A 57,671-nucleotide genomic window follows, 5' to 3' on the forward strand; every position below is an offset into this window, starting at 1 on the left:
AGGTACCTCAACGAGTTTGCTTTTAGGTTAAATCGTTCACAATCCAAACAGACCATTTTTCATAAAGCTATTGAAAGGATGGTAAAACATCAACCCATATATCAATATCAAATTACACAGAACTTAAATACATAACTCAACAAATTTTATTACTATGAACATCGATGTATCGTCTGTAAAAGATGCCATAGATTGGGCGGAGCAACTGTCAGATATTGGAAGTGATGTAACTATAAGCTTCACAATAAGCTCCACTACTCAAAATACTTCAGAATCATTAGTCGGGAATGACAATTTAATAAATCCTTCTGACACATATCGAGTAGACTCCATGGGTAAAATTCACCTTATCGACAAAAGGACTTATTACAATGAAAACGGTGAAGTTGTACACAAATTAATTTCAGAAAAAACAGGAAAATCTATTCTAGTCAATCAAAAAATGCTGAAAAAAATGACCAAATGTACTTTTGTATCCAACAAAAGACGATTAAAACTTAAATTAGATAGAAAAGAAAAAACTAAAGACCTCATGCTTTTGACCGTAGAAGATGAAGGGGCAGCACTAGAGTTATTTAAATTTCTTGCAGACAATAGTGATGTTGAACAAGCTATACAGGCTTTTACAGATAGCTCAGATACAAGAATCTTCTATATTTACACAAACTACAATATGGGAAGTGTTCAAATAGATACTGATTTATTGGATGTTGTGGAAGGGTTCTCTCCTCTATACAGAATTCACAGTCATCCTTTTGATAATAATGACGCTTGGGATGAATTCCCTTCTGGATATGGATTTACACAAGGTCGATTAGGAGATAGGGGGGCACGTAAAAATTCTATTGAAATTTTTGGATATCAAAAATATTATATGTACCACAACGGGGAACACTCTCTTACAGAATATGCCGATGACCGTAATGGCTTTATAAAAAAACATAATATAACGACAGTAAAACTCAAAAGTCTAAATTTGATAAAGGGATTTGGTGCCAGATAACACTTAATTATAAGCAAACTATAGTCGAATGAAGTCTTTTATTTATCTTTCAATATTACTAGCAATACTTTCTTCCTGTACAGATAAAAAACAGGAAACCGCTGTCTTGAATGAAATGGTCAGTTCTGAGTTAGATAATTTTATTAGCCTACTAGAGAAAAACGACCTAAAAGATGATTCTTTTCTTTGTTTTTCCTTTTATAAAAATGCAGACAAAGTCAATTTTGATATAACGCTGAATCCAATATTTGAATGTTCAAATTTTGAAGGTGTTTTCTATTATGGTCAGGAGCCAGTTTTTATTTCTTTTGAGGGAGAAAACAACGTATCTTTAGAAGATATAAAACCGGCTATCAAAATTGTAGATAGCGAAAAACTAAATACTACACTAAGAGAAATTTGTTTAAAAATCAACAGTGTAAGTCCTGAATATTCTGGCTACGATCCTCCAGTGTGGACTTATGAGATAAACGAAAATAATATAACTTTGGTTCATGAATCCGGATTAAAAAGAGAATAATCGTCTACCAACTATTTCGAATGGTATTCTGCATAAGAAAACTCATAATTCGCTTAGCAAGTTGAGGGAAACGGGTATTTAACAAAAATAGTCGAAGCCAACTGACATAGGACAAAATCTAATTAATGCCTCTTGATTTTTGTATAAATGAAAAATTTCATCATTGCTTTTATCGTCTTTTTGGGATGGTTCTATTTGGGATCGCGTTATTATCTGTGTCACGTAAAGCAACTGTGCAACCCGCCGGCGGCAGAAACTGTCGTGAGCGAATCACCAGCAAAAAACTACGATACCGAGACATTTAACGGCTTTGTCATTCGTAAGGAAAGCGATTCGGTAAGCCTCGCAAGTGGCGGAGAAAAACTGGAAAAAAGTATTTTTGATTTCCTGAATAAAGAACAGTCGCAAGAGGTACTCATCACCGGCTATCACCGGCCTGAAGAAGGGGATTCTACAGGACTTAAGCGCGCCGCTAATTTGAGAAAACACTTGGTAACTTACGGCATAAACCCCGATCGCATCGCTATTGCCTCCGCCGAAGATTACTATCAATACGACAGCCGAGGTTATTTTTATGGAGGAATGACATTAGAATACAGGGATATTCCAAACGAACGAAAAGTGATTATAGAAGAAGGAATTGCCAACAAGATACTCTACTCCCATTTTGGTTCAAAAGAGTTCGTTCCAGATAATACGCTGGTAGGATATGCCGAGGAACTTAAAAACTACCTGAATAAATACCCAGAAAAAAAAGTACTAATTACCGGGCATACCGACAATATTGGTTCGGCCAAAACCAATGAATGGGTGGGAATGCAACGGGCAAAGAACGTTATGAATTACCTTGTTGAAGAAGGTGTTCCTCAAGAAAAAATCGAGGCATTGTCAAAGGGACCGCACGAGCCTATAGAAAGCAATGCCACACCCGAAGGAAGGGAAAAGAACCGAAGAATAGAAATCAAAGTAGACTAAACCAAAAACTCATGGAACATATAGCACCTATAGGCTTTACGGAATATTTGATATTGTTTATTCTCTGCTTTGGCTGTTACCTCATCGGATATTTTTTCGCCAAGAGAAACAGCAAGAAAAAATACGGCAAAGCACTCGACCAATGCCTTACGGAAAAACAGTTGCTGGAAGACAGCCTACTCAACCAATCCGAAACTACCAGAGCTGGCAGAAGCGGTACTCAAAACAATGGAAATACTACAAATAACCACTTAGATTTTGAAAGGCTGGGCTATGCCGATGAAAATCAGAAAGACGATCTTAAAAAGATAAGCGGTATCGGACCATTTATAGAAGAAAAATTAAACGCCATAGGAATTTATACCTACGAACAAATAGGCAGGTTTAACGATGACGACATAGAGCAGGTTACCGAACTTTTGCAATTTTTCCCCGGACGAATTAAGCGCGACAACTGGAAAAGTCAAGCCATTACTCTAAAAAAGAAATAGTAAGCTCTATTTTAATCCTATTCCCGCGACCTTCAAAATAAAAAACCACAAACCCCTTTTTAAAAACAAAAGAGGTTTGTGGGTTTATAAAATTGTTTGTTCTAGCGATACATTTTATCTCGCTGCTCTTTGATGGCAGGATCGTCCATATAATCGTCAAAAGTAAGATATCTATCGATCACCCCATTGGGCGTCAATTCTATAACCCTATTGGCTACGGTTTGTGCAAATTCGTGGTCGTGAGTAGTAAACAATACCGTACCCTTAAAGTTCTTTAGCGAGTTGTTAAAAGCCGTAATACTTTCCAGATCGAGGTGGTTGGTAGGCTCGTCCAACAACAACACATTAGCCCTGAGCATCATCATACGGCTCAGCATACACCGCACTTTTTCACCTCCAGAAAGCACGCGTCCAGTTTTCAAGGCCTCTTCTCCGCTAAACAGCATTTTACCGAGAAATCCACGCACGTATACTTCTTCTCTTTCCTCCTCTGTCTTAGCCCATTGTCGAAGCCAGTCGACCAAGGTGAGGTCATTGTCAAAATACTCAGAATTATCTACCGGAAGATACGATTGTGAAGTAGTTACCCCCCACTGGAACTTTCCTGAACCCGGGGTTTGCTTGCCGCTCACTATCTCATAAAACGCGGTAGTCGCCCTTGAATCGCGAGATATCACCGCTATTTTATCACCCTTATTGAGGTTTATATCTACATTTTTAAACAACAGCTCTCCATCTAACGAAGCGGAGAGTCCTTCTGCGTTTAAAATTTGATCTCCCGCTTCTCTCTCCTGTTCAAAAATAATAGCCGGATACCTTCTGCTAGAAGGCTTGATATCGTCGACCTTGAGTTTTTCCAGCATTTTTTTTCTGGAAGTGGCCTGTTTAGATTTGGCTACGTTAGCACTAAATCGCTGAATAAATTCTTGTAATTCTTTAGCCTTTTCCTCTGCCTTCTTATTCTGTTGAGCCCGTTGTCTAGCTGCCAGCTGACTACTTTCATACCAGAAGGTATAGTTACCTGAATAATGACTGATTTTACCGAAATCAATATCAGAAATATGTGTACAAACCGCATCGAGAAAATGACGGTCGTGAGACACTACAATCACCGTATTATCGTAATTGGCGAGGAAGTTTTCCAACCACCCTATGGTTTCAAAATCGAGGTCGTTGGTAGGCTCGTCCATAATCAATACATCTGGATTGCCAAACAGCGCCTGTGCCAATAGCACACGCACCTTGAGCTTACCGTCCATATCCGACATCGCTGTGTAGTGAAACTCTTCCGAAATCCCCAGATTGGACAACAATGCAGCGGCATCACTGTCGGCGCTCCAGCCGTTCATCTCCTCAAACTGCACCTGCAATTCCCCTACTCGATCACCATCTGCATCACTAAAGTCTTCCTTAGCATAGATATCGTCCATTTCCTTCTTGATAGCAAAAAGGGGTTTATTTCCCATGATCACTGTTTCGAGTACGGTGTGTTCGTCGTATGCGTAGTGATCTTGTTCCAACACCGACATTCGCTTTCCCGGCTCCAGATGAATCTGTCCAGAAGTAGGCTCTAGTTTACCGGAAAGAATTTTTAGAAAAGTAGACTTCCCTGCCCCGTTGGCTCCTATCACTCCGTAACAATTACCTTGAGTAAAAGTTACATTTACCTCGTCAAACAACACTCTTTTGCCGAATTGAACAGAAAGATTGGATACTGTCAGCATATACTATTCTCAGTTAAAAAAGTTAATACAACCACTTTACAACACTTCACGGCTTGCATTCTTGGAAGCTGTAATCTATATTTGATTTTTAATTCCTGCAAAAGTAACAAAACCTAAACGACTAACACAGCTAAGCTCCCTTGAAATGCAGTTTTAACTGACTATTAACACCCTGGCTTTATCAGGTTTGTTAGATTTGTGAAGGTATTAGCTATGGTGTTCATCGCTATACGAATAATGTAATGGTATGAGGAAACTGCTGATAGCATTTTTGGCGATACCTTTTGTAAGCTGTAACGATTCGATACAAAAAACCGCCTATTTTGGAGGTGAGATTATAAATCCCAGAGATAGTATTGTAATTCTTTACAAGGACGACGAACCGGTGGATACAGCAATACTCGATAGCCAAAACCGCTTTTTATTTAAATTAGGATTGGATGACAAGGAGGGTGATCTGTTTAAATTCAGGCACTTTCCAGAACATCAATACGTTTATATTCAAGGGGGAGACAGTGTTATGGCTCGAGTAAATACCCTTAATTTTGACGAATCCTTGGTCTTTTCTGGCAGAGGTTCGGAGAAAAATAATTTTCTCATAGAGATGTTTATCCGAGACGAAGAAGAACAGCGTCTCATTTACAATTACTACTCTTTAAATCCCGAAGCATTTTCCAAAAAAATAGACTCTCTAAGAGCTATGAAGCTAGAGCAATACGAGTACCTCATCGTAAATCATCGCCTGTCGGATGCGGCGAGGAATGTAGCTAAGGCCTCCGTCGATTATCCTAATTACAAGTCCAGGGAATTCTATCCCTATATGCACAAAAGACTCACTAATATTGCGCGGGAAGACCTGTTGGATCTCCCTGACGACTTTTTTGATTTCAGAAAAGACGTGAACTACAACGACAAGGATCTGAGTTTCTACAAGCCTTATTTCGACTTTATGATAACCCATTTTAACAGTATGGCCTATGCAAAATGTGTTAAAGAGTGTCAAAAAGGCATTAAAAATGCCGGTAAATCGGTACATTATTTTATACACCGATTAGAGCTTGTAGACAGCAAGGTAAAAGAAGAAACTCTAAAAGACTATCTATTCCGAAATACGGCTTATGCCTATTATCTCGAAGATCAGAACGAAGCCGACAACCTGCTCTTTCTCGAGAAATTTAGAGCACTCGACAAGAGCAATAAGTACAAGAATGAGATAGAATCTCTATACAACAATATCCGCAACCTGAGTAAGGGAGCGACATTGCCTAGCTTAAAACTCATCGACACCGAATCGCAACAAACGGACTTATCGCAGGTGTATCAACACCAAAACACTGTGATTTATTTTTGGACTTTTTATCAAAAAGGCCACTCAAAATACATAAACGATCGCGTCATAAGCCTGGAACAAGAATATCCCACGGTCAATTTTGTAGGCATCTGTCTCAATGAAAACTACGATGAGTGGATGCAGACTATACTATCTCAAGGTTTGAGAGAGCAACCTCAATACCTGTCGCTAAACCAGGAAGCCATGAGCAGAGAACTCACCATAAACAGTCTGAACAAAGTGATTGTAGTAGACCGACACAATCACATTGTAAACGCCTTTACACATATCAACAGTCGAGAGCTGTATCGCATTCTCAAATCTCTTTAGTATTACTACACTGCCTCGTCGAAGATTACACCCTATAAAAATCGGGTTGCCAGACCGTTATTACGCGGTTTGACAACCCGGATTAATCTGAACTGCATTTCGGCAGTTATACATTCCCCTTTTTGTAATCTTGAAGGAATTTCTCCAAGCCGATATCGGTAAGTGGGTGTTTCAGCAAACCTGTAATAGAAGACAGTGATCCTGTCATGACATCGGCCCCTATTTTGGCACAATCTATCACGTGCATGGTATGTCTAACGGAGGCTGCGAGGATTTCTGTGGCAAAGCCGTAGTTGTCGTATATCTGTCTAATCTCTGCAATTAAATTTAGTCCGTCGGTAGAAATATCATCTAAGCGGCCTATAAACGGTGACACATAGGAAGCTCCTGCCTTAGCGGCAAGCAGAGCCTGTCCCGGAGAAAACACCAAAGTACAATTGGTGCGTATCCCCTTGTCGGAAAAATACTTAATAGCCTTTATCCCATCTTTAATCATAGGGACCTTTACCACAATCTGTTCGTGCAGGTCGGCAAGCTCTTCTCCTTCCTTTATCATCCCTTCAAAATCGGTGGAAATCACTTCGGCAGACACATCTCCTTCTACAATATTGCAGATATCTACATAGTGTTTCAAGATGTTGTCTCTCCCTGTAATTCCCTCTTTAGCCATAAGTGACGGATTGGTGGTTACCCCATCGAGTACTCCTAAGGCCTGTGCTTCTTCAATTTGCTGCAAATTGGCAGTGTCGATAAAAAATTTCATGCGAATAAATTCAGAGTTAAGTTGTTTATCTCCGCATATGCAGAGCTACAGTTTATAATGATTTAGCAATAGCTTTTCGTACACTCTATCTGGAAGAATACGCTTTAGCACTATGGAAAATTTCTGCATAAAAGCTCCTACCTTATAGTGAATACGAGGCGACTTTGACGTGATTATACGGTGTATTACCCTAGCCATTTGCTCCGGGTCTCCTCCTTCATCTACGTGTTCATCCATCAGTCTCAGAGTTTTGCCGTATTTTTCCTCATAGGGCGATCCTTGCTGTACCGGAGCGTGATATCTACCCGCTGCGATATTGGTAGCAAAATCTCCCGGCGCCACATTTACCGCCTGCACACCAAAATCCCTGATCTCCATACGCAGAGCCTCGGTGAGCAATTCTAGCGCTCCCTTAGAAGATGAATACACCCCTCTGTAAGGCAAGCCCATATATCCCGCAATAGAGGTTACATTGACAATAAGACCAGTTCGCTGTGCCCTCATAGTGGGCAATACCGCTCTGATTACACGGAGGGGTCCAAAAAAATTGGTTTCAAAATTTTGGCGCACCTCCTCGTCGGGAATCTCCTCAAGCGGTCCGGTAATCCCTACTCCCGCATTGTTGATCAGTACATCTACCCTCGAGGCTATCTCCAAAAGGTGCTCTACCGCTTCTGATACCGAATCCGGATTTCTCACATCCATTTTCAACAGCGGAAATACCGACACCTTTACCCTCTCAGGGTTCCTACTGGTGCCATACACCTTAAACCCTTTCGCACTGAGGTACTCGCCTACGCACTTCCCTATTCCTGAAGAGCCTCCGGTAATTAATACTACTTTAGACATTGTGTCCTCGTTTTATTCCTTTCGGGAACGAAGATACTTTTTTTGCCGTAAATAAAGCTCAAATCTACAAACTAATACTAAGCACAAATACGAGACAAGCTTCCTACAACTTTTACCACAAGGACTTTACAGTTAGTTGTCGATAAACGAGAATTTATCTTCAAATATCTTACCTATTATCGGCAACGGCTTTTTGACCTCGTTTGCCGCATTGATAATCCCTATAATGAGAAACACCAAAAATACAATTCCAACCATACTCACAATACCGCCGAGTGCAGACGAGATGGAACTCACAACAACTACCGCAATATTAAACAGTATACTCGTTACAATAAGTCCTAACCCCTGTTTCAAATGATAGCGACTAAGATCGTCGCGCTGATCCTTACCCGCAAAGTAAGCTACCAGCCATAAGATGCCGAGATAACTCAAAATAGATTGTGCTTTTGAATTCATAATTTATACAATTAGGTTACACATTAATACTATAAAAAATCAGACGGCAATTTATATTGTATTTCTCATCAAAGATATCACTGAAATCAGGTATTATTTATACAGTCTATCGCAGCTCTCTTCAAGGCAATTTTACTCTGTACACCTTGTACGGATACTCGGTGCGATCGACACCTTTATTCCACTGTGGCAGGCGTTGCAATTGGGCACAGGTAAAATACAGATAGCCGTCGCTACCTATACCGAGCGAATCGGGCCACAATATCCTAGAATCTTGTACCAAAGTGTGTTTCTCTCCATCTGGACTGATAAACGAAATACTGTAATCTGTAGAAGCAGTGAGGTATATATTGCCTTTTGCATCGGCTATTAGTCCATGAGTAATACCCGCCTCCCCCACTTTTTTAACTTTTTTGCCAAGGGCTTCATCAGACAGTGTTGCATCTGCGAGAAAGGATGTTTCAACGCTGAAGAGTTCATTCTTATTTATAGGCTTAAAATAAAACAAGCTACAGTCGGGAGCAAGAGCAATACCGTTTACATTTGATGAAAACGGTTTGCCGTTCTTGTCCTCCATACGGCGATCTCCATAGGTTATCACCATATCATCTGCAAGTGTAAATGGAGTGTTTTTCAGCACTGTCCTACTCTTACCGGTATTCAGATCAAGTACTACAATAGCTGCCTGTCCGGGATCGGACAGATAGGCCAGTTGTCTTTGAGTGTCTACTCTTACATCGTTGAGTCCGGAAACTGTTTTGTCCAAGTCATCAAACAGATAAACCCTTTCTACACTATTAGTAGCTGTGTTTATTTTCACCAACTTAAACCTACCTTCCTTCTCTGCCCCAGAATCCCCAAAAATAGAGCCTTTGGAAGCGGGTTGGGAATCCAGCACCCATAACTGGTCCTCTTTGTCGACAAACAAATCCTGTACTCTGAGAAAATGACCACTGTCGTCTTTTTTTACATTCCACTCCTCATCCGGGTAAGGATACAACTCACCCGATTTAACCTCGGTCAAAGCATAGCGATCGTCTCCGTCGTAATTAGGGAAAGCTATAAATACCCGATTACCTGAAGTTACACTTAGTCCAATCGCCATACTCTCTCCGAGTACAGCTACTTCTTCAAGAGCCTCACTGTGATATTTTGTCTGACTAGATACAGGAGATAACATTCCGGCTGAAATTACAGTTACAGTAAACAATAATTTTTTCATAGCGTATTTTTTACACCCTTAAAGATACTGCTTTTTATCGATTGCCAAAAAGTTCCATTTTGTACTTTTTCTATTTTAACTCACCTTTTATTCCCATAAAAAAACACGCCTTTATAGCTGCCAAATTTAAAAGCCGATCTTCGAAATTCTCTAAAAGTTTTTCATAAAAATCCGTAGTACGAAGGCATCCAAAGCACATAATCCAATTGTATTCAACAATCTGACTGATAAAAATATAGTTAAATAAAAAGTTTATATAAATAAACATAAAATATTGATAATATTATAAATACAATATTTAATAAACATTTTGTGTACTGATGAATAATCCTAAAAAACACCAAGTCCCACCTAAAAGTGGCATCGTTTACAACAAACTATTACTTTATCCTCCCCAGCTGTAGTTTTACCTTAACAATTTAATCGACACTTACTTTCCTATAGTGTCTGATTAAAAAATTTTACCTTTATCTCCAGGTCTAGTTTTGGGTGAAGTACTAAGGATAAGTTTTTTTCATCTATAATCAAAAAAATGATTGTTCGATCTTTCAAAACTTTCAATTTTCTTCACTTCCCCAAAAAGGGTGACAACAATATCTATTCCCTGTAAACAAGCGGTGTTGCGGGATTTTTAAGAAAAAGGCACTAGATTGTAAAAAACTAACTATCAACACATTAAACAACTGTTGATAACCTCTTTAAATCTTTTTTACTCCCCTTGCAAAACTTGTGATTTCTTGGCTTAATTTAGTTTTCACGAAAGTAAGGGCAAATGTCTTCTTATTTGTTTTTCCAGGAAATTGATTTCAAACTTATTACCGAAAAGGAAGAAATTTTAAAATACTTGAATTATGGGAATTTTTGACAGAAGAGTAAATTACAAACCGTTTGAGTACCCCGATGTTTTACAATTTACAGAAGCTATAAACAAATCATTTTGGGTACACAGTGAGGTAGATTTTACTGCCGACACTCAAGACTTCCACTCCTACCTCAATCCGGCAGAGCGCAAAGCAATTAAAAACAGTTTGTTAGCTATTGCGCAGATTGAAGTTGCTGTGAAGTCTTTCTGGGGAAATATCTATCACCACTTTCCAAAACCCGAGTTCAATGGTCTAGGGAGTACCTTTGCGGAATGTGAGTTTCGCCATTCAGAGGCCTATTCTAGATTACTGGAAGTATTGGGCTACAACAACGAGTTTAAAGATCTTCTCACTGTTCCCGTAATCAGTGATAGGGTGGAATACTTGTCTTCTGCACTGAAAAATGCCAATTCTGAAGACAATAAGAAATATGTAGTTTCTCTGATACTGTTTTCCATTCTCATTGAAAACGTATCGCTCTTTAGTCAATTTGCCATCATACTGTCGTTTACCCGATTTAAAGGGTATATGAAAAATGTGAGCAATATTATTGCGTGGACTTCTGTAGACGAGCAAATCCACGCTAATGCAGGGATTTACCTAGTAAATAAAATCAGAGAGGAATACCCCGACTTCTTCGATGATGAAACTGTAGAGCATGTAAAAAGTACTGTAAAAAATTCACTGGAAATAGAAGGCAAAATACTGGATTGGATTTTTGAGGAGGGCGAGTTGGAAACCATCAAAAAACGCGATTTGCTCAACTTTATGAAATACCGTATCGACGACAGTCTCGACAAAATTGGCCTCGGTCGCATTTACAATATCACCTCCGAAGAGTATGCCCCGCTTCGCTGGTTTGAAGAAGAAGTTTTTGCCAATAGCTTAGACGATTTCTTTGCAAAAAGGCCGGTAGATTACACCAAACACGACAAGAGTATTACAGCAGACGATTTATTTTAAAAAATATTAAACCCGAGTTAAGCATGATTACAAAAGAGCTACCGCTAACCGATGAAAACGATGTGACGCTAACAGAAAAACTTTGGTGGAAAAACGACGAAAGTGAACAGATTCTAAACCGGGGATACCTACTTAAAGGAGAAACTGTAGAAGGCGCCATAGATCGTATTACCACAGCTGCAGCAAAGCGACTGTACAAACCGGAACTGAAAGAATCGTTCCAGGAAATGATTGAACGTGGCTGGATGAGCCTCAGCTCGCCTATATGGGCAAATATGGGTACAGAGCGAGGATTGCCCATATCTTGCTTTAACGTACATATCCCCGATAATATAGAAGGAATTACACACAAGCTCGGCGAAGTAATTATGCAAACTAAAATCGGTGGAGGAACTTCCGGTTACTTCGGTTCGCTGAGAGCCCGGGGTAGTGCCGTAACCGACAATGGAAAAAGTAGTGGTGCCGTGAGCTTTATGAAGCTGTTCGACACCGCTATGGATACCATATCGCAAGGAGGTGTGCGTCGTGGAGCCTTTGCTACCTACCTCGATATCGATCATCCGGACGTAGAAGAATTTCTCAAAATAAAAGATATAGGTAACCCTATTCAAAACCTCTTTTTCGGCGTGTGTGTATCAGACTACTGGATGCAGGAAATGATAGACGGCGATATCGACAAGAGAAAGATATGGGCCAAAGTACTGGAGAGCAGACAGGAAAAAGGACTGCCTTATATCTTTTTCAGCGACAATGTAAACCGCAACAAACCACAGGTGTATAAAGATCTGGATATGCGGGTCAATGCCAGTAACCTCTGCTCAGAGATTATGCTCCCTTCTTCGGAGGACGAATCGTTTATCTGCTGCCTATCGTCTATGAATCTCGAGCTTTACGACGAGTGGAAAAATACCGAAGCCGTAAAACTAGCCATCTTTTTCCTCGATGCCGTACTACAGGAATTTATCGAAAAAACAGAAGGCAATTACTATCTGGCCTCCGCCAATCGCTTTGCCAAACGACACAGAGCTCTTGGTTTGGGCGTATTGGGATGGCATTCATATCTGCAAAAAAATATGATTCCTTTTGAAGGTATGGAAGCCAAAATGAAAACCACCGAGATCTTTAAAGATATCAGAGCTAAAGCCGACAAAGCTACAGAAGAATTAGCCAGAATATACGGAGAACCCGAAGTACTAAAAGGATACGGACGCAGAAACACCACTACCATGGCCATTGCGCCCACGACCTCATCTTCGGCCATTTTAGGACAAACCTCTCCGGGAATCGAGCCTTTTAGTAGTAACTATTACAAGGCAGGTCTTTCTAAAGGTAATTTTATCAGGAAGAACAAATACCTGAAACAATTGCTGCAAGAAAAAGGTATAGACAACGAAGACACCTGGAGAAATATCATGCTCGACAGTGGTAGCGTACAAAAATTAGATGCGCTCACCGAAGAGGAAAAAGCCGTGTTCAAGACCTTTAAAGAGATCAGTCAACTGGAAATCATACAACAGGCCTCCATTCGCCAGAAATACGTAGACCAGTCGCAGAGTCTGAACATCAATATCCCCTCGGCAGTTCCGATTAAAGAAGTTAACAAACTGCTGATAGAGGCTTGGAAACTCGGGGTAAAAACCCTCTACTACCAAAGAAGCCAAAGCGTTTCAAAAGAAATGGTAAACAACTTAGTGAATTGCAGTAGCTGCGAGTCGTAAGCTCAATACTTATCATTAAAATCCAAAAATCCGGAGCACTCTGCTGAGACTCCGGATTTTTTTGTTTTTGTGACAAACAGCCCAAATCAAGCCTGTTAAAACTGAATAGGTCCTTGATTTTTAGCGATAAGAATGTAATCTACGTATTTGGATAGGGACTTTAAAGTTCCTGTTAGGGGAACTATGGTAAAATCTCCTTTTGCTCTTTTGTCAATGGGTTCATAAAATTCCTTCCAAGGATGCTTGTCTCTGAGCTCGTATAAGGTAATAGGGGTTTTAAAATTTTCGTCCCACTGCTGAGATTCTTCGTGAAGGACAAGCCCCGTAAGTATGGAAAGTGATTTTTCTCGTTTCAAGATGTTAGCCAATCTTGGCATTTCTTTGTCAAACAAAGGTTCGAGATAGGTGTGGTCTCTACCCACCAGGAGCAAAAAGTTTTTCTCGTCTGAGGTCTTTACGTAATTTATCACATTCTTTCCTATATCCTCTTCGCGACTCCCTCCAAATCCGACAGCGTGATTGTTCATCAATTCCAAAATTACTTCACTGTCCTTTTTCGGGAGAGAATCTTTTATAAAATTCTGGTGCTGTGCGAGAATCTCTTTTGCCTCTCTCACAAACTTTTTTCCCTTCTCTGTAGGATAACCAACTCCGTATGCTTTGTAAAATTGGGGCTGTGCAATCACATTCATCAAAGAGTCTATCTGAGTAGGTCTGTGCTCCTGCGTTTTTAAAATATTGTACAAGGCATAAGCAAATGTTCTCGTTCGATCAAAATCAACTCCTATCACCTCCAAGGGCACTTTTAAGGTTTTGTTGAATTGATATATCTCTTCCCATGCCTCCTGCCAATCGGTGTAATAACCGCCATAGATGGTATAGGCGAGGTGTTTTTTGTTTCCCGTTTCGAGATAGAGATTGTAAAAATAGGCTTCTGCCGGTCCAAATTCGACAAGCAATTTATCTACTTGATTCTTCTCGTAAAGCATTTTTACCAGCTCCGGATATACAGTTGGTGCCACCGAAGAGGAGTGATTTTCTCCGAGCAATAACAATTTTTTTTCATTCTCCTCCCCCGCAAAAAATTCGGAAAAATAGGTGTCATTATATATCTTTTGTTGTCCCGACAAAACGTTAGATATCAGACATACACCGAGAAGTATATATTTCATTGTGTCTCAGTTGTTTTTTAATTTGTTAAGATGATCTTCGCTCGACTGTTTTTTTGGCCCTTCGATTCCACAATTTGAAAGGCCGGAAAACAGCAAACAATCTAAATGTCGAGCTGATCAAACAAATCGAGAAGTTTCTCATCGGAGGGATATGGAGCAGTGGCATCTACAATTTTTCCTTCCGGATCCAACAGTATAAAACGAGGTATCATTTTAATATTAAAGGCCTTTGCCAATTTGTCGTGGGCATTTTTGTCTGCGATAAGCTGAATACCGTTCAGATCGTTATCTCTTACAAAATCCTGCCATTTACCGCGGTCTTCTTCCTTGTCGATAGAAATACTTACAAACTGAATATTCTTGCCTTCATAAGCCTTCGCCACCTTTTTTAAACTCGGAATCTCTTTTTTACAGGGGCCACACCAGGTAGCCCAAAGATCTATATAGGTGTATTTCCCTTTGAGCTCGCTCAATGCTATTGTCGTTCCCTCTGTGTCCTCAAAAACAACTTCCGGTGCCGGATTTCCCTCTAGCATACCTTCCATTTCTCTGTACTTATCTCTTACCACAGCGGCCATTTCAGGATAAGGACAGTCGGCTCCAAACTTGTCATACAGCACTTTGGTAAAATCTCTTGACAGAGCGTATGCCATAAACTGATAATAGTTTTTTTCGGGTAACTCCTGCCCTACCCAATTGTAAAAGTCCAGTAGCTCACCGGTAGTATTGCGCTTGCAGTAGACTTCGTATTTCGCTTTTAGATAAGCGCTCAAACTGTAATAATACCCTATGCCATTATCACCTATATCTCCCTCCAATTTTGCGGTATCCAGAAAATCGTAGTAGTCATCGGGCAAAGGGGTCGCTTCCAAATCATTATAACTCGCGTGTATTCCGGGGTAATTCACTTTAGAAGCGACCATCTCGCCGTAGTAGTTGGTCTTGTAAAACTGTATGAGCTCAGGGCTCAATTGGTGTTTCGAAGAAAAATCGTCTAAAAAGGCTAACTTCTCCTGATACAGAGAGTCGGCTACCCTCTTGTAATCGTCTGGTTTTCTATTCGCTACATCGTACCAGTTTTTTAAAAACTTGTGTTTGTAATCGTTAAAACTTCTTTCTTCGGCATTTACAAAAATAGTATTGTCGGCATTTGCTCCTGTAAAAGACAGGCTCTCTTTCAATTGTTCTGCATCTGCCTCTATGTAAAGACTATCTCCTGGCAGCAAATAAAGATGTACCATTCTAAAATCGACTGTACCCGTTCTCATGGTGGTGTCTTTACCTTCTATGGTAATGTACTTAAACTCTTCAGTAGTGGGAACTTTTCCAAACGAAAACCAGCCTTTAATTGGACTTTCCGCCTTTAGTTCCATTCTGAATTTGCCATTCGCCGAAAAATCCACGCTTTCGGTCTGTAGGTTTTTCAGAAATTCGTAATTGTAATAGGAAAACACCCCGGTAGTATCCTTAAAGTGCTCTATCTGTCCGGCGACGATAATCGTATCTTTTTTTTCTGTCTCCTTCACTTCCCGCTGGCATCCAACTATCCAGATAGTCGACAATACCACCGTTATTTTGATTGTTCTTTTTAGAAAATTCATCGCTTAATTATTTAGTGGATTATACTCACTTTCCTGCCATGCCTCATTAATTGCCTCAAGCGGAATTCCTTCTTGTCGGAACATAGAAACCACCAAGTCGTACTTTTCTTTTAACAACCAATGTGTGTTTAGCAATTCATCTCTCTCTAGAGGTGGCACCGTAGACGCCCAAGCGGCAAAAAGATCAAAATCCTGCTGATTTGACTTTATAAGATCCTGATTATCCGTCAAAAACCCTAAAGAATAAGCTGTTTCTAAGTCTGTTACCTGCCAGTAATACGCCCCCGCGTCTTCTACAGCCTCTGTAAACTTGTAGTAAAAGGCATCGGTGTATATGGGAATAGATCGTAAAACAGAAGACAAGCCGTAGTAAAAGCTCTGTTTTAGCAATAGTGAATCCAAACTATCGTCTACAATTCCACCCACGGTGAGATCAGAATTGGAATTATACCACAGATAAGACAGATAGTCGTATTTAGCACTTGGCGAGGTACCGCTGGAAAGCTCATTCTGATACAAATAGAAATTCCTAAAGATATACTTTTTCTTATCTTCCGGGATCAGTTTTACAAACTCATCTTCTATCATATCTATATACACTAGAGCAGCGGCAGTGTCGGCCGGTATTCTATCGCCCAGTTGCAAACCGTCTTCTGAGACCAAATCATTATAATTTCGGTTACCTATGGTATCCGTATAGACTATAATTCCGTAATCGTCGTACAGTTTGAGAATACGGTCGCTTAATGGAGTGCCCGCTACCAAATTGCTCGGCAACTCCTGTGGCGCGTTATAGTCTGGCACAAGCTTGTCTTCTTCAGAACAAGCGAGTAGGAAGAGCAATAACACAACGACCGAAAACATATATTGAAAACTCTTATTTCTCATAATATTCGTATTAAATAATTAGCGAGGGTTCTTTTCCATCAGAGGGTTAAAATCTAATTCTACCTGCGGAATCTGCAAAATATAGCGAGGGTCCTTTTCCAGCAGTATATAAGTCTCTTCGTTGTACTGATGTCTGATTTCTGGCATACCGTATCTGCGGAGATCGTACCAGCGGTGAAACTCTCCGAAGAGTTCTCTGCGACGCTCTTCGCGAACTACATCAACCACTTCTTCCTGTCCGGAATAATCGGAAAGTGTGTACTTGTAGTAATCGCCATTCCCCGGATCAAATTGTGCATCAAACTTAAAACTCCTTATGTAGTTTATATCGTCTAAGCCCTCCTGAAGCATTCCCGACTCAGCATAGGCCTCGGCTCGATTCAAATAAGCCTCCTCTACCCGAAATCCTCTTACCGGCTCTCCAGTTCTATTGGGAAAGGGTCTGTTCTTAAAATACACTCTCCCCTGTGGTCCCTTTATCCAAGTAAAATAATACAGTCGTAAATCGCCGGGCTCGAAGGTGTCAATTAGGTCGTCCGACACACCTAATGCTCCCGGATAGTACACATAAGAATAGTATTCATTAGAGCCGTAAACAAAGAGTACATTATTGTTTTCCGGATTCAGGTAATGGGTACCCTGCCCGTACCCCCAAATTGTTTGGGCTTCATCTATCGTGGTTCCGGAAATGTCAAAAATCAGAGAGTTTCCATCGACCACCTTAGTAGCGTATTCAATGGTTTTCTCGTAGTCCTTTTTATACAGTGCAACCCTCGATGCAAGGAGATTTGCTGCTATAGGAGTTAATTTGTACTTAGACTGTACCCGTTGATCGTTTTCTTCCATCAGTCGTATCCCTTCTGTGAGGTCAATATCGATCTGATCGTATACTTCCTGTACGCTATTTCTCGTATAAGAAGAAGCCTGCACTGCAGGGTCGAGTTTTAAAGGAACCCCCGGGTCGGAAGCTGCCGTACCGGCATCGTAGGGTTTTGCGTATAAGTTTACCAACTTAAAATAGGCAAAAGCACGCAATACCATTGCTTCTCCCTTTAAGTAATTTTTGGCGGCTTCACCTCCTTCAGCGGCGTCAATGTTTTCTACGACAACATTGGCGTAGTATATGGCCTCGTAAAAGTTTTTCCAAGCCTGATCGTAAGAACGCATCATAGAAGGATGCTCGTGGGTGATTTCAAACGAATAAGGATGAATCGGATATTCGATGGCATTCTGATTGAAATATCTCAAATCCTGATCGTCGGTCATCATTTCCACATAATAATCCAGAGGGACTTCAGTACCGTAATCTCTGGTCGTGGGATAACCGTAATTCAGGAGTTCGTCGTAATCCTGAACTGTTTCGGGTTTTAACTTGTTTTGGGGATCTTCCTCCAAAGCTTTATCGCATGAAAAGAAAGCGATCAATACAGGAAGTAACACCAATATTTTATTTGATATTTTCATGAGTTTCTCTTAAAAGGTTACGTTAATGCTCAACGAATACGATCTCGGTAGCGGCAGAGACTGATAGGGGTAGGTTTCGGGGTCAAATCCGTTCAGCTCCTTGTCGGCAAACAACAGCAGATTATTCCCTTCAAGCTGAATAAAGGCATTTGAAAATTGCAAAGTTTCCAGCCATCGCTTCGGGAAATTGTATTTCAGGCTTACATTGCTAAGTCTTAAATAGTCTCCTTTGATGACCCTCATATCGCTCAATCCCCAATAATACTTATGGTTATCTGCCCCCGTTTCATTCCTGAGGTGTGGAATATTAGCATTGCTGTCAGCACCCGGTAATCCCCAGGCATTTAAAAGTTCTTTGTCGAGGTTTTGGTCTGGCGCATACATCCAAGACTCCACTCCATTCTGTTTTCTAAAGTAATTTCCAAAACCATAAGTAAACAGAGCGGTAAGCTGAAAGTTCTTGTATTCAAACATATTGCTTATCCCTCCCTGATACGGCGCTTCTATAGATCCGTTATAGACCAAGTCTTCTACCTGAAAATCCAGATCTCTAACAGCCTCAGTAACCGTGCCATCAGCGAGTTTAAAATGTGCATTTCCGTTTTCATCCAAATGATCAAAAGCCACAGAATACAAAGCATTTAGCGGTTTTCCAACTATAGCTGCATCAGGCTTATAAGGAAAAGGAGACAGCATACGAGCAACGACAGGATCGATATTTACTCTTGTCACCTCGTTTTTGTTGTAGGAGAAATTGATGGTGGTACTCCAATTAAACTCAGGATGGGGAGCACGGAAATTATAAGTGGTAATCCCAAACTCTACTCCCCTATTGCTCACATCTGCAAAATTAATAGGCAACATAGAGAAGCCGTTAATTTCAGATATCCTCGTATTGGTAATTAAATCTTTTCCCTTTCTCGTATATACATCTACAGCTCCTTGTATCCTTCCGTCAAAGACCATAAAATCGAGTCCTATATTGGCGTTGTAGGTCTTTTCCCAGGTCAGGTTTGGGTTTGCCGGAGAACCGATAGTCAACAAATTGAGCCCCGACCAAGACGCCGGGTTCAGGAAAGATGCCACAATCTGCGGAGTACTCTGTGTATTGGTAGACCCCTGCAGTCCGTACGAACCTCGTAAAGAAAGATTGTCAAATATTCCGTCTTTCATAAAGTTTTCCTCCATGATATTCCACCGTCCGGATACCGACCATGCAGGAGACCAGCGGTATTTGGGGTTAGAACCAAACAAATTAGAACCGTCGTATCTGATATTGAAATTGGCCACGTATTTATCCCTAAACGAATAGGTTGCCACGCCAAAATAGGAGGCCGATTTTGTAGAAAAATCTCTGATGGTGAGATAAGGTGCTCCCGACAGTTCTTCGCCTATGTTTTCATGGGTTGAAATCACCTTGCCACGATCGTGTAGATAACCGTAGCCAATGGTGTTATCGCCTCGGTAATTATTTGCACGGTACTCTCCCCCTCCGTAGAAGTTGACATAATGGGTGTCGTTGGATAAAGGGGTATAGTCTAAGGCTCCTCTCAATATAATGTAATTCTGAAAGTTTGAGTTGGAAAATATGATACCTCCATTGGGCAAGTTACTGTTTTCAGGAGCCGGATCGCCGTAATTAGATCTTCTTATTCCAGCCACGTGATTGGTGTTTTCCTTGTAATACGTTTCGTCTAAGGCGGCACTCCTGGTGTAATTGGCCAGACCAAATACTTTCAATTTGTCGGTGACATCTATATCTAAAGCAATATGCGAACTCACCCCGTCTGTAGTAGAGGTCTGATTGGAGTTGTCGTACTCGTTCATAATATTAAACAAGTAAAAATCACTGTGCCCGCGGTACATATAATAACTCCCATCCGGATTTTTCAAAGGGAAGGTCCTACTGGTATTAATGGCATAGTCGAAGGGTCTGGGAGTAGGTTTTACAAAATTAGATATACCCGACGGCACCATACTAAGCGGATAAGAGCTTCGTTTATTCCGGTAGGTAGAGAGGTAAAATTCTACATTAATGGCATCTGTGAGTTGAGTGTTGAGTTTAATAGATCCGTTAAACCTTTTGTTATCGGTCATAATATCTGTACCATTTTCATCTACCATCCCGAGTGAAGCGTAATAAGTAGTTTTCTCGCTTCCTCCCGATACATTGACATTAGCATTTACACTCAGTGCATTCCGAAAAAGGATATCAAACCAATCTGTATTATAGGTCTGAGCTTTGCGAACCTCATCTTGAAAATCGCTCCAAGTAGCCAACTCTCTGCTTTTATAACGCGCATAGGCCCCTGCAAGTCCTACCGAGTTCACATTTCCATCGGCATTATAATACTGCATTCCGGAATCGAAATAATACTGTTCTACCCCTATTCTTTCCTTAGAATTCATAAGGTTAAAACTGTTGTAACGCGGCCTCTCAGCTACAGAAGTTCGTATGTTGAAATTTACGATCGGCTTAGATGCTTGTCCTCTTTTAGTCGTGAGTACAATCACTCCTCCCGCTGCCCGAACGCCGTATATGGCAGTTGCCGAAGCATCTTTGAGTACCGTTATGGTTTCTATATCCTGCGGATTTATCCCGGACAGGGCATTTCCTATTCTATTGACCACATCGGGAGTGTTTAATTCGGCCGGAGTTAGAGGAACCGGATCTTCCAGTACCACTCCATCTACTACCCACAAGGGCTGGGTGTTTCCTGTCAAAGTGGATGTCCCTCTAATTTTAACCATGGGAACTGCCCCTACTTCACCAGACATAGAAGTAATTTGCACTCCTGGAACCTGTCCTTTCAGCATATTGTCTATACGGTTCTGATCGTTTGAATACACATCGGCGGCCTTGATTTTATTGACCGATCCTGTCATCCTCTTTTCAACGATATTGTTGTAACCAGTAACGATAACCTCTTCGAGTTCATCTGCCGACGCTTTCATTACAACATTTACATTTTCTAAAGATAACTGCTCAGAAAGCGCGACCTCTTCCGATTTAAAACCCACATAGCTAAAAACCAAAACGTCGTCGGTACTGGCATCTATGCGATATCGACCGTCCATATCGGTAGTCGTCCCTCTACTCGATCCCTTGACGAGTACGGTTACCCCCAATAACGGCACTCCGTTTTCATCTCGTATCACTCCCGATATCGGCTGTTGTACCGATGCTTTTAGAAGAAAGGTATTTAATACTATCTGGTTATTCACCAGCTTATAAGAGATTCCTGTTCCTTTAAACAAACGGTCTAACACCCGGTACAAAGGCTCTTCTGTCGCCGATACATTGACCTCCTTGGCAAGATCGATATCGTTGAGATTATACAAGAACCTATAAGAAGTCATTGTCTCTACAGTATTGAAAAATTCTTCTAGGACCGCATTCTTTAAATCCAGCGAAATTTTAGTGTTTTGCGAGTATGAATTAGCTTGAATCCTGAATAGTGAAATAAACAAGAATAGTAGTGTAAGCCTCATTTTTAAATCGAGTTTTAGGGCTAGCGAACCCCGCCCCATAAGATTGATGAGTTTTTTCATATTTTTGTTGTGATTAGTTGGTGATTTATTTGATAAATCGCTTGTTTCAAATCGGGAAATGCGCCAACATTTTCCGATTTTTCTTTTGTAAATTGGGTTGGTACTGTTAGGTTTTCATAAATCTCTTACTCTTGTGTGTTAATAATTATGCGTTGGTTATTTATCGTATACTCAAAGGGAAAACTCTGTCGAAAAGATTCCAGTATTTCCTGTAAAGAATGTTTGTCGAATTTTGCAGTAAATCGAGCTTCACTTAATTTTTGGTTGTTATTCACTATTTCTACATCAAATCTTCGTTCCAAAGTTTGCAGTATAAAACAGAAAGTGCGCTTTTCAAAAATCATTTCTCCTTGTATCCAAGCTATATGCGAAAAGGCATTTGTTTCGTTGCGAAGTTCTATGTCGCGCTCTTGCTTGTCAAAAACCGCCAAGGTACCGGGGGTCATCACTACGGCTTCCTTTTCCCAATCTTTCCCTTCATCTGCGTACAGAGCCACTTTTCCTTCCAGTAAAACGGTCTCCACGCTTTTATCCGATTTGTAATTGTGAACATTGAAATGCGTACCCAACACTTTTATACTTAAATCACCTGTGCGGACTGTAAAGGGTTTAGAGCTATCTTTTGCAACTTCAAAATACGCTTCCCCTATTAGAGTCACCGAACGACTATCTATTCCAAAACTACTGGCATACTGCAATGCACTACCCGAATTCAAAAAAATAGCCGTACTATCGGGTAACGTAACACTAAATCGACGCCCGTAAGGCACTCTTATTTCATTGAGTCCGTCATAGTCGGCGTTTTTAAGTGCGTTGACTTTCAGTACTTCATTAGCAACAACACCTATCACATCTCCTGTTGCATTTACAATCTCCTGTTGCTCGGTAAGTACTCGAGTCTCTCCCGAAGCCAACTTTATGACCACACCTTCTAATGCTTGTGTATTGTCAATCTCCTGTTCAGCAGCTACTGTAAAACTCTTATACACTGTATACGTTCCTAACGACAACAATAATACAACTGCCGCTCCTGTCAAAAGACGGAATCGCTTTCTACGAGATACTGTCGCTATTGACCTATGCTTTTTTTTTGCCTGTAGTATCTTTTGCAATATCTCATCTCTCTTTCCAGAATCTACAGCCGATCGATGCTCCACATCTATAAATTCCACCATTCTCACAGCGTCTGGAAAGACATCGTTATCTTTCTCCTGTAATATATGCATCAACTGATCTACTTCCTCTGCATCAGCATTTCCTCGCATATACTTTTCGAGAAGACTCTCCAACTTATCTCTTCTATTCATGAAACAAAATTTACGGGGCGCTTTGTAGTAATACGTTTGAAACACGGATAAGTATTACTCTTATCCCTATTTTTTTTATTTTTTATCCTAAAATAAATTAAACAATTGAAAATAAATCACTTACAAGACAAAAAAACAGTAAAAGGTATAACAAGAAGTGAAGTCCAAAAGATGGACTCTATAATTTAAAAGAAGTAGAACAGAAATATAAAAGTAAAAGTAAGATCTGTATTCACCTTTAAAAAACTGCGAATTTTCTGAAGTGCCTTGCTCATCTGAACCTTTACCGTATTGGTAGAAATCCCGAGTTCTCGAGCGATGTCGTCATAGCTCATCCCATCCTGACGGGACATTTCAAAAATACGCCTGCGTTTGGGCGGAAGACTGGCAATAGCTCTGTTTTTCCACATCTCGTAATCGGCATCATCTATGTAATCTGAGGTCTGATTGTGTATATATGTAGTGGCGTGAAAAATCTCTTTGCGAAGTTGTTCATTATTGCTGGCTTTTCTGAGAAAATCTAAGGATTTATTTCGGGTAATAGTCAAGACATACGACTTGAACGACAATTTGGGATTCAAGGTATCACAGTGCAACCAAACCTGCATAAAAACTTCCTGAACAATTTCATCAGCAATGGTAGGCGACTTTACCAACGACATACTAAAACCGTACACCAAGTGGTAGTATTTTAGATACAACTTCCTGAATGCACGCTCGTCATGAGCCCTTACACTTCCTACCAGCAAGCTGTCTTCTATATGGTGATCTTGTGGTTTCAATTGAAATTACTTTCAAAAAAAGTTTACCCGTCATTGTGGCATCTATGCGAGATACTTAAAGTTCGCAATTTGCAGTCACTTTTCAAAAGTACTATCTTTCTGAGAAAAATAACATTAAAAATTAACAAAAAAATAACTTTTATTTTTTCACGACCTTTACTTGTAGCAACGGATAAAATCCTTCCTTCACTCCACCCCTTCCCACCAAGATTTAAAAACCTGCTTGTCGTCTCTGAGCTTTACCTTTTCTCCGATTACCGGAGTTACTAGTGGTATTTTGGCTTCTTCTGCCAAGCGCGAGACTTCTGCAAGAGGTTCCTTCCAGCTATGTGTCGATAGAGAAAACTTGGAAGAGTGTACCGGCATAAGCCGTTTGGCTTTGAGATCGAGAGCAGCCTGTACGGTTTCTCTGGGAAGGCAATGTATGGCGTGCCAGGCCATATTGTATTGTCCGTTTTCCAAGATCGCAAAGTCTATCGGTCCGAAGCGCTTTCCAATCTCGGCAAAATGCCCGTCGTAACCACTGTCTCCTCCGAGGTATATCTTATGCGAACCCGTTTCCAGCAAATAGGACATCCACAAGGTGTTGTTTCGCTTAAACAAGCGTCCGGAAAAATGGCGCGCCGGAAGAGTGTGCAATCGCAACTGTTCTTTCAATTCTACAGTTTCATTCCAGTCGTGTTCCTCCAGTATATCTGTAGTATACCCCCAGTATTCCAGATGCGACCCTACCCCCAGACCACAGATTACCTTTTTTACCTTTCCCTTGAGTTTCTTTATTGTTTTATAATCTAGATGATCGTAGTGATCGTGGGTAATTATCAGATAATCGATATCTGGAAAATCTTCAGTATCGTAAATATCAGTCCCCTTAAAAGCCCTTGTAGTCTCTGGTACGGGAGAAGCATTACCGCTAAAAACAGGGTCGACAAGTATGCTCACTCCCTCCACCTTCAGGAAATACGACGAATGGCCGAACCAAACCAAAATATCTTCGTCTTCCGGAAGCGTTTTCAAATCGATCCGTATCGAAGGTATGGCTTCCTTAGGTGTATTGTTCCGGCTTTTCTCAAAAAAGAACATATACATCACTTTCAGATAGGAATATCCCTCTGAAAGCGATGGCGTATAACTCAAATTCTCAAAAACACCATCCTTAAAGTGGGGCGAAAGTGAAATGTGCTCTAGCCGATCTCCGGCAGGGACTTTGCCAAATTGGGGATGTTGCAGGTAAAGAATCAGCGCTATACCTAAAATGACCAAAAGAGATAAAAGAACAATCATAAGGCGGCGGAATATCAACCATATACTTTTCATGGCAGTTTATAGATGTAATGCGTTCCCCGGATTCCGACTAAAATCGGTTTTTTGCCTTCTACTCCTCTACCTTTCCGTCGAGTATGGCTATTTTCTTTTTCAATCTCCTTGTAGTTTCCTTGATCGTCTTGTTCCAAGATGAATCAAACACGTACAATTTTAATTTTTCTGCCAGAGAAAGCGCCTCGTCGAGTTCCATTTTCATTTCGTACAGCTGTACTTCCCGCCACTTTATGTCGATTTTGCTAATCCCCTTCACTTTTAGAGCAAAATCGATCAATGCGCCGGCCTCTTCAAAATCTTCGTTGTAGAGAAGGGTCTCTATATAATAAGGATAAACTTCTACAGCGTTGACATCTATGGTAAGCGCTTTCTGAAAATAAGTCTTCGCCTCTTCATACCGCTGTAATTGCTCTGACAGCATTCTTCCATATAGGCACAGCGCCATAGTGTTGTTCTCATCGTAAGACAAGGCGTAATCCAGTGATTCCAATGTGTCTTCCAAGCTGTACGGATAATTATCCATAGCCTGAAACAGATATTTGTGAACGGATGTCATGTTCCGGGTATTATTTTAAGGCTTCTAAGATACCAATAAAACCGATTTTTTCGCGATTCTTTCAAAATAATAACATTTTTATGTATCGGAGCAGGTATTGTGTTTAGATTTTTTTCAATCTATCTCCTTGTAAACAGGCGAGTATTGTAAGACGATTGCTCCTGTCGACACCTCTACAGGTTTTGTCTATCAAACTCTTTTATAAAAAATTCATAACGCTTATCTTTGCTCTCGCTAAAAGTAAAAACAAAGGCACACAAACGGCGTACTTTCGTATGCAAATGTAAGTTCAAGATTCAATGAAGATATCCTACAACTGGCTCAAACAGTTTATCAAACTGGATTGGGAAGCAGACAAAACTGCAGCATTACTCACCGATCTCGGTCTCGAAGTAGAGGGAGTCACCTCTTTCCAATCTGTTAAAGGGGGATTAAAAGGTGTGGTAGTCGGAGAAGTACTTTCCTGTGAAAAACACCCCAATGCCGACAGGCTTAAAGTAACCAAAGTAAATCTCGGCAACGGTGAACCCGTTCAAATTGTGTGTGGAGCCCCCAATGTTGCCGCTGGACAAAAAGTTCCTGTAGCCACAGTAGGCACTACGCTTTACGACGATAAAGGCGAAGCTTGGAAAATAAAGAAAAGTAAGATACGAGGCGAAGAGTCTTTCGGAATGATTTGTGCCGAAGACGAGTTGGGGCTAGGTAAAAGTCACGACGGCATCATGGTGCTCGACCAAAAGCTGACTCCAGGAACTCCTCTATCTGCACTATATCAAGTAGAAGACGATATCGTATTTGAAATAGGTCTTACCCCCAACCGAGCCGATGCTATGAGCCATTTTGGAGTGGCGAGAGATCTCAGAGCAGGACTGCTTCGCAAAGAGATAAGCATCGAGATGATTACACCGTCGGCAAGTAGCTTTCGGGTAGATAACAGAACTCAGCGTATAGATGTAGACGTACAAGACAAGGTCTTAGCCCCGAGATATGCAGGAGTAACCATTTCAGGACTTCGAGTGATGCCTTCTCCACAATGGCTACAAAACAGACTTAAAGCTATTGGTATTACGCCAAAAAACAATGTGGTCGACGCTACAAACTATGTGTTACACGAACTGGGGCAACCACTTCACGCCTTTGATTTGGCTAAAATAGCCGGACAAAAAATCATCGTAAAAAAAGCCGAAGCGGGAAGTCGGTTTGTCACACTAGACGGAGTAGATAGAGAATTGCACGAAGAGGATCTGATGATCTGTGACGCTGAAAAACCCATGTGTATAGCCGGTGTTTTTGGAGGTGAACACTCGGGAGTTTCTCAGAGTACCACTGGCATCTTTCTCGAAAGTGCCTATTTCAATCCGGTATCTGTGCGTAAATCTGCAAAAAGACACGGCTTAAACACCGATGCTTCTTTCCGATTTGAAAGGGGAATAGATATCAAGAATGTAGAGTATGCATTGCGACGAGCTGCACTGCTAATTCAGGAAGTAGCCGGAGGAGAAATCACCAGTGATGTGGTAGATATGTACCCTAAGAAATTTGAAGACTTCCAGGTGTTTCTCTACTACGACAAAATAAACAAACTCATAGGTCAGAATTTGCCTGAAGAAACAGTAAAATCTATACTGAGTTCATTGGATATCAAGGTCAACAATGTAACCGAAGCCGGAATGGGACTCACTATTCCTTCCTATCGTGTAGATGTACAGCGCGAAGCCGATGTCATCGAAGAAATACTGCGCGTATACGGTTATAACAACATAAAACCTGGAGAAAAGCTAAACGCTTCAGTATCTTATTCTTCCCGATTCGAAGATTACAAGATACAGAACAAAATTGCCGAACTACTCGTAGCTCAGGGATGCTACGAAATTATGGCCAATTCACTGACCTCGCCCAAGTACAACGAACTATCACAAGATATCAAGGACGAGAACAATGTGCGAATGCTCAACCCACTCAGCAACGACCTCTCCATCATGAGAAGAACACTGCTGTTTTCAGGACTGGAAGCCATTGCTTACAATATCAACCGAAAGCGATCTAACCTCAAACTCTTCGAATTTGGAAAATCGTACCACCAGTTCGGAGAAAAAAGAGAAGAACACAAAAGTCTCGCACTATTCCTCACCGGAAATAGAAATGAGGAAAACTGGAAAATTCCGGTGACACCTACAGATTTCTTCCAAGCCAAAGGTATAGTGCAGATCGTTCTAGAACGGTTGGGAATTAAAGATATCACCTATAGCCCTGTGCAAAGCGATATCTTTAGTGAAGGAATAGCATTGACCGCAGGTAGTGTTGTACTGGTTTCACTCGGAATCGTTAGACAGCATATCCTAAAGGCCTTCGATATAAAACAGCAAGTTATTTACGCCGACTTCCGATGGGATCATATCTTGCAACATCTCAATACCGACAATATCAAGTACGACGAGATCCCAAGATTCCCCGAAGTGAGAAGAGATTTTGCCCTGCTTATCGACAATGGAATAAGATTTAGCGATATATATGAAACAGCGCGCAAAACGGATCATAGCCTGCTAAAAGACATCAATCTGTTTGACGTTTATGAGGGCGATAAACTGCCCGATGGTAAGAAATCGTATGCGGTGAGCTTTACTTTCCAAGACAAAAACAAAACCCTTACGGACAAACAGATCGACCGTATAATGGAAAAATACCGAGAAGCTTTTGAAAGCAAATTAAAGGCTGAGCTTCGGTAGTTTTTACCGAAAACAATTCCTCCAAAAAGGGCAAATACGGATTTTATAAGCTGTGTTTGCCCTTTGTTTTTTTAATATCTCCACTTCTCTCCTCATAAATAACGATATACAATTCTATTCGTAAAAACTATAAACATACCTTATAGTTTAATCATAACATTTTATATGCTTTTTAGGTAAATCACTGCGTTTTTACTAACTTTAGAGAGAATATTACAACAGTATTGCAACTTAAAAACAGACCTATGGAAAACAATTCAAATGGTATGGGAAAATGTCCTTTTTCAGGACATGCTCCAAAGCAGGCTGCAGGTGGTGGTCCTAAAAACCGCGACTGGTGGCCCAATCAGTTAAAAGTAAATATTCTGAGACAGAATTCTACCCTCTCCAATCCGATGGATAAAGATTTCAATTATGCAGAAGCTTTTAAAAGTCTAGATTTTAAAGCATTGAAAGAGGATCTACACCAACTCATGACCGATTCACAGGACTGGTGGCCGGCAGATTTCGGGCATTACGGCGGACTCTTTGTCCGTATGGCCTGGCACAGTGCGGGGACCTATCGTATAGGCGACGGGCGCGGGGGTGCAGACGGAGGGCAACAGCGGTTTGCTCCACTCAACAGTTGGCCAGACAATGCCAGTTTAGACAAGGCCAGAAGACTCTTATGGCCCATAAAACAAAAGTACGGGAAAAAAATATCTTGGGCAGACCTGATTGTGTTGACCGGAAATGTAGCTCTTGAGTCTATGGGCTTCAAGACTTTCGGATTTGCCGGTGGAAGAGAAGACTCCTGGGAACCCTGGGACGATGTATACTGGGGATCGGAAACTACCTGGCTAGACGACAAGAGATACACCTCAAATCGCGAATTGGAAGATCCTCTCGCCGCGGTGGTTATGGGACTCATCTATGTAGATCCCGAAGGACCGAATGGAAACGGAGATCCTATTGCTGCTGCCAAAGATATTCGAGAGACCTTTAAGCGAATGGCCATGAACGATGAAGAAACCGTAGCCTTGATTGCAGGAGGACACAGTTTCGGGAAAACACATGGTGCAGCCAATCCCGCAACCTATGTAGGTCCGGAGCCCGAAGCAGCCCCTATAGAGCAAATGGGATTGGGATGGAAAAACAGCTTCGGTACCGGTGCTGGCCCTCATGCCATTACCGGCGGACCGGAAGTGACATGGACACAGACTCCCACTCAGTGGAGCAATCTCTTTTTCGACAATCTCTTTAAATACGAATGGGAAATGGAGCTCAGTCCTGCCGGGGCTAAACAATGGGTAGCAAAAGATGCAGAACCCACTACTCCCGACGCTTTCGACCCCAATAAGAAATATCGCCCCACCATGCTCACTACCGACCTATCGCTGCGATATGACCCGATATACGGGAAAATATCAAGGCGATTCTACGAAAACCCCGACGAGTTTGCCGATGCTTTCGCAAGAGCCTGGTTCAAACTTACCCATCGCGATATGGGACCTAAATCGAGATACCTCGGACCGGAGATTCCTCAAGAAGACTTAATATGGCAAGATCCTATACCGAAAGTAGATCACGAACTGGTAAACGAAAGTGATATAGCTCAACTGAAAAATAAAATAGCAAATTCTGGCTTAACCGTAGCCGAAATGGTGAGTACGGCTTGGGCCTCTGCCTCTACCTTCAGGGGGTCTGATAAACGCGGTGGAGCCAATGGTGCCCGAATACGCCTAGCCCCCCAAAAGGACTGGGAAGTAAACAACCCACAGCAACTGTCCCGAGTACTCTCCGTACTCGAAGGCATACAGCAAGAGTTTAACAATACCCAAACTGGAGGCAAAAGAATTTCTCTAGCCGATCTCATCGTCCTCGCTGGGGGTGTTGGTGTGGAAAAAGCCGCAGGAGAAGCAGGGCATAACATCACTGTTCCCTTTACCCCAGGCCGTATGGATGCACTTCAGGAACAAACTGATGTCGAAGACTTCAAATACTTGGAACCTGCAGCAGACGGCTTCCGAAACTATCGAAAAACCAAATTTGATGTCGCAACCGAGGCTCTACTGATAGACAAGGCTCAATTGCTTAACCTCACCGCTCCAGAACTTACCGTTCTCATTGGAGGACTGCGTATGTTGGGAACCAATTACAACGGAGAAAAACACGGCGTATTTACACATACTCCCGGAAAACTCACCAACGATTTCTTTGTAAATCTCCTAGATATGAATACCGAGTGGAAACCCGTATCTCCGGATAACCAGGAATTATTCGAAGGACGCGACCGCAAGTCGGGTGCAGTGAAATGGACCGCTACTCGAGCTGATCTCATATTCGGATCCAACTCCGAACTGAGAGCGGTAGCCGAAGTGTACGGTTGCTCCGATGCCGGTGAAAAGTTCGTTGACGATTTTGTAGCCGCATGGTACAAAGTGATGCAACTCGACCGTTTCGATTTGGCCTAAGAAGTTAAAATGTGAAATAAAATCCCACAGGGAAATGCGACAGGAGGCGGCCAAATGGTCGTCTCCTTTTTTGACAGAAAACATAAGTCGACATTTTCTTGACGTTCACTTTTGTTTTCACTAATTTTGAGAAAACCTTTTAGACTTGAGTAAAATGGTGTTACACAGGGTTAATTTAGAACAGAAATTAAAGGAATACAAAGATGGGAAATCACATAACCCAGATTTGTTAAAGCAGGTGAAAAACATACTGGAGAAGGAACACCAAAAGGATCTTCATATCACTCAAAAACTAAATCGAGGCTCATCGATTTCTCATACATTGGATTTTGAAAAGCTGGAAACAGACAAAATATTCCACATCTCTCACATCAAACAGATATGTACAGACTATCGCTTGCGATTTTTAGATAGTAAATACTTTAAGGGTACATTTCCACAAGAAGCACTCTCCGAGATCAAAACTCTCGAAAGACTGCACCAAACTACATTGTCCGGATTTAAAATAGTGGCCCCCGCCCGATTGTTCAGATTGGAAAATGCCGACGACCCCTTGCTTTTCGTCCCTCTAGGCAACGATTATTACTACCTAGTCCACAAGTGGGGAAATGACCTTCACCCCTTGAGAAAATGGTTGATGTATCCCTTTAAAAACTTATTTACCCTCTTTGTACTCATGGTGGTCATCAGTATTGCAGTCACAGCACTTACCCCACTGAAATGGTTTACTCCCCACCCGGAAGCGTGGCATTTTTGGCTGCTGTTTTTATTTGTCTTGAAATCACTCTGTGGCATTACCTTTTTCTACGCCTTTGCCCGGGGAAAAAATTTCAACGGACTGGCCTGGAACAGTAAGTACTACAACTGATTGTAAACTTATCACACAGCCCTATTGCGGCGAGATAAATATCCCGACCGTAATATTTATCAGCTCTGTAAAAAAATGAAGAGAGGTTTCGAGTTTCGCTTGCTGATTGAAGATTGCGGGTTTAAAGTTTGACCTTTGACCCTGCCAGTTTGTGGTGATTTGGTTTCCAAGTCTACTTGTCTTTTAGTGTCATTCCGACAATCGGACCTGTCCGGCGAATACTAACTGGTCCTGTCCCGGTAAATGCTCATAAACAGGTGAGTCGACATTTTTCGGGCGTTGTTCTTTGCCCTTTCAGCTAATTCGCCGGCAAACAAGCTGTCTATAGTAGAAAACCAGATGTTCAGCCACACTCCAAAATGACGGTTCTCCACACTGTGACCAAAGGCTGCATCTACCTTGGCGTGGGCAATTCTCGGGTTGCCTCGATACAACCCCTTAAAAAACAGATTAGACTCCCAGAAATCGGTAAGTTTTTCAAAATGCTCTTCCCAGTCGGTAATCATCTTATTAAAAAAAGGTCCTATTTCTTCGTTTTCCCTCACCTGTCCGTAGAAGGTGCGAACCAGGAGTGCTACATCTTCTCTATTTTTAATATCTTCCATAACTACAAAGATATGAGATATACATCAAAAATAATGATTTATGCCATCGATATGCAGTAGTCCTACTGGAGTTCTCCTAAAACCTCCATATAAACTAACAAAAAAACAAGGTGTTTATAGTACAATTAATATATTGATACCTACCTTTGCAGCCGCAAAAAACACTTGTTTTTACAGCTTGTAATTATGTCGCTTGATACTACACTTTCCACCGGCGAACATCGCGTTAAGATGCAAATTGTCGGTTTTGTTTCATTCTCTTTTCTCGGGTATCTCTGTATCGGGATCCCTTTGGCCGTATTGCCTATATACATTCACAAAACACTGGGGTATAGCGAGATCGTAGCTGGAGCCGTTATCAGCTTGCAATACGTCGCCACCTTTGTGGTAAGGGGGATTTCCGGAAAAGTAGTAGATACCCGCGGTCCTAAACCCGTAGTACTGACGAGTATGATTGGCTTTATGGCAAGTGCTATACTGATGTTTGCCGCATTTAAAGTGGAAGAAAACAGTATGTTGTGCCTTATACTATTGGCTATAACACGACTTATTACCGGATGTGCAGAAGGCATGATCGGAGCTAGTCCTATCAACTGGGCCATGCTGGCTCTGGGAGAAAAACACACGGCTACTGCCATCTCCTACAACGGTGTTGCCAGTTACAGCGCTCTGGCAGTGGGAGCTCCACTAGGCGTACTGATAGGCGAGCACTGGAAAGTGGAATACATCGCGATAGCCATATTTATTATTCCTCTTGTAAGTCTGCTATTTGCCTTGTCAAAAAAGGCGGTCAAAGGACATTTTAAAGCAAAACCGATCGGTTTTTTTAAGGTGTTGAAATTGGTAGCGCCTTTTGGTATTTGCTTAGGACTGGCAGGACTTGGATTTGGGGGACTGTCTAATTTCATAACCCTTTATTACGATTATTTTCACTGGTCTAATGCCGCACTCTGCCTCACCACTTTCAGCCTGCTGTTTATCTCGGGAAGGCTTTTTTTCTCCGGCAAGATCGATGTACACGGAGGACTCAAAGTGGCCTTGGTCTGTCTAATTGTAGAAACGGCCGGACTTGTCGTACTGTTTATGGCCTCTCACCCCAATACCGCACTATTCGGTGCGGCTATTACTGGATTGGGATTTTCGCTGGTTTTTCCAGCCCTTGGAGTCGAGGCCGTAAAATTGGTACCTCCTTCCAATGCCGGCGCTGCACTGGCTTGTTACGGACTCTTTATCGATATTTCCCTCGGACTTACCGGTCCGCTAGAAGGTACCGTAATCAATGTGTTTGGCATGGAATACCTCTTTCTCTTCTGTGCGAGTATTATTCTTATCAGCATAGTCATCGTATGGAGGTTATTGCTTCAAAAAGGCAAAAACAGACTCTGAATACTACTGTCATATCCAAAGGAGATATATTACGAGCGTGCTCTTGAAACAATTTTGTTTAAATTTGAACAAATATTTTCCTGAATGAAACAGAGCTTTCACAATATTTATCGCAATCAGTCACTGATATACAAGATTTTCCTTTTTATCTCTGCTACCGCTCTGGTGGTATACCTCTTTCCAAAAGCGGGTAAATTCAAATACGAATTGCAAAAGGGAAAACCTTGGCAATACGAGAGCTTGTATGCTCCCTTCGATTTTCCAATACTCAAAACCGATGCGGAAATGGAAGAGGAACGCGAAACAGTCAGGAGAGAATTTATTCCGTATTACGCCTACGATACAAATACCCTATCGAGGGTGCAAGAACAGTATACCGCCGAATACAGCAATTTTATACAGCGTGAAGAACTTCAAAAAGCCGGGGAAGACTTTCTCAGTACCATCTACGACAAAGGCATTATTGACGATAAGGAGAACATGCCTTCAGGGCGCTTTATACACCTGGTAAAAGGAAATGAGGTAGCTGTAGTAAATAAAGAGCGAATAATACGGCTAGGCGATCTTGAAAAACACCTCGACCAATACCTTAAGAAACGAAGACTTTTGTCTTATAAATCAGAGTTTTACAAACTATTCAGCAAGATAGTAACACCTAATATAAGTTGGAACAAAGACTTTTCTGAAAAAGCCCTGAAAGAAGAACTCGAAAACGTATACGCCACCAAGGGAACCATAGAGCGAGGCGAACGAATTATTCTCAACGGGGAAGTTGTAGAAGGTGAAAAATACGAAAAGCTATACTCACTGCAACAAGAATACACCTCTCATATCTGGAAAGGTACCAATTACTACTGGATACTCTTCGGTTACATTATTCTGGTTGGACTGGCTTTTGTAATGCTGTTTCTCTTTTTGCGCAAATTTCGCACAGACATCCTCAACGACAATACGAAGGTCACCTTTATCTTCGTGAATATCATCACCATGGTCTTTATCACCACTTTGGCGGTGAAATACGACAATAGTTATGTATATGTAGTTCCTCTGTGTATCCTCCCTATTGTGTTAAAGGCCTTTTTCGACAGTAGACTTGGCTTTTTTGTGCACACTCTTACCGTCTTGCTACTCGGTTTTGTAGTGCCCAATAGTTTTGAGTATATCTTTTTACAGATCATTGCCGGAGTAGTCACCATACTCACCGTATCAGAGCTTTACAGAAGAGCCAATCTGTTTATTTCTGTAGGGCAGATTACACTGGTGTATATGATTACCTATCTAGCTTTTACCGTAATACACGAAGGCAACCTCAACGATATCGTATGGCTCAATTTCGGATTGTTTATACTAAACGGTCTGGCTACTCTTTTTGCTCAACCTCTGATCTATATCTACGAAAAACTCTTTGGATTGGTATCAGATGTTTCCCTGTTAGAGCTATCCGATACAAATACCAAACTATTAAAGGAATTATCGGATAAAGCCCCCGGAACCTTTCATCATTCGCTACAAGTTGCCAATCTTGCCGAAGCTGCAGCCAATGAGATTGGAGCCAATGCCATGCTGGTTCGAGTAGGAGCACTCTATCACGACATCGGCAAGATGAACAATGCTGTATACTTTACCGAAAATCAAATTACAGGAGTGAATCCGCACGATGAGATCGAACCGGAAGAAAGTGCCAAAATCATCATAGATCACGTAATAGACGGTATAGAAATGGCGCGTAAACACAAGCTTCCCGACCGGGTGATAGATTTTATACGCACCCACCACGGCACCAATACCGTGTATTATTTTTACAAAAAGCAGCTGGAACAAGACAAAAATACTGCGATAGAAGATTATCAGTACCCCGGTCCCATCCCCTTTTCTAAGGAGACTGCAATAGTCATGATGGCCGATTCTGTCGAAGCCGCATCAAAAAGTCTAAAAAACCCCACCTTTACTATGATAAACGATTTTGTTGAGAAAATTGTAAGCAAACAGATTGAAGCGGAACAATTTCTCAATGCCAATATTACCTTTAAGGAAATCGAGGATGTCAAAAAGGTATTCAAGCGCAAACTCACCAATATTTACCATCTTCGAATAGAATACCCTGAATAGTATATTATTGATTTTTAATCAGGTATATAAAAATGGCACAAAAACCGTAAAAAAGTCAGATAAATAGTTGCGTTATACGCATCGAACCATTACATTTGCATCCGCATTTTAACAACGAAATACGTTCTTAAAATATTGTGTAAACAATGGAGAGGTGCCAGAGTGGTAATGGAGCAGATTGCTAATCTGTCAACGCGTAAGTGTTGCCAGGGTTCGAATCCCTGTCTCTCCGCTTCATTAGATTGCCGTTCGGTTATCGCACTCGATGAAAATCGGGAAATTTAAAAACCGAACAACTTATTGAAATGACAGGATAATTCCTGTACTACGGGGTGTAGCGTAGCCCGGTTATCGCGCCTGCTTTGGGAGCAGGAGGTCGCAGGTTCGAATCCTGCCACCCCGACATTTTTGGGTTTATTACAAACCAATTAAAATTTAAACAAATGAAAATCAGCAAATTATATTTTTACTATTTTCATTTGTTTTGTTTTGAACCTATATTTTAAGGTGTCCTAATCGGTGTCCTATTTTATAATAGGTAAAGATTTTGTAAATTAAGGGTTCAAAGCCGCATTTGACTTTCACGGCGATTTGGCTTTCGTTTTAACTGATTTTCTAATCAAAAACGAAAGTGATGCAAACTTCAACAACATTTAGTATTCATTTTTGGCTGAAAAAGACAGCGAAAAGAAAAAACGGTCAGATTCCTGTTTATGCAAGGATTACAGTAGATGGTAAACGAGCTGATATAAGTATAAAAAGAGCTGTTGCCGCTAAATATTGGGTTACTTCGACCGGTAGAGTTAACCCTCATGCTTCAGGTGCAAAGCACATCAACCAATATCTGGACGACGTGCATGCCCGATTAATAGAGGCTCATAGAGAACTTCATTCCGAAGGCAAGCCAATTACTGCGCTTTCCATTAAACTTCGTTACCTGGGCAAAGATCGTCCTGTGACTACATTAGCAGGCTTGATAAAATATCACAGGTTAAATGAAATTGATAACCTGGAAGACGGTACGGCGAAGAATTATAATGCCACTGAACAATATTTATACAATTTTATGCAATGGAAATTTAAGGAAAAGGATATGAAGTTGGCTCTCATTAATTATACATTGATCACGGAATTTGAAAATTATTTACCAAAATATCCCCTGAAGCCTTCTCAACCATTGAATAACAATGGTGTGATGAAGCATATGGAACGTTTCCAAAAACTCGTCGGCCTGGCGTTTAAACATGGATGGATAGGACAAAACCCTTTTTTACCCTATACGCTGAAATACGATGATTTTGATAATGATTTTCTGGAAGATCATGAAATTGAACGACTAAAAAACCACATCTTTCAGGATAAGGGGTTGGAGTTAGTGCGTGACGTTTTCATTTTTTCCTGCTATACGGGTTTATGTTATATAGAGGTTAAACTTTTAAAAAAAGATAAGATAGTCACCGGCATTGATGGAGATCATTGGATCAATGTCAAAAGAAAGAAGACTAAGACACCGGTAAAGGTTCCATTATTGGAACAGGCAAAAGAAATATTAGATAAATACGCAAATTATCCGGATATTTCCAATGATTATTCCCTGTTACCTGTATTTGCCAATCAGACTATCAATAAATATTTGAAAAGAATTGCTAAAGAGGCAGGTATAAACAAGCATTTGACCTTTCATGTGGCGCGACATACATTTGCTACCACTATTACCTTGTTGAATAATGTCCCCATGGAAACCGTATCCAAACTTTTGGGACATACCAAACTTTCCACGACACAGCGTTATGCCCGCGTACTTGAAAAGAAAATAAGCCAGGATTTTGCTCAATTAAGAACAGTACTCAAAGCTAATACCAAGGAAAAACCGGACTATAAATTAACATCATACAATCATTTACAGATCGTAAAGTAGAACTTTAAAGGAGGGATGTATTTGATATAATAATTGTCCATTTCAACCTATATATTGGCTTGTAGGATAGGCTAACTTCTAAAGGGTAAAGCTATCAACTGTCAAGGTCTGGGAAGATTGGTGCTATCTATCGTATGATATTGAAATACCGACATTAAATTATCGGATTATTCCATGATGAAATGCTTTGAGTATCGACATGGCATATTCAATACTCCAGTCTTTGGATTTCGCCCATTCTTTGGCTATAATGGACTGACTTTCTTCCTTCAAACTGTTTTCCAGGACATCATAAATCCTTTGGGCAAGCACATCTGATTTTTTAAGGTACAACCTGGCCTTTCTACCCAGTACTTCAGCAGCAATGATCAATGGGTCAAAACCTTCTTCGGGAAATGTATCGTGGTGAAATTCAACGATTTCATCAAAATTGTGCTCAAAATAGTGCTCAATGATCCGTAGGATATCCGTCAAATCATTTTCCCTTTCCTCAGGTCTGTCACTCCATGAAACCAGCTTTAAGACAATCATTCCCGCCAGGGGAGGGATGTTGACAATTTTTTCTTCTACATAAGCCGTTTCGGGAGTTTCCAATACTTCTTTAAACCCAAGGACATGCAAGTCGGAATAGCGTTGGTGAAACCGGATGGTATCTTGTTCTTCAATCTCTCCAAAAGGTAAAATATCTACAGCTACATCATATTTTGGGCTATAAAAGGTCCAGGGAGCTTTTACCTTGTTAAATCCATGAGTGATTAATGATGTACTGAGTTCATCATATTCTTGTATGGAGGAGATCATAATGGCAAAATCAATGTCCTTGGTACCCCTGCTGGGTTTAACACCATTTTTGAGTAATTCTAAAGCGATGGCACTAACCCCGATGAGATAATATGGGATGTTATGCTTGACCATCACATGATCAATGAGCTCAAAAACCTCCTTGAAATGGGGGATGGCCAGTTCTTTATAAGTCTGGTTGGATGTACTCATCGTAGATCAATTTTGCGGTTTCGTTATTTCTTTTTCCCCCGGCCAAAATTAGTTCGGCATAGATGAGCAGAGGAGGGGCAATCCCTTCTGTATGATGCTCTTCCCAGAACATGTCCAGTAATTCCAATTCTCCGCCAACCTTGGGTAGCAGTTTGTAATTTCTAATGATATCGGTTTTGTTTTCTTTGGTATAGAGGATAAACTTTTCCGGTCTTAGATAATTCGTTAAAATGTCCGCAGCAGGTTCACCGCCCCAAACAGTAACTTCTTTATTGAGGGGTAGTTTTTTCCAGTTACCCGGAAGTTTATAGGTTCCCTTAATTATTTTAGGTCTTAACTCCGTTGCATATTCGTTTACCCATCGGTCGAGCAGTTCTTTTCTATGATCCCAGGTATATGTTTTTTTATTTAATCGTAACAAATACCCTGTTTCTTTTAATCCGTTGATGATTTGCGGAATGTTGCCTAAGCCCACCCGGGTGTATTCTGCGATTTCCCGATGGGTCTTGTTCACCAGTTCTTTATCGAGGAGAAAATGAAAAACCACCTTGAGCCCTGTTTTAGTAAAAGCCCTGTTGGCTTTGTCTTTCCGGATTGTAGCTTTTTTATTCGTATCTATTAAATAATATAGGTGGTCTTTTTTTAAGAAGATATTTCCATTGGTTTCCAGATATGCAATATCGAGTTCGCGGAGTTGTCTCTTTATTTTTGGGAATATGTGTTCGGCAATGATCAAAAAATTATTGAACTTGCTATTATGGTCGATGATGTGATGAAGCTGGTGTTCGCGCAGTTCCTTTTTAACTGTGGTGACAAATGTATAACGGTTAGCATTTATGATGAATGTGGTTTCACCATCCAAAGGACCAACGGGTGCCCACTTCGCTTTTATATGAGCTGTATCCCAGAGGTTTTCTAAAGCCGTATGTACTATTTCCTGTTTCATTTGTTCACAAATATACAACGTTCACGTTACGTGAACAAAAAATATTTATGAACGACGTGTCTCATGGATATTTTATTTTCGGTTTTTATCCATTTATGTCTATATTGCAAAAAACGGATATAGTATACCACTAAAAACGGGTGAAAGTGAGCATAGCACAGCGGGTGAAAGTGAACCACTAAAAATCGATTCTATTTGAAGTGTGCGCAATAGTCTTTTTTTGTTAAAAAGATTATGGCCAACAAACAAATAGAAATGCGAAAAGTAAAAAAGATATTCAAGTTATACAGTGCCGGGGTCAGTAAGCGCCGGATCAGTTCCCAGTTGGGGATCTCCCGTAATACCGTAAGCAAGTACATCGCTTTTTTTCAACGTTACCAGCTGACCTCTTATGAAGTAGAGGCCATGACCCAGGAGGAGCTTCATACCCTTTTTAACTCCACTGAAAAGCCCAAGAGTGAACGCTTACGCACTTTGGAAAGCTACTTCCCCTATTTTGACAAAGAGTTGCGTAAAACCGGGGTCACCAAGGAGTTGCTCTGGCAGGAGTATCATAAAAAACATCCTGACGGGTATCAACTTACACAGTTCCGTTATTGGTACGGGCAATGGACCAAAGAGGTCTCTCCTGTGATGCATTTTACCCATAAGGCAGGGGATAAACTATTCCTCGATTTTACAGGAAAGAAGCTTCCCATAGTAGACCGGCACACCGGGGAAATACAGGAGTTGGAAGTCTTTGTCTGTGTGTTGGGCAGTAGCCAATATACCTACGTTGAGGCCTGTGAGAGTCAAAAGAAAGAAGATTTTATACACTGTGCGGAGAATGCATTTTGGTTTTATAAGGGCGTACCTGAGGCCCTTGTTCCGGACAATCTTAAAGCAGCCGTGACCAAGGCCAGTCGGTATGAACCACGAGTGAACGACACCTTTGCCGATTTTGCCGAATACTATCAAACCGCTGTACTTCCCACAAGGACCTACAAACCCAGGGACAAAGCTATAGTCGAAAATGCCGTCAGGATTATCTACACCAGGGTCTTTGCCCCTTTAAGAAACCAGATCTTTTATGATAAACCTTCATTGAACAAGGCCATTGCCTTTTTGTTGGAACAGCATAACAAGATGCCTTTTAGAGGGAGAGAATACTCCCGCTATTCTCTATTTATGGAAATCGAAAAACAAGCTCTCAAACCGTTGCCGGCAAAGCGGTATGAGGTTAAATCTTCCGCTAATGGCACCGTTCATAAAAACAGCCATGTGTATCTAAGTAAAGATAAACATTACTATAGTGTACCCTACAAGCATATAGGAAAGCGTATCCGGATTATCTATTCCGATAGCCTGGTAGAGATTTACCATAACCAACAACGCTTGGCTGTCCATGAAAGGGATAAAAAGAAATACGGATATACCACCACCAAAGAGCATATGCCTTCATACCACAGGTTTGTCAGCGAATGGAGTTCGGAGAAGTTCATCGCTTGGGCAGGCCATATAGGAGAGGCTTGTAAGGCCTATATCATTAAAATACTCGATAAAAAACAACATCCGGAACAATCCTATAAATCATGTCTTGGCATACTTCACCTGGCTAAAAAAGCAGGCAACCAACGTTTGGATAATGCTTGTAAAAGGGCCCTGGGCTATGAAGCCTATAATTATAACATGGTAGAACGTATCCTTGCAAATGGATGGGACAAACTCGATGAAGATATCGAAGAACATACCGACATCCCTAACCATAAAAACATCAGGGGCGGTGATTATTATAAGTAAAAATCAATACTATGAATACACAAACATTAGAACAAATGAAGGAATTAAGGCTCTATGGCATGTATAGGGCTTTTACGAGCGCTCTGTCCTCGCAGAGCATTGCTTATACCAATGATGAACTGATCGCTTATCTGTTGCAATCCGAGTGGGATGACCGGCAGAACAGAAAAATTGAACGCCTGACCAAGGCCGCAAAGTTCAGGTACAAAGCCGTGATGGAAGACATCGCCTTCGACGCTGCCAGGAACATCGATAAAAATCAAATACAGCGCTTTGCTTCCTGTCAATTTATAGATAAAAAAGAAAACATATTGATTACTGGTAGTACAGGGACCGGAAAAAGCTATATCGCTTCAGCCATAGGTCATCAGGCTTGTTCACTGGGCTATAAGGCCATGTACTTTAATGCCAATAAACTCTTTACCATGCTCAAAACTTCAAAGGCTGACGGGTCCTATATCAAACAGATCAACAAACTGGAAAGACAGGATGTACTGATCCTTGACGATTTTGGATTAAAAGGCTTAGATCATATCAATAGGCAAACGTTGATGGAAATTATCGAAGACAGGCACGGAAAACGCTCCACCATTATGGCTTCCCAGCTTCCTATAGAGGCCTGGCATCAAACCATCGGGGAACAGACTATTGCGGACGCTATTTTAGATCGCCTGGTACATACCGCACACCGGATTAATATTAAGGGAGAATCTATGCGGAAAAAACTAAGAAATAAAAGCTAACTTTACACCAAGAATGAATCGATTTTAAACACTTCATTTACACTGCTCACTTTTATCCGTTTTAGGTGGCTCACTTTGTCCGTTCTTTCCAGGAGATAACCGGGATACCACAAGTGATAAGGTCTTTCTGTTTAAGTATGATGCAGACAACAAAGAAGTTGTTGTAAATGAATATGCCCCTTTGCCCGAACCGTTGTCCTATACGGCTGCCGTTTATGTTGACGGATATATTTATGTTGCGGGGGGAAAAAACGATAAAGGGAGTACAAACGCTTTTTACCGTATAAATATCCACAGCAACAGTGGTGCCTGGGAAAAACTGCCAAACTTTCCCGGCCCGCCGAGAGCTGTCCATGCCATGGCTGTTCAGGAAACTTCTACCGCCAAAAAAATATTCGTCATCGGAGGGAGAAATGAAATGACCGGGAAAAAGTCCGTGGCCCTGTCCGGCTATCTTTCTTATGATTTGAAAACAGGAGACTGGAAAGAAGAAGGAAAAATTTTGATACACGGAGAGGAGAAGGTGGTCATGGGGGCTTCGGTAGCGGCAAAGGGCTCCATGCATATCCTGGTTTACGGAGGTTCTGATGAAAAACTGTTCGATAAAATAGAACGTTTGTCATTAGAAGAGCGCCGCCAAAAGAATGATTCCCTTAAGGCCGGGCTTATCCAGAAGAGAAAAGATATCTTAAACCATCATCCGGGCTTTCAAAAGGAAGTACTGGCCTATAACACCATTACCCATAAATGGTTTGTGTACGATACATTGGAGGGACACATTCCGGTAACGGCATTATCCTTTAAAAGAGGAGATGATTTTTTAATTGTTTCCGGCGAAGTGTCACCCGGGATCAGGACTCCGGAAGTTCTCCAATTCAGTACCGGAGAAAGAAAAGGTAAATTTGGATGGTTAAACTATGCCGTTCTCTTTTTATATTTAATGCTGTCCCTGGCTATCGGGATCTACTTTTCCAGAAAACAAAAATCCACGGAAGATTATTTTGTAGGAGGCGGGAGAATACCGTGGTGGGCCTCGGGGCTAAGTGTTTTCGGGACCTTATTGAGTGCCATCACCTTTATGGCTATTCCTGCCAAGGCATTTATTACGGATTGGTCATACTTCTTTTTGAATATAGCGGCCATAGCCATTACGCCCTTGATCGCGTTCTTATTTATTCCGTACTTCAACCGGTTAAAGATCAGGACGGCCTACGAATTCCTGGAAGACAGGTTCAATTACTTGGCCAGGGCCCTGGGCAGCCTGTCATTTATTCTATTCCAGCTAGGAAGAATAGGCATAGTATTGCTACTCCCTTCTTTGGCCATTTCCATTGTAACCGGGATTTCCGTGGAAACCAGTATTCTTATTATGGGGATCATCTGTATCGCCTACACCACTTTTGGAGGGATAGAGGCCGTAATATGGACGGATGTATTGCAGGTCATTGTACTTTTGGGCGGTAGCGTTTTGGCGGTTGTCTGGATATTGCTTCATACCGAAACCCCTTTCGGGGAAATGATCAGCTATGCCTCCGAGCAAGGTAAGTTTAATATTGCAGATCTGGATTTTGATTTTACGGAATCCACTTTTTGGGTGGTATTTATAGGAGGCCTGGCTTCGGCCATGGTGACACAGGGTACGGACCAGACCATAGTTCAACGCTATTTGACCAGCAGAAGTGTAAAGGATTCGCAAAAAACATTGTACACCAATGCCGTGCTTACCCTACCGGCAACGATCATTTTCTTCGGGATCGGTACCCTGTTGTTTATTTTTTATACCGAAATGCCCAACAGCTTATCCCCGGAAATTTCAAATAACGATTCTATTTTTCCGTGGTATATAGTCAACGAGTTACCTGTCGGGGTTTCCGGGCTTTTGATCGCAGGTATATTTTCTGCCGCCATGTCCAGTATAAGCAGCAGTTTAAATTCGGTTTCAACGGCCTTTTGTAACGATTTCTATAAACATTACAATCCGAAAACAGGCGATTTAAAATTGTTGAAAACAGCCCGGTGGATCACTGTACTGACAGGACTGGTAGGGGTCATACTTGCCTTATGGATGGCCAACTCCGGCATAAAATCGCTTTGGGACCAGTTCTACAGGTTTTTAGGATTGTTCACCGGTGGATTGGGAGGCATGTTCTTATTGGGCATGCTCACAAAAACGGCAAATTCCAGGGGAACGTTGACAGGCCTGGTGCTCAGTGGAATCTTAATATGGTTTGTAAGCGTATATACGGCAATAAATTTTTTAATGTATGCATTGCTCGGGCTTGTATCGTGTTTTGTATTTGGGTATATGTTCAGTATGGTTTTAAAAGAAAAGAACAATGAAAAAATATAGTGGTGTATTTATATTCATATTCGCCGGAGTGGTGAATTTATATGCCCAACTCTCATTGCCGGATATATTTACGGATAATATGGTATTGCAACAAGGTAAACCCGTCCGTTTCTGGGGTAAGGGAGTTCCTGGAAATAAAGTAAGGGTTAGCTTCTTGTCAGAAGTAAAAGAAACTACAGTGGCTTCGGATTCAACATGGACTGTGGCCTTGAAATCTCAAAAGGCCGGTAAAACTCCCCGGAGGGTGGTATTTCGGTCGGGGAATGAACAAATAAGTCTTAAAAATGTAGTGATCGGTGATGTATGGCTGTGTTTGGGGCAATCCAATATGGAGTGGCCTATGGTGAGGGAGCAACATTTTAAAGAGGAAATTAATAATGCCGGTCTGCCGTTATTACGTTTTTATAATCCCGGGTTTGCCGGCAAAAATGTGTATGGAACCATATACAATGATTCCCTCTTGAAACGTTTGACTCCTGAAAAATTTTATCAGCAGGTGAAATGGTCCGTGAGCGACAGCTCATCGGTAAAGCAGATGAGTGCTGTTGGCTATTATTTTGGCAAAAGAATAATGGAGCACGAAGGTATTCCGGTAGGACTTGTCAACTTAGCCATCGGGGGATGTCCGATCGAAACATTTATAAACAGGGATGTGTTACGAAAAAACAGGCGATTTTCAGCGAAAGTAAAAGGAAACTGGCTGAACAATAAGGAATTACCTTTATGGATACGGGAACGGGGAAATCAGAATGTCGGGGAGGTTAAGGCCATCTACGGGGATGAAACAGGACCCAACCATGCGTATAAACCGGGTTTTGCATATGAATCCGGGATCGCCCCGATAGTCAATATGCCGATCAGGGGGATCATCTGGTATCAGGGAGAAAGCAATGCACAGGAACCGGAAAGCGTAAGAGAATATGCAGTATTACAGGAATTAATGGTAAAAGATTATCGCAAAAGGTGGAAACAACCCGAAATGCCTTTTTACTGGGTGCAATTGTCCTCGATAGACACGATGCAGTATAAGTCGCACCTGTGGCCCCGATTCAGAAATGAACAGCGGAAATTACTGGATAAGATACCGTATTCCGGTATGGCGGTAAGTTCTGACCTGGGAGCCAGGCACGATGTACATCCCAGGAACAAAAAAGATGTAGGGTACAGACTGGCACGATGGGCCCTGCGGGACATTTACGGTATAAAAGTGGTGCCCTCCGGGCCATTGCCCGAAAAAGCAGCTTATAAAAACAACAGGGTGGTCATCTCCTTCAAATATACAGCAGGAGGACTGGACATCTCCGGGGGCACAATTTTAAAGGGATTTTCTATCGATGGAAAAACCAGGGCAGATGCATATATTAAAGATGATAAGGTGATTATTCGCGTCACGGGAAAACCGTATAATATTTACTATGGATGGAGCCCTTTTAGTAAAGGAAACCTGATAAATTCTGAAAAACTCCCGACGAGTAGCTTTAAAATAGCCGTAAAATAAAAATTAGTCAAACTGTACTATTCACTGATCAGTTCTTCAATCTGTTTCACGAATTTCTCTGATGCGTAGTTAGCAAAACCTTCATGGTGAAACCTGACCTTCCCACTTTTATCAAGCACAACAGTCGTAGGCAATGCTCCGGTGAATATTTCACTCGGAATATTGCCTTTTGTTCTGTAAAAGGGAACGGAATACTTTTCTGTTTTCAGATACTCGTACGCAGCAGAAAGATCATTATCTTCGTTAATAGTCAAAAAGAAAACATCAGGATTGTTTCTGAACTTTGAATAAAGCGCTTCTATGGATGGAAATTCGGCCCTGCAGGGCGGGCACCACGATGCCCAAAAATTAATGAATACCACTTTCCCCCTCAGCGATGATGTATTTTGGACATTGTCTTTGTTATCAAGAAAATCGAAACGAACATTGGACAGGTCTGAAGTATTGGGGCCTTTCCCGTCTATGTTGGCATTAAATAATCCTGTATACATTAATTTCCGGAGCATCAATGATTTTGCATCGGGGTTAACAAGCAATACCACAATGACAATTCCCATTAGCGTAGAAAAGCCATTCTTCCTGATGAATTGCCAGAATTTATTTGCTGACGGGTTCTCCTTTGAAATCTTGTTGTTTATCATATTTTAAATGTTTATGAATCACTTTTCGACTAATTCTTTCAGGGCTTTTACTATTTCCGGATCTGTATAATTCCTGCCACCCTCAATACGGTTGATCATTTGACCTCTTTTGTCGAGAATAATTGTAGTGGGAATAGCTCCTCCCAAAAAATCAGGTGGAATATTGCTTGCAGGAACATATACTGGCAGGACATAATTGTTCTTTTGCATAAAGGCGGAAGATTTTTCCATTTTATTATCTACGTCTACCATCAGGAACACGATATCGTCATTCCCTTTAAAAGATTGTTTCAATTTGTTAATGGATGGCATTTCGTGAATACAGGGAGGACACCACGTTGCCCAAAAGTTGATGAATACACAACCTTGCCTTTTAATGAGCTTAACGATACGGTTTTTCCGTCTTCGTCTTTAAAGGAAATATCAGAAGTTTCCGCTGGAGTTTCTACCTGTCCAACATCCGCTGTCATATTCTCGTTCTCGACCTTGTTCTCTTTGCTCTTATTCGTATTTCCACAAGCTGCCAGCGAAATGGCTGCCATGATGAAAATCCCTGAACGAACTACCGAGTTTTTAAATTGCATTTTCATACTGAATGATTTTTACTGTTGTCTAATTCTGTCAATTCTTATTCTTGTATCGGTCGATGGCAGATTGAAGAAAACTGTAATAGCTTTTCGGGTCATAGTCTGCTCCAATAGGCTTTACCAGCATTTCTTCATTGGATGGATCTAACAGCACATAATAAGGCTGCGAATTAGCGTTGTACCTGCTTGCTTGGAAATCACTCCATTTGTTGCCTATGGTACGGACATTTTTCCCACTGAATGTTGATACGTACTGTTCCTCCGTAGGTAAAGCAGTCTTATCGTCTACATATAGCTGTATGATAACAAGCTCTTCATTCAATAACCTATACACGCCCTTATCGGGCCATACTGAAGCCTCCATTTTACGGCAATTCACGCAGGCGTGTCCGGTAAAATCAAGCATAACCGGTTTGCCTGCTTTTTTTGCATATTCCATTCCTTCCTCATAATCGAAAAAGACATCCAGGTTGAGTGGAGCATGGAATATTTCCGAATACTTACGTGTCTTGCCAATCTCTCCGTTAACCACTGTCCGTGTTCCTCCGAACGAAGAAGTATATAGGTCGAAGTCCTGCGTGGCCTGTGGCGGTAAAAATGCCGAAATGGACTTTAAAGGTGCTCCCCACAATCCCGGAACCATATACAGGGTAAATGATAGTACAGCCATTGACAGTACCATTCTTGGCAGGCTTATATTTGCCATCGGACTATCGCCGGGAAAACGCAGTTTGCCCAATAAATAGAAGCCCAAATACCCGAAAATGATAATCCACAGCGCTAAAAAGACTTCCCTGTCAAACCAATTCCAATGATAGGCAAGGTCGACGTTGCTTAAAAATTTCAAAGCGAGGGCCAACTCCAAAAATCCGAGTGTGATCTTAACGCTGTTCAGCCAGCCACCTGAAGACGGCAGGCTTTTTAAAAGGCTTGGGAACATTGCAAACAGTGTAAAGGGAATTGCCAAAGCCAATGCAAACCCCAACATCCCGATGGCGGGGCCTAAAAGCTCGCCCATGGTAGCCGCCTGTACAAGCAACGTCCCTATAATAGGGCCAGTACAGGAGAACGAAACCACCGCCAATGTTGCTGCCATAAAGAAAAGCCCCAATAAACCGCCACGGTCTGCATTACGGTCTAATTTATTGGCAAGTGAGGCAGGAAGCGAAAGCTCAAATGCTCCAAAAAAAGAAAAGGCGAATACGACCAAAAGAACGAAGAAAGCGAAATTGAATATGCCGTTGGTGGAAAGGCTGTTGAGTGCATCCGCACCGAAAATAACGGTAATCAAAATCCCCAGCAATACATATATGACTATAATTGACAAGCCATAAAGTATTGCCTGTATTACTGCTTTGCCTTTGGTGTGCCCGCTTTTGGTAAAGAAACTTACGGTTAAGGGCAGCATCGGGAAAATGCAGGGCATCAAAAGCGCTGCAAAACCGCCAATGAAACCCGCTATAAAAATTGCCCATAACGAACCATTATCCGTAGTGGCTCCATTCTTTTGCAATGTAGCCGCGTTTCCCGCTGTTAGCGAAGTTTCCGGCTCTGCGGATGCTGCGACACTGTCCTGCTGAAGGGGCTGCTGCTCCGTTAATTCCGTAAACTCTACATCATCATACGGTATGAGGCTGTCTGTCTGTGCACTGGCAGTAACAGCCATCCATCCGCTGATGAATAGTATCGTTATTATTTTCGTTATTAATCTCATATTATGTTCATTTTACGAGAATGCTGAATGCCACTTCCTCGGGTGGCAAGCATTGCTTGTCGTTACAAACCATATAGATAAGCGTACCTTTTACCGTAGGTGAATTGTCCGATAATTTTATCTTTTGCTGGAAGACCACCGATTTTTTGTAGTAGCCGACTTCCATATCAAAAGTCGGGTCGTGTTTGACGATAGGATTGGGTGCGTGTGTTTTCCCATTTAATTGGTATCCATCCGATGGATGGAATGAAAACCCCGTCGGCACCGGACCATTTTCGGGAACCGTTTGTGAATAGATATGCCAGCCATCTTCAATTGTCGCCTTTAAAAATAAAACGGCTTCTTTGGCATTGATTTTCTTTGAGGCATAAGACCATTTTACCGGCTTGAGTATTTGTCCGAATGATGCAGCACTTACAAATAAGAATGCTACAAAAAATAGTGTCCTTTTCATTGTATTAACTTTTGATTTGTTCATTATTATTTTTCATTTATTTTTCATTGAACAATTTCTTTATCAGGTCAACCACCTCCGGCGACATATAGTCAGCGCCACCGACCTGCCTGCCAATGATATTGTTTTGCTTATCTACTATAATGGTAGTGGGGATGGAGCCTGTAAATAGCTCACGGGGTATTTCGCTGTCGGGAACGTGTACGGGCAGGTCAAATTTTCTGTTTTTCATCCACCGTTTTGCTTTTTCGATATTCCCGTCTACATCGACCATCAGGAATACCAAATCATCGTTGTCCTTAAAAGTCTTCCGCAATTCATTGATCGAGGGCATTTCACGGATACACGGAGGACACCACGTCGCCCAAAGATTGATAAAGACGACCTTCCCCTTTAACGACCGTAACGAAATGGTTTTACCATTTTCGTCCTTGAATTTTAAATCAGGCGTTTGTTGCGCATCGGACACTAATGGTTTTTTGCCAATAGTGCCTTGATTTGCGATCACACTTCCATCAATGCCATTGCCATTGATTGATGCGTACGCCCATCCCGCAATGACCATTAGCGGGAGTAGAGCTGCTTTTTTGATGTTTGATTTTATCATACTCATTATTTGATTTCCCCTTCGTTTATTTCTTCCGACGGTTTCAGAATGATGTTGTCTTCGGGCGAAAGATTTCCGAAAACTTCTGTCAGTGTATCCATACGAATACCCTCATTTACGGCAATGCGTTTTACTTCATTATCATTTAGCGTAAGCACAAAAGTCCCTGATTTCGTATTTAAAACTGCCTTGCTTTGTACCCAATATGTGGGATTATTACGTTGTAATTTCAGCATTACCTGAGCGTAGTCGCCTCCCTGCAATTCGCCTGACGGGTTGTTCACATCAAACTCCAATGTAAGGGAACGGTCTTGCGGGTCGAGCAGACCCGAGGTGCGGGAAAGTTTGGCGTCGAATGTTTTGCCGGGCTGTGAGCTGACGGTAAAGGTAGCGGTCATGCCCTCCTGTACGGACGATGCGTGTTTTTCAGGCAGGGATAAGGTCAAGCGTAACTTGGCATCCTGTGCCATTATAAACAAAGGTGTATTGTTCCCTGTTCCTGCCAATGCGCCTACAGAAACATTCCGTGCTGTAATAGTACCGGCAAAGGGTGCAGTAATCCGGAGATACTGTCGTAACTGTGCCGCATGTGCCGTACCTGCTTTCGAAGCATTATATGCCGATTTAGCACTTTCCATCGCGCTTTTGGCCCTGTCCAGTTCAATGTCAGCGACGGCTCCTGTTGTTTTGGAGGCATCGACCAATCGATCATAGGCTTGTTTGGCATAGACGTAATCATTATATATTTTTTGCTCCGTCGATTTATCGGAAAGATATTGTTGCTCCATTTCGGGAGCTTCCAAAACTGCAAGAAGCTGCCCTTTGCGAACGTAGTCCCCACGATCCACATGCAACTGCTTTACAAAACCAGCAACCTTTGCATAGACCGCAACCTGTTCAAAAGGCTTCAGTTCCCCCGGAAGCGAAATCTTATACTCGGGATTGATGAGTTTTATTGACGCCGTGGAATAAGTAACCGGTTTCGTCACGCTTCCCTGTTTCTGTTCTTTTTCTTTTTTCTGCTGCGAACAGGACGTAAAAGTCAAGACCAATACGGAAGCCATGCCCACGAATAGGGCAAATCGTTTAATTATTGAAATATGATAATTCATTTTATTCGGGCTTAAAGATTAATGTTGCGGTTTTTGCTCAGAAAAATACTTGCTCTCCTTATCGTAAGGGTCCAGTGACGGACTAACGGTACTTGTCCTTGACATCAGGGATGAAAAGAAAGGTGGAACCAATAGCAGGATGGTCAGAGTAGAAGTAATAAGACCGCCGATAACAGCCCTGCCCAATGGGGCGACCTGTTCGGCGCCATCGCCCACTCCTATGGCCATTGGCAACATTCCGGCAAACATGGCCCCAGCGGTCATCAGTACCGGCCTGAACCGCGATGATGCTGCCAATCGTGCTGAATTGACCGGTTTCAGAGCCAGTTTTTTACGGTAGTACTCTGCCTGGTTGACCAGGAGCACAGCATTGGATACCGATACCCCAAGCGACATAATGATCCCCATATACGACTGGAGGTTGAGTGTACTTCCTGTCAGAAACAATAAAATAAGGCTTCCCGTGATCACTGCCGGTAAAACCGACAAAATGACCAGGGGTACTTTGAACGATTGATAATAGGCCGACAGCATCAGGAAGATCACGATAATAGCTACACCCAAACCTGCCAAAAGGCTCTCCAAGGTATCGTCCAGTAACTGCAAAGTGCCTTCTGTCCATATCGTGGTTCCTCGTGGTGGCTCTCCAGCATCGGCTATGGCTTTCTTTACGGCCTTGGAAGCTGTGCCCAAATCCTTTCCGTATAAATTGGCGATGACGGTTACATAGCGGTTGGGGCCCTTGAGGTTAACCTGTGCGGGGGAAGTAACCCGCCGGATGGTTGCCACGTCTTCCAGCACCGGACGCAAGCTCCCCTTTTTCAGCGGAAGCGAGCGGAGCTTTTGCTCTGAATCCATGATGTATTCCGGTATCTGTACCTGCACTTGGAATACACGTCCCGATTTCGGATCTTTCCACAGGTTTTTGTTCGTATACCGGGTAGAAGAAGTGGCCGTGACCAGGCTTCGTGAAATATCCTGCATGGTCAGCCCAAACTGCCCGGCAAGATCGCGGTCGACCTCTATTTCCAGCGTCGGGTAATCAATCGGCTCCACAATACGCACATCCCGCAAATAGGGCACTTCTTTGAGATTGGCCTCAATTTTTGATGCATGGGCAAAGGCATTGTTGAGCTGTGCTGAACCTACTTTTACCTCAATCGGTGTCATCGCACCCTGTCCCATAATTTTCTCGGTGAGCTCCATCGGCTCAAAATTGAAGCCGGCTTCGGGATGTTTTTCGGCCATCATTTTCCGGATGTCTTCTTTCAGGTCTTCTATGGAACCGGTATACACTTCCTGGTTGACGGAAACCTGCAGGACGGCTTCGTGCGGCGCACTGGTGAAAAGAAAAATATAGTTGATGGGCGAGCCTGGCGGGTGCATCCCCACAAAAGCTGAAGTCAGGGAAATGCCATGCTCCGGAAGCTGTGCTTTGATGTCTTCGGTAATGTCCCGGACAAGTTGCTCGGTTTTCTCCAACCGACTTCCCTGTGGAGCCTGAATACGCAGCTGAATGTCGCCGCTATTGGAAACCGGCATCACATCTGTACCCACGACGTTTAACAGAAGTACTGCAATTCCGCCGGCTACTATGATGTACAATAAAGCCAAAGGAGATGCCCTGCCAAGCCACTTGCGCATCCGGTAGGAGTAACCTAACCGGATCTTTTCAAAAAAGGCCCGTTTTTTCGGCGTGTCGCTTATAGTCTTGTTGCGAAGGTTGTAATATTTTATCCTTAATTTTTCAAAGAAAGCCCGTTTCTTCGGCGTATTATTTGCTTCGCCGTGCTTGTTTTTCATCATCCAGTTGGCCAGGATCGGCACAAAAGTCTGGGATGCCAGAAAAGAAAACACCATGGCAAAAGCAACCGCCATAGACAAGGGCATAAACATATCTTTGGGAATACCTGTCATGATAAAGGCCGGTGTCAGCACCGCAAGGATACAGAGCAGAATCAACAGTTTTGGAATGGAGATCTCATAGAGCGCATCGATGATGGCCAATGGTTTGCTTTTGCCCATTTCCATATGCTGGTGGATATTTTCTATGGTCACAGTGGCTTCATCGACCAGGATGCCGATGGACAGGGCAAGCCCACTGAGCGTCATAATATTAATGGTCTGCCCGAAAAGGCCCAGCATCATCACGGCAGCAAGAATAGCGATCGGGATGGTCAATACAACGATAATTGCCCCCCGGGTATCACCGAGAAACAGCAAGATCATCAATCCCGTAAAAATGGCGCCGAGCAAGCCTTCATGAATTAAGGTGGACAGGGACCTTTCAATGTATTGGGACTGGTCGAACTCGTACCGGATATCCACGTCTTCAGGCAGCTGGTTCTTCAGTTCCGGGATGGCCGCTTTTAAATTCTGAATGGCATCCAGTGTGGAGGCATCTGCCTTTTTTATGATGGGCAGGTAGACCGACCGTTTGCCATTGACCAGTGCATAAGCCACGGTTTTGTCGGCCGCATCTTCCACGCGGGCGACGTCCTTGACATATATCGTGCGGTCTTCGGTCGTTTTCACGGGCGTATTTAAAAACTCTTCCGGGTTTTTAGCGATGGAATTGAGTGGGGCCATCAGGTTTTCATCCTCAATGAGGATATTTCCAGCAGGTGACGGCAGGCTGTTTTTTGTTATTGCTATGGTTACTTCCTCCGGACTTAGCCCGTTGGCCTGCAAGGCTTTCGGATCTAAGTTGACGACAATGGAACGGATATTTCCGCCAAAGGGCGCCGGCGAAGTGATGCCCGGGATTTCCGTGAACATCGGTCTTATCCTGGTAATGGCAAGTGTCTGCAATTCGTTGACGGACCGCTGGTCACTTTCGAACACCAATTGCCCGACAGGAAGTGAACTGCCATCGAACCGTACTACCATAGGGGGAACGGCTCCTTCGGGAAGGAATCCCATCGCCCGTGAAACCGATGTCGAAACTTCTCCGGCGACCTGTGCCATATCGGTTCCGGGGTAAAAGGTCAGTTTCATCAAGGTCAGGCCTTGTACACTTTTGAAGTCGATGTTTTTTACCCCGCCGACAAACAAAAGGATCTTTTGAAATTCATTGGCCATGAACGCATCCATATCCGACGGGGAAAGTCCCCCGTAAGGCATGGCGATGTATACCGCAGGTAATTCCACTTCGGGAAAGATGTCTACGTTTATTTTTTTTATGGTGGTATAGGAAAAGAAAGCAATGGCCAGTACGGCTACCATAATGCCGATGGGCCTTCTCAACGCAAATCTGATCAGGTTCATACTTAGGGATTAAAGGTTGTTAAACAAAAAATTGAAATCGGCGGTCAGTTCCGCCTCGTAAACCAGTAGTATCCAATAATCCCGTGAAGCCTCGATATGGTTATTCTCGGCCTGTTCCAGCAACGTACGTATCTGCAGCAATTCACTAAGAGCAATTAGACCGCTTTTGTAGCGGGCCAGGTACATTTCGTAAGCCTTCTGAGACTGTTTTACGGCAAGTTTCGTTTTTTGAAGCTGTTCATACTGCCGGAAGATTTTTGCCTGCGATGCAGACAGGTCTGCCTGCATCGCCTGTTCATATTGTGTTTGGAGCAACTTTGTACTTTCTGCCTCTTTAAAAAGGCCTTCTCCTTTCAGGCGGTTGGTGTGCAGGCTGGTGATATTCCAAGTAATGCCGATCCCGACAAGTACATTGCTCGTAGTGTTGTCAAAACCATCTTCCCATTTACCCGATACGGTTCCATTGGAATTAATTCCTGTTCCACGGTAGGCATACCCTCCCAACAGGTGCAAAGATGGTAGTGAAGCTCTTTTTTGTGCTTCACCTCTTAGCGTATAATACCGGGATTTCCCGTTTAATACATCCAATACAGGATGTGAAGGATCTATGGTGTTTTGTACGTTAAAGTAATTTTTTGCCGGATTGATAAAACGGTTGGCAGATGCGGTATAATAGACAGTATCGCTGACATACAACTCCAACAGTTTAATGAACGAGGCATTTTTAAGACCGTGCCATTTTTCCCGTTCCCCCAGGGCCCGGACATACGAAGAAGAAGCAAGAAGGCTGTCTGCAGCAGGTCTCAGGCCCGACGCTGACAAGCCTGACGTTATCTTGCGGATATCGTCCAGGCGCTCGGCATTTTTCTCCGTCCATTGTAGTTTGGCATCATTATACAGTAAAGTAATGTACCGTTCTGATAATGTTTTTTTCAGGTTGAGCAGATAAGCATCCTTTTCGCTTATCGCCTTGTGATATCCGGCCTTGGCGGCTTCGTTTTCCTTACTGAGTTTTCCAAAAGAAAAAAGGTTCCATTCCACAGTGGCCGAGCCAAAACTGTTGGCCGTCATAGCACTACCGTTTAAAGCGTTTGTAGCACCGCTCACATTAAAAAAACCGGCTTGCGGGAAAAATGCTCCTGCACTTCCCTCATATGTACCATAAGTATGCTGTGCCTGTGCTCTCACCTGTGGGAGCATCTCGCTTTTTACTGCCCGTTCATTAAATTTAGCCGCATCAATTACCGACATTTTTGCATCAACCCCCGGATAATTTTTTTCAACTGCTGGCCACAAGCTGCCCAGAGTATTCTCTTTTTGCTGCTGTGCACTCATAGGAAACACAGTAGCAATGGCACACCACATCATTGTGGTTGCCATAGCCTGTTTGATCATAAGACTATACAATTTTGATAGGTCGTAGTACCGACCAAAGATTATTATAAGATAAAAACAATGAAATTGCCGTCCATTGATATCTCAATCAATAGGAAAGAAGATTAAAGTGTGTGTGGTAAGATAAGTTTTCGATATTCCAGGAAGATAGGAACAGATCCAGAAATTTTTCCGCTACTGTTATAAAGAGGATGCCTGGTTTCCTTACTTTCAGAACGAAAACCCACAAGAAAACAGAGAAAAACACAACAAATAAATGTCGCCAACGGGTTTTGCGAAAGGTCGAAACCAGCCTTCTGTACGACTATTGTTTCCGACAGCTGATTGTAATGACAGGTTTCCGAATTTGAGGAAACAAATAGCTTTGCCTTATGTTTTGCAGGTCTATGCGATTGTTCCGTTGAATGTTTAAAGCCTAAAAGATTCTTTACACTGGCTTTAACCGTACATGACGATAGCATCAGGCATAAGATCGCAATGGCACTTATAAATGTCCGCCAAAAATCGGGTTTCAGGTATGTACTATTGCATCTCCTCATCGATGCAATGTTACATATTTTATAAAGTCGAAACAAACTCTTATATTAACTTTAACAATTGGGGCACTTTAGTAGATAAAAATATCTCGCCGCCGGATACTTGTCCTTCATCATCTTGCTCACTAAGTGAGATTTGAAATGCTCCGACGAGAAAAAACTTAGGATTTCAAAGTGGCCAGTAAGCTGATTTCTGCACGGTAATTAAATCAAAGAGACTCTTTCGGCTTGTTAATTGACCCCAGCCATACAGAATAATTGGTTCCAACACGCAAAATGTCGAACATATTTATTGCTCTTTATTTGGCGACAAAAGGAATAATCCCAAATATTAGCTATTATTAATAATTACCAACAATAGCCATTACACTGATGGATTGATTATCAGATTAATGTACCCTAAATGTTACGGCAGTGTAACCTAAATGTAACCCTAATAAAGTTTAAATAGATTTTGTTTTCGATAAATTTAGCGTAAAGTAAAAATTATCCTGATAAAGTTTGAGTGTGAAGTTTTTTATTTTCTATTGAGATTTATCAATCTAATTCAATAAAAAGCAAAATTACACATTTTAAACAAAGTATTATGTTTTTTTGGTATGTATTCTTTTCTAAACATTATTTATCCACCTAAATAATTAACTTTAAATGAATCGAAAATGAAAACAAAATGGATTATTATCTTTACTGTTGTTCAATTGTCTGGATGTGATAACACAGGTCATGAAATTATCGAACAACCACCAAGTGAAAATTTTTATTTAACAACATCGGCAAATTTTCAATTGATCTGGCAAGATGATTTTAACGGCACTGCATTAGACTCAACCAAATGGAGCCGGATTACGGAAGGAAGCCCGGATTGGAAAAACTATATGACCACAGACGATCAGGTCTACGATATTTCAAACGGATACCTTCATTTGAAGGGAATAGTTAACCCAGACACACAAACTGATCCAAGACCTTATCTAACAGGAGGAGTTTGGACACGTGGTAAATTTAATTTTACTTATGGTAAGGTAGAAGTGCGTGCTAAAATGGATTCAGCTCAGGGATGCTGGCCCGCAATCTGGTTGCTTGGCAGTACAAATGAGTATGGAGGTTGGCCTGATTATGGGGAAATCGATGT

General features: G+C 41.9%; 44 protein-coding genes, 2 tRNA genes and 1 pseudogene (1 of these 47 running past the window's edge). 21 read left to right on the forward strand and 26 right to left on the reverse strand.

Annotated features, from left to right (window positions below):
* The 5 genes and pseudogenes from ACYZZR_RS08980 to ACYZZR_RS09000 all read left to right on the forward strand — a co-directional run.
* A pseudogene (locus ACYZZR_RS08980) lies at positions 1-135 on the forward strand (IS1595 family transposase); the annotation flags it as partial.
* A 19-nt stretch (positions 136-154) separates the two neighbouring features.
* Positions 155-1,003: a JAB-like toxin 1 domain-containing protein gene (locus ACYZZR_RS08985; RefSeq protein ID WP_461533671.1), complete on the forward strand. Its 849-nt coding sequence runs from the start codon at positions 155-157 to the stop codon at positions 1,001-1,003.
* A gap of 28 nt (positions 1,004-1,031) precedes the next feature.
* The gene (locus ACYZZR_RS08990; protein ID WP_461533672.1) at positions 1,032-1,523 is read left to right on the forward strand and encodes a hypothetical protein; all 492 of its coding nucleotides are present in this window, start codon (positions 1,032-1,034) and stop codon (positions 1,521-1,523) included.
* Between the two features lie 147 nt (positions 1,524-1,670).
* A complete protein-coding gene (locus ACYZZR_RS08995) occupies positions 1,671-2,498 on the forward strand; it encodes an OmpA family protein (protein ID WP_461533673.1) in 828 nt (275 codons plus the stop codon).
* A gap of 11 nt (positions 2,499-2,509) precedes the next feature.
* Entirely contained in the window at positions 2,510-2,989 is a 480-nt protein-coding gene (locus tag ACYZZR_RS09000; RefSeq protein ID WP_461533674.1) for a hypothetical protein, read from the forward strand.
* A gap of 101 nt (positions 2,990-3,090) precedes the next feature.
* Here ACYZZR_RS09000 and ACYZZR_RS09005 read toward each other — a convergent pair whose 3' ends face one another.
* The gene (locus tag ACYZZR_RS09005; protein ID WP_461533675.1) at positions 3,091-4,713 is read right to left on the reverse strand and encodes an ABC-F family ATP-binding cassette domain-containing protein; all 1,623 of its coding nucleotides are present in this window, start codon (positions 4,711-4,713) and stop codon (positions 3,091-3,093) included.
* Positions 4,714-4,960: 247 nt separating this feature from the next.
* On the opposite strand from ACYZZR_RS09005, the gene ACYZZR_RS09010 reads away from it, so the two are divergent.
* Positions 4,961-6,373, forward strand: a complete 1,413-nt coding sequence (locus ACYZZR_RS09010) for a TlpA family protein disulfide reductase (RefSeq protein ID WP_461533676.1) — start codon at positions 4,961-4,963, stop codon at positions 6,371-6,373.
* A gap of 106 nt (positions 6,374-6,479) precedes the next feature.
* Here ACYZZR_RS09010 and fsa read toward each other — a convergent pair whose 3' ends face one another.
* From fsa to ACYZZR_RS09030, 4 genes are all read right to left on the reverse strand, one after another.
* On the reverse strand, positions 6,480-7,136 hold the full coding sequence (gene fsa / locus ACYZZR_RS09015; protein WP_461533677.1) for a fructose-6-phosphate aldolase: 657 nt from the start codon (positions 7,134-7,136) through the stop codon (positions 6,480-6,482).
* A 45-nt stretch (positions 7,137-7,181) separates the two neighbouring features.
* Positions 7,182-7,985 (reverse strand): SDR family oxidoreductase, encoded by an 804-nt coding sequence (locus ACYZZR_RS09020; RefSeq protein ID WP_461533678.1) that lies wholly within the window; start codon positions 7,983-7,985, stop codon positions 7,182-7,184.
* 132 nt (positions 7,986-8,117) lie between these two features.
* Complete coding sequence (locus tag ACYZZR_RS09025) at positions 8,118-8,444, reverse strand: hypothetical protein (RefSeq protein ID WP_461533679.1); 327 nt, start codon at positions 8,442-8,444, stop codon at positions 8,118-8,120.
* A gap of 121 nt (positions 8,445-8,565) precedes the next feature.
* A complete protein-coding gene (locus tag ACYZZR_RS09030; protein ID WP_461533680.1) occupies positions 8,566-9,666 on the reverse strand; it encodes an SMP-30/gluconolactonase/LRE family protein in 1,101 nt (366 codons plus the stop codon).
* A gap of 851 nt (positions 9,667-10,517) precedes the next feature.
* Between ACYZZR_RS09030 and ACYZZR_RS09035 the strand changes: the two genes are divergently transcribed.
* Entirely contained in the window at positions 10,518-11,492 is a 975-nt protein-coding gene (locus tag ACYZZR_RS09035; RefSeq protein ID WP_461533681.1) for a ribonucleotide-diphosphate reductase subunit beta, read from the forward strand.
* Between the two features lie 23 nt (positions 11,493-11,515).
* Positions 11,516-13,210, forward strand: a complete 1,695-nt coding sequence (locus ACYZZR_RS09040; protein ID WP_461533682.1) for a ribonucleoside-diphosphate reductase subunit alpha — start codon at positions 11,516-11,518, stop codon at positions 13,208-13,210.
* A 95-nt stretch (positions 13,211-13,305) separates the two neighbouring features.
* On the opposite strand, the gene ACYZZR_RS09045 is transcribed toward ACYZZR_RS09040, so the two are convergent.
* The 9 genes from ACYZZR_RS09045 to ACYZZR_RS09085 form a co-directional block, all read right to left on the reverse strand.
* Complete coding sequence (locus ACYZZR_RS09045) at positions 13,306-14,382, reverse strand: hypothetical protein (RefSeq protein ID WP_461533683.1); 1,077 nt, start codon at positions 14,380-14,382, stop codon at positions 13,306-13,308.
* Between the two features lie 101 nt (positions 14,383-14,483).
* The gene (locus tag ACYZZR_RS09050) at positions 14,484-15,983 is read right to left on the reverse strand and encodes a TlpA family protein disulfide reductase (RefSeq protein ID WP_461533684.1); all 1,500 of its coding nucleotides are present in this window, start codon (positions 15,981-15,983) and stop codon (positions 14,484-14,486) included.
* Positions 15,984-15,986: 3 nt separating this feature from the next.
* Entirely contained in the window at positions 15,987-16,871 is an 885-nt protein-coding gene (locus ACYZZR_RS09055) for a hypothetical protein (protein ID WP_461533685.1), read from the reverse strand.
* Between the two features lie 18 nt (positions 16,872-16,889).
* A complete protein-coding gene (locus ACYZZR_RS09060) occupies positions 16,890-18,335 on the reverse strand; it encodes a RagB/SusD family nutrient uptake outer membrane protein (protein WP_461533686.1) in 1,446 nt (481 codons plus the stop codon).
* Positions 18,336-18,344: 9 nt separating this feature from the next.
* Complete coding sequence (locus tag ACYZZR_RS09065) at positions 18,345-21,887, reverse strand: SusC/RagA family TonB-linked outer membrane protein (protein ID WP_461533687.1); 3,543 nt, start codon at positions 21,885-21,887, stop codon at positions 18,345-18,347.
* A gap of 125 nt (positions 21,888-22,012) precedes the next feature.
* Entirely contained in the window at positions 22,013-23,194 is a 1,182-nt protein-coding gene (locus ACYZZR_RS09070; RefSeq protein ID WP_461533688.1) for a FecR family protein, read from the reverse strand.
* 185 nt (positions 23,195-23,379) lie between these two features.
* Positions 23,380-23,976: an RNA polymerase sigma factor gene (locus ACYZZR_RS09075; RefSeq protein WP_461533689.1), complete on the reverse strand. Its 597-nt coding sequence runs from the start codon at positions 23,974-23,976 to the stop codon at positions 23,380-23,382.
* A gap of 186 nt (positions 23,977-24,162) precedes the next feature.
* Positions 24,163-25,293 carry an MBL fold metallo-hydrolase gene (locus ACYZZR_RS09080; protein ID WP_461533690.1) on the reverse strand — a complete coding sequence of 377 codons (1,131 nt, stop codon included), beginning with the start codon at positions 25,291-25,293 and terminating at the stop codon, positions 24,163-24,165.
* A gap of 58 nt (positions 25,294-25,351) precedes the next feature.
* A complete protein-coding gene (locus tag ACYZZR_RS09085; RefSeq protein WP_461533691.1) occupies positions 25,352-25,852 on the reverse strand; it encodes a tetratricopeptide repeat protein in 501 nt (166 codons plus the stop codon).
* Positions 25,853-26,151: 299 nt separating this feature from the next.
* Between ACYZZR_RS09085 and pheT the strand changes: the two genes are divergently transcribed.
* The 3 genes from pheT (at position 26,152) to ACYZZR_RS09100 (ending at position 31,899) form a co-directional block, all read left to right on the forward strand.
* Positions 26,152-28,578: a phenylalanine--tRNA ligase subunit beta gene (pheT, locus tag ACYZZR_RS09090; protein ID WP_461533692.1), complete on the forward strand. Its 2,427-nt coding sequence runs from the start codon at positions 26,152-26,154 to the stop codon at positions 28,576-28,578.
* Positions 28,579-28,823: 245 nt separating this feature from the next.
* A complete protein-coding gene (katG, locus tag ACYZZR_RS09095; protein ID WP_461533693.1) occupies positions 28,824-31,031 on the forward strand; it encodes a catalase/peroxidase HPI in 2,208 nt (735 codons plus the stop codon).
* A 154-nt stretch (positions 31,032-31,185) separates the two neighbouring features.
* Positions 31,186-31,899: a hypothetical protein gene (locus ACYZZR_RS09100; RefSeq protein WP_461533694.1), complete on the forward strand. Its 714-nt coding sequence runs from the start codon at positions 31,186-31,188 to the stop codon at positions 31,897-31,899.
* A gap of 221 nt (positions 31,900-32,120) precedes the next feature.
* On the opposite strand, the gene ACYZZR_RS09105 is transcribed toward ACYZZR_RS09100, so the two are convergent.
* Complete coding sequence (locus tag ACYZZR_RS09105; protein WP_461533695.1) at positions 32,121-32,504, reverse strand: group III truncated hemoglobin; 384 nt, start codon at positions 32,502-32,504, stop codon at positions 32,121-32,123.
* A 186-nt stretch (positions 32,505-32,690) separates the two neighbouring features.
* On the opposite strand from ACYZZR_RS09105, the gene ACYZZR_RS09110 reads away from it, so the two are divergent.
* The 5 genes from ACYZZR_RS09110 (at position 32,691) to ACYZZR_RS09130 (ending at position 37,917) form a co-directional block, all read left to right on the forward strand.
* Positions 32,691-33,890, forward strand: a complete 1,200-nt coding sequence (locus ACYZZR_RS09110) for an MFS transporter (RefSeq protein ID WP_461533696.1) — start codon at positions 32,691-32,693, stop codon at positions 33,888-33,890.
* An 84-nt stretch (positions 33,891-33,974) separates the two neighbouring features.
* Positions 33,975-35,999: an HD family phosphohydrolase gene (locus tag ACYZZR_RS09115; RefSeq protein ID WP_461533697.1), complete on the forward strand. Its 2,025-nt coding sequence runs from the start codon at positions 33,975-33,977 to the stop codon at positions 35,997-35,999.
* Between the two features lie 148 nt (positions 36,000-36,147).
* Positions 36,148-36,231: transfer RNA gene (locus ACYZZR_RS09120), tRNA-Ser, on the forward strand.
* A 96-nt stretch (positions 36,232-36,327) separates the two neighbouring features.
* A tRNA-Pro gene (locus ACYZZR_RS09125) sits at positions 36,328-36,402 on the forward strand.
* A 231-nt stretch (positions 36,403-36,633) separates the two neighbouring features.
* A complete protein-coding gene (locus tag ACYZZR_RS09130) occupies positions 36,634-37,917 on the forward strand; it encodes a site-specific integrase (protein ID WP_461533698.1) in 1,284 nt (427 codons plus the stop codon).
* 159 nt (positions 37,918-38,076) lie between these two features.
* On the opposite strand, the gene ACYZZR_RS09135 is transcribed toward ACYZZR_RS09130, so the two are convergent.
* Positions 38,077-38,910, reverse strand: a complete 834-nt coding sequence (locus ACYZZR_RS09135; RefSeq protein ID WP_461533699.1) for a hypothetical protein — start codon at positions 38,908-38,910, stop codon at positions 38,077-38,079.
* Positions 38,885-39,856, reverse strand: a complete 972-nt coding sequence (locus ACYZZR_RS09140; RefSeq protein ID WP_461533700.1) for a type IV toxin-antitoxin system AbiEi family antitoxin — start codon at positions 39,854-39,856, stop codon at positions 38,885-38,887. The genes ACYZZR_RS09135 and ACYZZR_RS09140 overlap by 26 nt, the downstream gene beginning before the upstream one ends.
* 255 nt (positions 39,857-40,111) lie before the next feature.
* Between ACYZZR_RS09140 and istA the strand changes: the two genes are divergently transcribed.
* The 4 genes from istA to ACYZZR_RS09160 all read left to right on the forward strand — a co-directional run bounded on the left by istA (position 40,112) and on the right by ACYZZR_RS09160 (position 46,226).
* Positions 40,112-41,635: an IS21 family transposase gene (gene istA / locus ACYZZR_RS09145; RefSeq protein ID WP_461533701.1), complete on the forward strand. Its 1,524-nt coding sequence runs from the start codon at positions 40,112-40,114 to the stop codon at positions 41,633-41,635.
* Positions 41,636-41,646: 11 nt separating this feature from the next.
* Entirely contained in the window at positions 41,647-42,378 is a 732-nt protein-coding gene (gene istB / locus ACYZZR_RS09150; protein WP_461533702.1) for an IS21-like element helper ATPase IstB, read from the forward strand.
* Between the two features lie 181 nt (positions 42,379-42,559).
* Positions 42,560-44,728, forward strand: coding sequence for a sodium:solute symporter family transporter (locus ACYZZR_RS09155; RefSeq protein WP_461533703.1), 2,169 nt, complete (start codon positions 42,560-42,562; stop codon positions 44,726-44,728).
* Complete coding sequence (locus ACYZZR_RS09160; RefSeq protein ID WP_461533704.1) at positions 44,715-46,226, forward strand: sialate O-acetylesterase; 1,512 nt, start codon at positions 44,715-44,717, stop codon at positions 46,224-46,226. Before ACYZZR_RS09155 ends, ACYZZR_RS09160 begins: the two co-directional genes overlap by 14 nt.
* A gap of 17 nt (positions 46,227-46,243) precedes the next feature.
* Here the strand turns inward: ACYZZR_RS09160 and ACYZZR_RS09165 are convergent, their stop codons facing one another.
* From ACYZZR_RS09165 to ACYZZR_RS09205, 9 genes are all read right to left on the reverse strand, one after another.
* Positions 46,244-46,867 carry a TlpA family protein disulfide reductase gene (locus ACYZZR_RS09165; protein ID WP_461533705.1) on the reverse strand — a complete coding sequence of 208 codons (624 nt, stop codon included), beginning with the start codon at positions 46,865-46,867 and terminating at the stop codon, positions 46,244-46,246.
* Positions 46,868-46,885: 18 nt separating this feature from the next.
* Positions 46,886-47,257: a TlpA family protein disulfide reductase gene (locus ACYZZR_RS09170; RefSeq protein ID WP_461533723.1), complete on the reverse strand. Its 372-nt coding sequence runs from the start codon at positions 47,255-47,257 to the stop codon at positions 46,886-46,888.
* Complete coding sequence (locus ACYZZR_RS09175; RefSeq protein ID WP_461533706.1) at positions 47,158-47,457, reverse strand: hypothetical protein; 300 nt, start codon at positions 47,455-47,457, stop codon at positions 47,158-47,160. Before ACYZZR_RS09175 ends, ACYZZR_RS09170 begins: the two co-directional genes overlap by 100 nt.
* Positions 47,458-47,488: 31 nt before the next feature.
* The gene (locus tag ACYZZR_RS09180; protein WP_461533707.1) at positions 47,489-49,168 is read right to left on the reverse strand and encodes a protein-disulfide reductase DsbD family protein; all 1,680 of its coding nucleotides are present in this window, start codon (positions 49,166-49,168) and stop codon (positions 47,489-47,491) included.
* A gap of 7 nt (positions 49,169-49,175) precedes the next feature.
* Positions 49,176-49,622 (reverse strand): protein-disulfide reductase DsbD N-terminal domain-containing protein, encoded by a 447-nt coding sequence (locus ACYZZR_RS09185; protein WP_461533708.1) that lies wholly within the window; start codon positions 49,620-49,622, stop codon positions 49,176-49,178.
* 37 nt (positions 49,623-49,659) lie between these two features.
* On the reverse strand, positions 49,660-50,229 hold the full coding sequence (locus tag ACYZZR_RS09190; RefSeq protein ID WP_461533709.1) for a TlpA family protein disulfide reductase: 570 nt from the start codon (positions 50,227-50,229) through the stop codon (positions 49,660-49,662).
* Positions 50,230-50,234: 5 nt separating this feature from the next.
* The gene (locus tag ACYZZR_RS09195; RefSeq protein ID WP_461533710.1) at positions 50,235-51,218 is read right to left on the reverse strand and encodes an efflux RND transporter periplasmic adaptor subunit; all 984 of its coding nucleotides are present in this window, start codon (positions 51,216-51,218) and stop codon (positions 50,235-50,237) included.
* 141 nt (positions 51,219-51,359) lie between these two features.
* Positions 51,360-54,608, reverse strand: coding sequence for an efflux RND transporter permease subunit (locus tag ACYZZR_RS09200; RefSeq protein WP_461533711.1), 3,249 nt, complete (start codon positions 54,606-54,608; stop codon positions 51,360-51,362).
* 9 nt (positions 54,609-54,617) lie between these two features.
* Positions 54,618-56,003: a TolC family protein gene (locus ACYZZR_RS09205; RefSeq protein ID WP_461533712.1), complete on the reverse strand. Its 1,386-nt coding sequence runs from the start codon at positions 56,001-56,003 to the stop codon at positions 54,618-54,620.
* Positions 56,004-57,198: 1,195 nt separating this feature from the next.
* Between ACYZZR_RS09205 and ACYZZR_RS09210 the strand changes: the two genes are divergently transcribed.
* Positions 57,199-57,671, forward strand: the beginning of a protein-coding gene (locus tag ACYZZR_RS09210) for a glycoside hydrolase family 16 protein (RefSeq protein WP_461533713.1). The gene runs 727 nt beyond the window's last position; the window shows 473 of its 1,200 coding nt (coding positions 1-473); its start codon is at positions 57,199-57,201; the stop codon falls past the right edge of the window.

The organism is Sinomicrobium sp., from assembly GCA_029266035.1.
Lineage (GTDB): Bacteria > Bacteroidota > Bacteroidia > Flavobacteriales > Flavobacteriaceae > Sinomicrobium.

Excerpts from the sequence above, each read along its gene's own strand:
- ACYZZR_RS09100 (WP_461533694.1), top strand. The coding sequence starts at position 31,186 with ATGGTGTTACACAGGGTTAATTTAGAACAGAAATTAAAGGAATACAAA.
- ACYZZR_RS09045 (WP_461533683.1), bottom strand. The coding sequence starts at position 14,382 with ATGAAATATATACTTCTCGGTGTATGTCTGATATCTAACGTTTTGTCG.
- ACYZZR_RS09060 (WP_461533686.1), bottom strand. The coding sequence starts at position 18,335 with ATGAAAATATCAAATAAAATATTGGTGTTACTTCCTGTATTGATCGCT.
- ACYZZR_RS09200 (WP_461533711.1), bottom strand. The coding sequence starts at position 54,608 with ATGAACCTGATCAGATTTGCGTTGAGAAGGCCCATCGGCATTATGGTA.
- ACYZZR_RS09185 (WP_461533708.1), bottom strand. The coding sequence starts at position 49,622 with ATGAAAAGGACACTATTTTTTGTAGCATTCTTATTTGTAAGTGCTGCA.
- ACYZZR_RS09085 (WP_461533691.1), bottom strand. The coding sequence starts at position 25,852 with ATGACATCCGTTCACAAATATCTGTTTCAGGCTATGGATAATTATCCG.
- ACYZZR_RS09190 (WP_461533709.1), bottom strand. The coding sequence starts at position 50,229 with ATGATAAAATCAAACATCAAAAAAGCAGCTCTACTCCCGCTAATGGTC.
- ACYZZR_RS09035 (WP_461533681.1), top strand. The coding sequence starts at position 10,518 with ATGGGAATTTTTGACAGAAGAGTAAATTACAAACCGTTTGAGTACCCC.
- fsa (WP_461533677.1), bottom strand. The coding sequence starts at position 7,136 with ATGAAATTTTTTATCGACACTGCCAATTTGCAGCAAATTGAAGAAGCA.
- ACYZZR_RS09135 (WP_461533699.1), bottom strand. The coding sequence starts at position 38,910 with ATGAGTACATCCAACCAGACTTATAAAGAACTGGCCATCCCCCATTTC.
- ACYZZR_RS09160 (WP_461533704.1), top strand. The coding sequence starts at position 44,715 with ATGAAAAAATATAGTGGTGTATTTATATTCATATTCGCCGGAGTGGTG.
- istB (WP_461533702.1), top strand. The coding sequence starts at position 41,647 with ATGAATACACAAACATTAGAACAAATGAAGGAATTAAGGCTCTATGGC.
- ACYZZR_RS09175 (WP_461533706.1), bottom strand. The coding sequence starts at position 47,457 with ATGAAAATGCAATTTAAAAACTCGGTAGTTCGTTCAGGGATTTTCATC.
- ACYZZR_RS09025 (WP_461533679.1), bottom strand. The coding sequence starts at position 8,444 with ATGAATTCAAAAGCACAATCTATTTTGAGTTATCTCGGCATCTTATGG.
- ACYZZR_RS09130 (WP_461533698.1), top strand. The coding sequence starts at position 36,634 with ATGCAAACTTCAACAACATTTAGTATTCATTTTTGGCTGAAAAAGACA.
- ACYZZR_RS09110 (WP_461533696.1), top strand. The coding sequence starts at position 32,691 with ATGTCGCTTGATACTACACTTTCCACCGGCGAACATCGCGTTAAGATG.
- pheT (WP_461533692.1), top strand. The coding sequence starts at position 26,152 with ATGAAGATATCCTACAACTGGCTCAAACAGTTTATCAAACTGGATTGG.
- ACYZZR_RS09165 (WP_461533705.1), bottom strand. The coding sequence starts at position 46,867 with ATGATAAACAACAAGATTTCAAAGGAGAACCCGTCAGCAAATAAATTC.
- ACYZZR_RS09080 (WP_461533690.1), bottom strand. The coding sequence starts at position 25,293 with ATGAAAAGTATATGGTTGATATTCCGCCGCCTTATGATTGTTCTTTTA.
- ACYZZR_RS09055 (WP_461533685.1), bottom strand. The coding sequence starts at position 16,871 with ATGAGAAATAAGAGTTTTCAATATATGTTTTCGGTCGTTGTGTTATTG.
- ACYZZR_RS09030 (WP_461533680.1), bottom strand. The coding sequence starts at position 9,666 with ATGAAAAAATTATTGTTTACTGTAACTGTAATTTCAGCCGGAATGTTA.
- ACYZZR_RS09140 (WP_461533700.1), bottom strand. The coding sequence starts at position 39,856 with ATGAAACAGGAAATAGTACATACGGCTTTAGAAAACCTCTGGGATACA.
- ACYZZR_RS09115 (WP_461533697.1), top strand. The coding sequence starts at position 33,975 with ATGAAACAGAGCTTTCACAATATTTATCGCAATCAGTCACTGATATAC.
- ACYZZR_RS09005 (WP_461533675.1), bottom strand. The coding sequence starts at position 4,713 with ATGCTGACAGTATCCAATCTTTCTGTTCAATTCGGCAAAAGAGTGTTG.
- istA (WP_461533701.1), top strand. The coding sequence starts at position 40,112 with ATGCGAAAAGTAAAAAAGATATTCAAGTTATACAGTGCCGGGGTCAGT.
- ACYZZR_RS08990 (WP_461533672.1), top strand. The coding sequence starts at position 1,032 with ATGAAGTCTTTTATTTATCTTTCAATATTACTAGCAATACTTTCTTCC.
- ACYZZR_RS09040 (WP_461533682.1), top strand. The coding sequence starts at position 11,516 with ATGATTACAAAAGAGCTACCGCTAACCGATGAAAACGATGTGACGCTA.
- ACYZZR_RS09205 (WP_461533712.1), bottom strand. The coding sequence starts at position 56,003 with ATGATCAAACAGGCTATGGCAACCACAATGATGTGGTGTGCCATTGCT.
- ACYZZR_RS09050 (WP_461533684.1), bottom strand. The coding sequence starts at position 15,983 with ATGAATTTTCTAAAAAGAACAATCAAAATAACGGTGGTATTGTCGACT.
- ACYZZR_RS08985 (WP_461533671.1), top strand. The coding sequence starts at position 155 with ATGAACATCGATGTATCGTCTGTAAAAGATGCCATAGATTGGGCGGAG.
- ACYZZR_RS09070 (WP_461533688.1), bottom strand. The coding sequence starts at position 23,194 with ATGAATAGAAGAGATAAGTTGGAGAGTCTTCTCGAAAAGTATATGCGA.
- ACYZZR_RS09105 (WP_461533695.1), bottom strand. The coding sequence starts at position 32,504 with ATGGAAGATATTAAAAATAGAGAAGATGTAGCACTCCTGGTTCGCACC.
- ACYZZR_RS09020 (WP_461533678.1), bottom strand. The coding sequence starts at position 7,985 with ATGTCTAAAGTAGTATTAATTACCGGAGGCTCTTCAGGAATAGGGAAG.
- katG (WP_461533693.1), top strand. The coding sequence starts at position 28,824 with ATGGAAAACAATTCAAATGGTATGGGAAAATGTCCTTTTTCAGGACAT.
- ACYZZR_RS09180 (WP_461533707.1), bottom strand. The coding sequence starts at position 49,168 with ATGAGATTAATAACGAAAATAATAACGATACTATTCATCAGCGGATGG.
- ACYZZR_RS09065 (WP_461533687.1), bottom strand. The coding sequence starts at position 21,887 with ATGAAAAAACTCATCAATCTTATGGGGCGGGGTTCGCTAGCCCTAAAA.
- ACYZZR_RS09000 (WP_461533674.1), top strand. The coding sequence starts at position 2,510 with ATGGAACATATAGCACCTATAGGCTTTACGGAATATTTGATATTGTTT.
- ACYZZR_RS08995 (WP_461533673.1), top strand. The coding sequence starts at position 1,671 with ATGAAAAATTTCATCATTGCTTTTATCGTCTTTTTGGGATGGTTCTAT.
- ACYZZR_RS09010 (WP_461533676.1), top strand. The coding sequence starts at position 4,961 with ATGAGGAAACTGCTGATAGCATTTTTGGCGATACCTTTTGTAAGCTGT.